Consider the following 57,671-nt stretch of genomic DNA (forward strand, 5'->3'; position numbering starts at 1 on the left):
ATGGCTCAGAAGTGTACCGTCATACGGCAAAAGCTAAAACTCCTGTTGAAGCGGGCAAAATCGTTTCAGACGTTTTGCGTAAAGAAGGAGCAGCAGAAGTCATTCAACGAGTGAAGGCTGAAATGGATGGTCAGTAACTTCCCATTGTCAGGAGAGACCGTAATTTTTACGAGTACTAAAAAGTCAGATGAACCTTTTGAGCTTGTGAAACAGCTTGGAGGCACTCCGATTTCGTATCCTCTCATTCGTACAGATGAACGGATATCTGCAGAGGATCATGAGCGATTAGTTCAAGCTCAGTCCTACGACTGGCTAATTTTTACTAGCCAAAGTGCCGTAGCTGCGTTTAAGCAAAAGCTTGAGCGTTCCGGACTGAACTCAACTAATTTCCGACTGAATGTTGCAGCTGTTGGGGATAAAACCGCATACGCACTCGAAAAGATTGGATTTCGTGTGAATTTTATTCCTGAAGTTTTCAGTGCAGATGTTTTCGTTCAGCAGTTCAACCCTGAAGGTGATTCCCTTCGAGCGCTTTTCATTAAAGGAAATTTAGCAGGAACGCTCATTTCAACAGAGCTCTCGTTAACTGTCGATGAATGGACAGTATACGAAACGCTTCCTGAGATAACGTCAGCAGATCAGATTATAGAAATTGTGAAAGACCAAGCTTCAGTTTCGATATTGTTTGCAAGCCCTTCAGCAGTCACTGTTTTTACAGACAGTGTCGCTTCTAAAATTGGGTGGACAGGCTTTACAATTGGCGCAATTGGTCATATTACAGAGCGGGCGCTTCATGAAGTAGGGGCGCCTGTCCATGCTATGCCTGAAACGTATACATTACCTGAACTCGTGCGAACACTTGCCGAGTCGAAAGGAAGGAACTAACTGATGAACAACTTGAATTTCCGTCGGCATCGCCGACTTCGTAGCACTGCAGGAATGCGTGCAATGGTTCGCGAAACACAACTGCAAGCAACGGACTTCATTTATCCGATTTTCGTGATTGAAGGCGAAAACGTTAAAAACGAAATTCCTTCAATGCCTGGTATTTATCAGCATTCGATGGATCGACTCGGTGAAGAGTTAGACGAGGCAGTAGCATTAGGAATTCCATCTGTAATTTTCTTTGGAGTTGTTACCGAAAAAGATGCTGTGGGAACTGGAGCTTACCATGACCACGGAATCATTCAGGAAGCAATTCGTTTAGCAAAACAACGTCACCCCGAGCTCATCGTAATTGCGGATACATGTCTGTGTGAATATACCGATCATGGACATTGTGGTGTCATCGAAGGAGAACGTGTGCTGAATGATCCTTCTCTAGATTTACTCGTCAAGACAGCTGTATCACAAGCGAATGCTGGAGCAGATATCATCGCACCTTCTAATATGATGGATGGGTTTGTTGTAGCTATCCGTCAAGGGTTGGACGAAGCTGGTTTCGAAGAGATTCCAATTATGTCGTATGCAGTTAAATATGCATCTGCGTATTATGGACCATTCCGTGATGCAGCAGATTCCACACCTCAGTTCGGTGATCGTAAAGCGTACCAGATGGATCCCGCTAACCGTATGGAAGCTTTGCGTGAAGCAGAATCCGATATTGCTGAAGGTGCCGACTTCTTAATCGTAAAACCTGCGTTATCATACTTGGATATTTTACGTGATGTCAAAAATAATACGTTACTTCCAATGGTTGCCTATAACGTAAGTGGAGAATATGCGATGGTTAAAGCTGCTTCACTGAACGGTTGGGTAGATGAACAACGTATCGTTTTAGAGACATTGACAAGTATGAAACGTGCGGGTGCTGATCTAATCATGACATATCATGCAAAAGACGCAGCTCGCTGGTTGGAGGAGACGAAATGAGAGATTATACTAAATCGAAGCAAGCATTCAGTAAAGCCGTAGACCTAATGCCTGGTGGCGTGAACTCGCCTGTACGTGCATTTAAATCGGTTAATATGGATCCGATTTTCATGGAAAGTGGAAAAGGTGCAATCATTACAGATATCGACGGCAATGAGTACATCGATTATGTGCTGTCATGGGGTCCACTGATTTTAGGGCATGCTGAAGATGGCGTTGTTTCTGCGATTCAACAAGCTGCCGTAAAAGGTTCAAGTTTCGGTGCCCCGACATTGCTTGAGACTGAACTCGCTGAAATCGTTATTGAACGTGTGCCATCGATTGAAATGGTTCGAATGGTGTCTTCCGGTACGGAAGCTACAATGAGCGTATTACGTCTTGCACGTGGATACACGAAGCGTAATCTCATTTTGAAATTTGAAGGGTGCTACCATGGCCACGGCGATTCGTTGCTGATCAAAGCAGGGTCAGGTGTTGCGACACTTGGTCTTCCGGATAGTCCTGGTGTTCCTGAAGGGGTTGCGAAAAATACGATCACTGTTCCTTATAACGACTTGGAAAGCTTAAGAGTCGCATTTAAAGAATATGGCCATGATCTTGCGGGAGTAATTGTAGAGCCTGTGGCAGGAAACATGGGTGTTGTACCACCTCAACCTGGTTTCCTAGAAGAATTACGCAAGTTGACAGAAGAAAACGGTACACTTCTCATTTTTGATGAAGTAATGACTGGTTTCCGCGTCGGATACAATTGTGCTCAAGGTCATTTCGGTATTACACCGGACTTGACGTGTCTCGGTAAAGTAATCGGTGGCGGACTACCAGTTGGTGCTTACGGCGGTAAACGTGAAATTATGGAGCATATTGCCCCTGCTGGAACGGTTTATCAAGCAGGAACATTGTCAGGAAATCCACTTGCAATGACTGCTGGAATCGAGACATTGAAACGCTTGAATCCGGATTCTTATAAGCACTTCATGAAACTTGGCGACCAGCTTGAAAAAGGTTTCCGCGAAGCTGCAATTGCTAATGGAATTCCGCATACAGTAAATCGTGCTGGATCGATGATTGGTTTCTTCTTCACGAATGAAGATGTGGTCGATTATGAATCTGCAAAGTCATCCGATTTAGCGTTATTTGCTGAATACTACCGGCTGATGGCTGCAGAAGGCATTTTCTTGCCGCCTTCACAGTTTGAAGGAATGTTCCTTTCAGCTGCTCATACGGAAGCGCATATATCGAAAACAGTAGATGCATTCCATAAGGTATTTAGTCAGTTAAAAAAATAAAACACAAACAGCCTTTTCAAGAGTAACTCTTTTGAAAGGCTGTTTTTCTTTGTCCTGTGTTCTGATAGTGAGTGCTTCGTCATATACTCTAACGATAAAAGGAGGCGGCAGAACAATGGAGCCAACACAGTGGACGTTAACGGAGACGTTTCAGTTTCCTGCAGAATACGGGAAAGTAGTTTCTGCACAAGAAGTGAAAGTGACCGCAGGATATACAGAGCATCCGACTGAAGATGCTGTTCGACTTTCTGGGATTTATCATGTAGCAGCGAATGTTGGATTTGACGGTGAAGGTCAAGAGGCAGCTCTGGATTCAGATGCAATACTAATCGATGATGTGGACGTACAAGACAAATCTGGCTATTTTGAGTATGCGGTTCCGTTGCTTGTAGATTTACCTACTAGTGCGGACGGACAACTTACAGCGACTGTAATCGATGCTTCGGCATCTGGAACGGATGATGGTGCTCTTACGGTTATGTGGACGGTTGAGGCTAAATTGGCTGAAGTCGAAGCCGTAGCTAAGAAAGAACCAGTAGTGGATGAGTTGGTAGAAACAGAAACGACGACTGCAGCTGTAACTGCGGATCTGGACAGTTCCAATTCGAGTCAAGTTGAAACGGCAATTGGCTATGTGGAAGACAATGAAATGCTGGCGTTCATCAATGACTTGGAGGACGATGTAACTGTGACATCTTTCCGTTTAAATGATGTTTTTGTGGAATAGAAAGCAACATCCACAAAGGACGCAGAAGAGTAAAAAGTCTCCTGTCGTTGGGATGATCAATAGTCGGATGAGCTGAAAACAAGAGATCGGGATAATGATCATTTTACCGTAAAATCGGCATCTTCTTAGCCATGGCGGAAGCAAATAGGGGTTGTAGCCTCTTCTCATAACACCATCCTTTCACAGCGGGCTTGACGGGTACGCTATACATCCGGTAAACTATTGGAAACAGTATAGTGATGCGTTTATCGGGAGAGTAGATCGGTCGGCTTTTGTAGAGAGGGTCCGGGTGGTGCAAGGACCTATTGTCGACAGTTTGAAAGTCACCCGTCAGCAGTTTTCGTGAACATTTTTTACAAGTAGCGAGAACCGGTTAGAAGCCGTTATTTCCATTGAGGCAACTTGCGAATTCTGCATGGTTGCGAATAAAGGTGGTACCGCGAACTGACTCCTTCGTCCTTTAACGACGAAGGGGTTTTTTGTGTTTCAAAAATTGGACATAATGTTGATTTCCACTTCAGGTGGAGGCCATCCTAGGGGCCTGATCTCAGCCTCCTTGGCGCTACGCTTCTGCGGGGGCTTCGATCTTCGCTGGTCTCTAAGGAGTCCCCACCTTACGTTCCAATCAACAGAAAGTATAAGCACAAAGTGTCCGATTAAAAACAAAAATGATTTGAATTTTTTTATTATTACGAGGAGGAATTGATATGACAGAAAAAGAGCAGTTGGAGATGCCGACTAAGTATGATCCGCAGACGATTGAAAGAGATCGCTATGAATGGTGGTTAAAGGGTGAGTACTTCAAAGCTCAGCCTGAGAGTGGGAAAGAGCCATATACAATAGTAATTCCACCACCGAACGTGACGGGTAGATTACACTTGGGGCACGCTTGGGATACTACACTTCAAGATATTTTGACTCGCATGAAGCGCATGCAGGGATATGATGCGTTGTGGCTACCAGGAATGGACCACGCTGGAATTGCGACTCAAGCGAAAGTGGAAGAGAAGCTACGTGCAAATGGCCAAACACGTTATGATCTAGGACGTGAGAAATTCCTAGAAGAAACATGGAAATGGAAAGATGAGTATGCGGGACATATTCGTGAGCAGTGGTCAAAGCTAGGTCTCGGATTGGATTACTCACGTGAACGTTTCACTCTGGATGAAGGACTTTCACGTGCAGTACGTGAAGTATTCGTCAAGTTGTACAAAAAAGATCTAATTTATCGCGGAGAATATATTATCAACTGGGACCCTGCGACGAAAACAGCATTGTCCGATATCGAAGTTATCCATAAAGATGTAGCGGGTGCTTTCTATCATATGCGTTACCCACTCACAGATGGAACTGGAAGTATCGAAATTGCGACAACTCGCCCAGAAACGATGCTTGGTGACACAGCTGTTGCCGTTCACCCTGAAGACGAGCGTTATCAGCACTTAATCGGAAAAACTGTGAAGTTGCCAATCGTTGGGCGTGAAATTCCTATCGTAGCGGATGATTACGTAGAAATGGACTTCGGAAGCGGTGCGGTTAAAATCACACCTGCGCATGATCCGAACGACTTTGAAATTGGAAATCGTCATGACTTACCGCGCGTACTTGTGATGAACGAAGATGGTTCGATGAACAAGTTAGCTGGTAAATACGAAGGTATGGATCGTTTTGAATGTCGCAAAGCAATCGTTAAAGATTTGCAGGATATGGACGTTCTATTCAAAATTGAAGAACATAATCATTCTGTAGGTCACTCGGAGCGAAGCGGTGCTGTTGTTGAGCCTTACTTATCGACTCAATGGTTCGTTAAGATGCAACCACTTGCTGAAAAAGCGATCGAGTTGCAAAAAGCGGAAGGTAAAGTGACATTCGTTCCTGAGCGATTCGAGAAAACATACTTGACATGGATGGAGAACATTCACGATTGGTGTATTTCTCGTCAACTTTGGTGGGGCCACCGAATTCCAGCATGGTATCACAACGAAACTGGTGAAGTATACGTTGGTGAAGAGGCACCTGCAGATATCGAGAATTGGCACCAAGAAGACGACGTACTTGATACGTGGTTCTCATCTGCACTATGGCCGTTCTCGACGATGGGTTGGCCGGACACGGAAGACTCTGAGTTCAAACGTTACTATCCAACAGATGCACTTGTTACAGGGTATGACATCATCTTCTTCTGGGTGTCTCGCATGATTTTCCAAGGCATCGAGTTTACAGATCAGCGTCCATTCAAGGATGTATTGATACACGGATTGGTCCGTGCGGAAGACGGACGCAAAATGTCTAAGTCGCTCGGTAACGGGGTAGATCCGATGGATGTGATCGACCAGTATGGTGCCGATGCATTGCGTTACTTCCTAGCAACGGGTTCATCACCAGGTCAAGACCTTCGCTATTCTACTGAAAAAGTCGAAGCGATCTGGAACTTTGCCAATAAAATCTGGAACGCTTCCCGCTTCGCGTTGATGAACATGGAAGGTTTGAAATACGAAGAAATCGATTTGTCAGGAGAACGTTCAGTTGCAGATGATTGGATCTTAACACGTCTCAACGAAACCATTGACTCCGTGACAAAGTTATCAGACCGCTATGAGTTTGGTGAAGTCGGCCGCGCGCTTTATAACTTCATCTGGGATGATTTCTGTGACTGGTATATCGAGATGGCGAAGTTGCCATTGTACGGTGAAAACGAGAAAGCCAAGCATATGACGCGTTCGGTCCTTGCTTATGTGCTCGACAATACGATGCGTTTGCTTCACCCACTCATGCCGTTCATCACGGAAGAGATTTGGCAGAACTTGCCTCATGAAGGCGAGTCAATCACTGTTGCTGCATGGCCAGTGGCAGATGCGAGTTTGACGAACGTAGAACGTTCCACTCACATGAAGCTATTGACAGATGTCATTAAAGCGGTTCGCACAATCCGTGCCGAAGTGAACACGCCTATGAGTCGCCAAGTACCGTTGTACATCGCTGCGAAAGACGAAGCGACAGCAGCTGTCTTGAAAGCGAATAGTCAGTACATCGAGAAATTCTGTAACCCAGAAACTCTTGAAATCGGCGTAAATGTTCAAGCGCCAGGCAAGTCGATGTCTGCAGTCGTTACAGGCGCAGAACTCTTCATGCCACTTGAAGGCTTGCTCAACATTGACGAGGAAATTGCACGCCTCGGTAAAGAACTAGATAAGTGGGCAGGCGAAGTGAAACGCGTTCAAGGCAAACTTTCCAACGAACGCTTCGTTTCCAAAGCACCACAGTCGGTCGTAGACGAAGAGCGTGCAAAAGAACAAGATTATCTCGAAAAACAAGCTGCCGTGCAGCGTCGTATCGAGGAATTGAAAGAGATTTAAGTAGGGGGAGGGCTTTCTAACGAAAGCCCTCTTTTTATTTTGTTTTAGTTAAGAGCTTTAATCTTTGCGAGTGATTCTATTTCTGGTGATGTTCTCATAAACTCAGGATAATGATCATAAATCTTGAAAAGAGCTCATAAACCTGGAAATGTGATCATAAACACAGGTAAGTGCTCATAAACCTTAAAATGTGATCACAAAACATAGAGAGTGATCATAAATCCTGGAAAATGATCATAACTCATACCGAAGATCATCAACGCGACACGAAAACCTCAAAATTCAAGCGAAGCGCTACCAATTAATCCCTTAAATTACGTGAATTGTGTCTTGATATCGAGAAATTCAGCTAAGTGTCGGAGAAATATAGCGTAGTGATAGAGAAACTACCTGGAGTGATGGACAAAGACATAAAACTGTCTGAGAACAAGCTTCGCACTCAACAAAAAACCTTACAAAGTGCTAACTCAGCACCTTATAAGGATTTTAAAAGTTTTTTATGGATATGACACATAACTTCTCGTGCAACATTCAATTCACTTGTCTCATAAAGCGACCTCGCACCTACAGGATCTTCTATTTCGTTCAATAACCAGACGCCTTCCGCATTCTGAATGAAATCGACTCCGATATAGTCACTTTTCAACGCTTTAGCAATCTTCACTGCAAACTCACGTAAAGGAGGAGGGACATCAAACCGTTTAGCTGTTCCACCCAAGCTAACATTTGCCTTAAATGATCCCACTCCAGTCCGCTTAACCGCTCCCACAACTTTCTCGCCAATTAAATAAAGTCGTACATCAGAAGAGTTGTGCTCAATGTAAGGCTGCATCACAAGTTGTCGATTTGGATAGCGCGAAATCACTTGCTCCATTTCAGTATTCGTCTCATATAAATGGACTTCTTCACCACCATGTCCATCCGTCGTTTTTATAACAATAGGATACTCCTGTACATCCTGAGCAGAATCTAGCCGCCTCGTAGGAATCGAAGGAATACCTAAGAGTGCAGCAAGCTGGAACGTTTGAAGCTTATCATTCGCAACACGATTCACTTCGCTTCGATTGACGACAACAATACCATCTTGTTCCCATCGTTGGCTCTTTTCAAAGTCGCGCGCTCGATAAAAGACGAACGTTGCATCATTCGGAAGTTCTGCATCACCCGTCAGCAATTCTACAACTAGCTGGTTAGCGGCACCTTCTTTGATGAGTTCATCGATAAACCATCGATTGCGCATCGCATCTTCCTCTTCATAATAGATATACCCCTTCATGCAATCACCTCTAAAATGTACGCTATCATTGCATCCGCTACGTTAATTCCTGTTACATTATAAATATTTCGGATATGTGCAGCGGCATTAACTTCACAAACAAGTGGTTCTTCATTTGCTCCAAACAATAGGTCGACACCAGCAAAATCCGCATCTACCGATTTCGCAGCGCGTAATGCGATAGAGATTTGTGCATCCGTTAACTCAATGATCTCAGCTTTTCCGCCATTCGTTATGTTCGCACGGAAATCCGTCTCGGAATGTCGATACATCGCAGCAACAACCTGTTCACCAACAACATTCACTCGAATATCGCGTCCGCGACTCGAAGCGATGAACTCCTGAAATAAGTAATCAATTCCACGCAATGCTTCTGTTTTTTCATAAAACTGTTCCTCGGTTTCAATCAGATAGACGTTCATTCCGAAAGAACCACGTGCTTCCTTAATGATCATAGGAAGACCAAGCTTCTGTAAAACACGTTCATAATACCCGCTATCACGGATTGTGAAGTTTGGATACACTTTAGGCGCAACAATTGTCCTTGGCATTGGCACACCATCAAGTGCGAGCCTAATCGCTTGTTTCGTTTTATTGTCACAACGCTCGATCACTTCCGGATCATTGAATACAGGAATGCCGAGGGATTTCAAATAGGTTGCGAGTACAATATCTTTATCTAAAAATACGACGAAATCAGGGAGGGAATCGATTTTTTCGGTTACATCCATCATGACTTCATAATTTTTATAAATTGTTGCAGAAACACCGACCCGATCAGCAGCCTCTTGTACGAGTTCCGCCTGATCCCGGAATTTCTCATTCACTAAACTTCCATTATAAATAATCCAGCAACTCTTCAAATGAAACCCTTCTTTCTCGTGCTATACTCTTAAGAAAAGCCTTTTCAAAGGCTATTAACTATAAGTTTAGCATAAGGTGGGGAAAAGGTATGATACCGAAGTTGGAAGAGTATAAGAAACGTGTAAGCATTATTAGTGATAATGAGATTAAACCCGGACTAGCTGCAATTGAACACGCAATGAACCTCCTTGGATCGCCACAAAAGAATTTAAGAGCAATCCATGTCGCTGGCACGAATGGCAAAGGATCTACAATTTGCTTTATGGAATCTATCCTTCGTGAGGCAGGAATAAGTACAGGCGTCTTCGCTTCGCCTTCAATGATCGATATACATGATCAAATCAGAATCAATGGACAAAATAGTACAGAAGAGCAGTTAACAACATCTTTCCAAATACTGAAAGATGCCGGACTTAACGGGATGTTGACAGACTTCGAACTATTGACAGCTGCAGCGTTTGTCACTTTTAACCGCCTGCAGCCTGATGTAGTCCTCATTGAATCTGGAATGGGTGGAAGGTTTGACAGCACAAATGTCTTGACGCCGATGGTTTCTGTAATTCCATCGATCGCTAGAGACCATATCGGATTCCTTGGTGACTCAATCGAAGAGATTGCGTGGCATAAAACAGGGATATTTAAAGAGGGAGTACCAGCTGTTTGCGGAAGAATACCTGTGGAAGCCGAAAAGGTAGCAGAAAAAGTGGCTACTGAAGTCGGCAGTCCATTAGTAATCTATGGACAAGGTTTCTGTATGAAAGAAGGAAACCCTGAACTATTTGATGGAAGTCAGCAACTAGCATTACCAAATAGAAAGATGAAAGGTCCTCACCAAGCTATTAATGCAGCAGTTGCTATAGAATCGCTTCTTAAAGCTGGTCTAAACCTTCCGATAGAAGCGATTCAAACAGGTATTGCGACCGCGCAGCTCTCTTATCGATTCGAAGAAATCGCACCAGGCGTCTTTTTTGATGGTGCACACAATCCTGCCGCAGCGTTAATGCTCAGACGTACGATCCAAGAACAACTGCCAGGGGAGAAGATTGACTTTGTTATAGGAATGATGGCCAATAAAGAAATTAAAGAGACACTCGATGAATTAATACCAGTTGCGAATTCATTTACCTTCATCAATTTTAATGTACCCGGTGCTGCGACTGCGCAATGCCTCTATGATCAATGTGAATTTGGAAATAAAATGGTGATAGATATAGATTGTGTATCTTCGTTACTAACTAAAGACCTAGGTGTTAAGAAAATAGTCTCGGGTTCTTTATACTTGCTAAACAGTCTAAGGTCTCATATAATATAATTAGCAATAGATAGATAATTCCGCGGGTTGAGCGGTTGATTGGAAGGATGAAGAGGATGAAATTGAAAGGCCGGCCATTGTTGCTCTTGCTCTTACTGTGGATACTTGTTGTGCCGACCGGCATCGTTTATCTTCTTTATACCCAGCCCATACTCACGGTGAATTGGTTATGGGTAGGACTTTCATTTTTACTTGGATTTTTAAGTATTTACTATCCCATCATCTACAATCGTAAACCCATCGTACTTTTTGTCTGGTTTACTTTACCGATTTTTCTTGTGTATGGATTAACGATAGAGTTGATCATTACTCAACTAATAATTGCTTGTGCGGTATTTGCGCGTTATAAAACAGGTGATGTTCTGTATCGCTTGCTGTACAACTCTTTAGCTTATTTTGTGCTGTCGGTCAGTTCGGCAGTCGCTTTTTTCATGACAGGAGCTGGAATTGGAGAACTGACCTTTAGCATTCTAGTTGTTGGCGTGTTCGTCTATCAAATTGTCTATTCCGTATTGTATGATTGGATTTTTAAACTTTATGGTGTACTTACAAATCGGATGAGACTGGATTCCGTAAAAGAAACGCTTCTTCATTATTTCAGGATGGTCATAGCCGTTCCACTTGCCTTGTCGTTATATTTTATCCTCATCCATTATGGGGTCATTGGATATGTGTTAGTGGGAATTCCGTTCTTTTTCATGACACTAGTACTTAGAATTAATCGGCAGACAGACGACTTAAATGCCTATATTCAAGCTGCGGGGAAGATAGGTCAACAACTTGCAAAAATGACAACTGAGGACTCAGTGATTGAAGAATTTATGACAAAAACGGCAGCACTGTTCGAGACAGACTATGTGTATTTATTTGATCACTATGATGGGTGGTTGGAGCCTTCCCATTTTTATATGAAAGGTAGAAAAGTAGCTGTTCCTCAAGTTCGCTTAGGTAAAGGTGAAGGAATTGCCGGTAAAATCCTTTCTGATAAGAATAGTTTTCTATATTCCAGAAGAGAGCAGTGGATTCAACAAACGATTACCCCTGTACCTGATGAAATCGAAAGCCTATTATGTATCCCTTTAATCCGTCATCAGGAAATTGTCGGAGTCTCTGTATTGGGAAGTAAGAAGAAAGACGCCTTTAAAGAGTTTCATTTAAATGTCCTGGACCTGCTTAGTTCATACTTTATAGTGTCAGTTGAGAAAGCGAGATATATAGAACTTGCAGAACAGGAAAGTAACCGTTGTGCATTGACTGGACTCTATAATTATCGTTTTCTAGAGCAACGATTGGAACAGGAAATGGATTTGCTGAATCGTGGAATTCTTGAACACCTTGCAGTTGTTATGTTGGATATTGATCATTTTAAAAAGGTCAATGATGCCTACGGACATGAAAGTGGAAATCTTATATTGAAGCAGTTTGCAAATCTGTTGCAAAACAAATGTCCTGAAAAAGCGATTGTTGCTAGATATGGTGGTGAAGAGTTCGTCTATATATTGCCCGAGTTTTCAATGGGTACAGCACTTGAGTTTGCAGAAGAGTTACGAAGTGAAATCCAGCAAACAAACATGCAGATTGAGAATGATTTGTCGTGTTTGTTGAATGAAGAAGAAATTCAAATCACAGCGAGTATTGGCGTATCAGCCGCACCTGAGGATACAGATGAAGCAATGACGCTATTGCGAAATGCAGATCGTGCATTGTATATTGGAGCGAAGCAGGCTGGGCGTAATCGAGTAGGTGGTTATGTAAAGTAAGGTGTTCCAGAACGGAGGATACAAAATGCTCAAGAATCCACGTAAGCAGTGGACGGCTTTTTTACTGTGGTTATTAGTAGTACCGACCTCGTTATATCTTGTATATATGATGTTTCCGTTTAAAGAAATTGATATGTGGTTTGTATTGCTGAATTTCATCATGCTAATTATCGCAATGAGTTCGTCGTTCCAAATATTCTCGATTAGTATTTCACTTGAACGATGGATTATTTTTGTGATCTTTTTTCAATATGGTCTTTTTGCGGAAATGGTTTTCATGCAACTTGCACTCACAATTTTACAATTTGTTCGAAAGTCGAGTTTACCGGCATTCTATCGGTTTACAACAAATTCGTTAATGTTTGTGATTGTTTCAATTGTTAGTGCATTCTTCTTTTATTTTGCTGGCGGTAGAATCGTGGAAATGTCACCGTGGGCTTTCCTAATAGCGGCCACGGTTTACGCAGTGTCATATTCTTTCATCAATAGCTTGGTCCTTTACCTCATCATGAAAATAGAGAAAGCTTCCTTTGATAATTTTAAGCAAGTTGCGTTGTGGGACTTTGCAATAACAATAGTTGTGCTACCCTTAGCGGTCGCATATAGTTTACTTACTTACAAATTGGGCGGTTTCTCCGTTTTATTGCTTGGAGCACCATTTCTACTCGTACTCTTAATTATTAGAAGGTATGCTTTTTCTGGTGAGCTTAACAAAAAGCTTTCTTCCGCTGTCGAAATAGGTCACGAACTAACGGAGAGTCTAAGCAGGGATGAAGTCATAAAAATTTTCACTGAGAAAATTCAGGGTGTCGTAAATTATGATCAAGCTTATATTCTCGATATTCGTAATGGTAACCGATTTCAAATGTTAGCCTGCTCAGAGGCGGGTACTTTTTCAAAGGAATCTCAGTTTTTCGACTTTGAAAATGACGCGATTCCTTTACTGTCACCAGACAAAATAAAGGTATATAGTTCAAGTAAAGAAATCGAAAAGCTCGAATATCTCCGGTTCAGTATCGCTGTACAAAGTGTTATGATTGCACCTATTATTCGAGCGGGAAAACTTGAAGGTTACCTTATCATGACGTCGTTCAGAAAAAACTTTTTTGAGGATTTAGATAAAAAAATGGTTGATTTGTTAACGGGGTATTTCGAAACCTCTATTGTGAAAGCATTTCATTACGAACGCACGATTGAGAAAAGTGAAAAGTGCGGTCTTACAAAACTGTATAACTTCCGCTATTTAACAAAGAAACTAAGTGATGAGCTAAGTCTTTTTCACGAACAAGAGATTTCTAGTTTATCTGCAATTATATTAGATATCGATCATTTCAAATCCATCAATGATAATTATGGGCATCAAAGTGGTAATGATATTTTATGTGAATTTGCTCAAATTCTTAAAAAGTACGAGACGGATGGTCGTACGCTGGCTCGTTATGGCGGAGAGGAATTTGTTTTATTGCTTCCTGATTTCTTAAAGGAGGAAGCGGTTTCACTTGCTGAAAGAATTCGTCTTGAAATTGAGCAACATACATTTACAATCAAACCGGACTTATCGGATGATATCGAATCGATTGGTATCAAGCTTACTGTGAGTCTTGGTGTCTCATCAATTCCAGAGGACACGCAATCAGAAAGCAGTTTGCTTCGGAATGCAGACAGAGCCCTCTATATAGGAGGGAAACAGGCAGGACGTAATCGCGTTGGGGTTTATGAAGCGGAGCCAACTGATCCAATAGAAATTTGATGAAAATAAAAGTTCACTCAAAAGACTGCGCTCGCAGTCTTTTTTTGTAACAATTATGCTTACAAGCCTATTGAACTCAAAGGTTCACTCCGTTATGCTAGAGATAGGAAAAAGGAACGAAATGAGGTGCGCGAATGATGAATAAAAGGAAAGTCAGTCACGAGTCTGGGCTGACTCTTGTTGAAATTCTCGCTTCTCTTGTGATATTAGGCATAGTTTTCGTTGCGTTCATGACAATTTTCCCTCAGATGACTCTTTTCAATAGTAGAACTGAGACGAAGTTGGAGACTATGAATGAGGCTCGGATTGTGCTTGAGGAATATAAGAAGATGAAATGGAAAGCGACCGATCTATCTGAACCGCGATTTAAGAGTGATGGGGAATGGTGGACAGAGACAATGGATGCAAAACCGAATACTATTATAAAAATTAAAAAATTACCTGATGAAGGACCGCCTTTAAATACAGAACTAAAACCAGGCGTTGTAAGATTACATAAATTACACGTAAAGTTAATGAAAGATGACAGGATCATCAGCGAATCATTTGGATATATCCAGGTGAAGTGACTTTAAGGGGGAGTCAATTATGAAAGACAATGAGTCAGGTATAACGCTTGTTGAATTACTTGCTGTTTTGGTTTTAATCTCCCTCGTGACCGGAATTATTTGGACCACAATGAATATTAGTATTAAACATAATTCAGTAGAAACTACAAAATTACATCTACAGCAAGAAGCGAATGTTATTATAACCAAACTTCAACAAGAACATCGAGTTCGCGAATGTTATAAGCTCAATATTGAGGAGCAAGAGATTGCTATCACTAATTGTGAGGATCAAGAAGCTTTTAAGGAGATACTCGGAAACGAATACAAATATGGTCCCTTGATGAGTAAGGAGTTTAAACCCAAGAGAGATAACGTTTCTCGCTTAAAATTACAAGTGACAGACATAGATAATTCTAAGTTAACTGTAACCGTTCCAACTGAAATAACAAGGTATAAAAGTGAGTAAGAAAGGTGATAAGGTTATGGATCACACGAAAAACGAGCGGGGATATGCATTATTAGTAGTGTTGCTTCTGATTGTTTTCATCACCATTCTTGCTGCAGTGTTTCTACGAGGTAGTATTAGTAATGCAAAACAAGAGAAATTGATTGATGATAGTCATTTAACAGTAGTGACTGCGGAAACAGGTGTGGACTTCTACAAGACTTTATATAGTAATAAATATTTTAATACAACTGCGTTAGTAGAAAGTGAAACCAAAATCTACTTAGAAGCAAAGAAAAATAATGACAAAAAAACATTGAATACTGCAGATTACACCGATGGTCGTAGATATGCAGCTAGGAGACTAGCATTTTATTTAAATCAGACTGCTGTTCCCGGTTTACCTGTCCAATTGTCCACTTCTAAAAATCTTTTTTCATTCGAATCTAGCAAGGTTAAACCTATTTCCATTATTGCACAACAAGATAGTTTTTCTGTAAAGGTATCCGGTAACGTTATAGGAAAGGATATTACTGCTAATAAAACAAAATCGTTAACGTTTGAACAAATTTTCATGGTTCCCTCTTTTGACCCTGCTGATATAGGTGGTGGTACCGCGGTATCAGGTGATTGGACGTACCCTAACAATACTTCCAAAAAAACTTGTCCTGAAAGTTCTAAAATTGAAGATAACGATTGCTTTGTAGAGAATAAGAACAAGAAGGTTAAAGAAATTGAAGACTCCACTGTCTATTTCCCAAATGGATACACGTATACGAAAGACCAAGACTTCGAAATCGAAGACTCTAAAGTATACGTGAAAGGTATTTTGAGACTCGAAAAAGGAGAGCTTGAAGTAGAAGATTCATTTTTAGCTGTTGAAGGATCAGTTTACGTTGGAGATGAACTGGAAGTTGAAGAATCTCGAGTATTTATTAAAGGTGCTTTGGAGGCAATTAACGAAATTGAAGTAGAGGATTCTACTTTGAAAATTGGTGGATCTTTAACTACGCGAGACGATTTAGAGGTGGAAGATTCCAATGTGGAAATAGGTGGATCTCTTAATGTTACAAATGAGTTTGAGCTTGAAGATTCAAACATGATTGTTAAAGGTAGTGCCGCACTTAGAGGAGAAGTTGAGATAGAAGATTCGATGCTTTATGTAGGCGGTGCATTGCACATGAGTGGGAGTGAAATTCAAGTCAAAGATAAATCTAAAGTATGTGTTGCGGGCTCTTTACAAATAGATAAAAAAGAGAGTATTTCTTCTTCCAGTTTCATATATCATGTGGGGGCTTTTGCGTACTTTGGGGGAGGGACACCAAGTTTGCAAATTAAGCAACTTGCTCTTGATGAATTCAATAAAAAATGTCCAATTATCGCTGCACCAACTCCGGAGACGGGTATTAAATGGCCGTCGCCATCTATCGACGTTTCGTATCAATAAATTGACGGGGGTACCGCATGACACCATATTTCCTATTACTCATAATAGCATTGATAACCTATGCGGCCGTATTCTGGCTTGTCAGATCCGGTCGCTTGTCTTCTATCGCATATTGGATTATCCTACTCGGTACATCCACAGCATTCTTAGCAATGCTCGTTTCACGAATGATGTCATTCTGGTACGCATTGATTGTAATACTGGGCTTGTCCTTTGCAACAGCAGTATTGCTAGCAAAGCAGCAGGAAGCAAAATAATATGATTCTACGAGAAAAATTGAATGGGAGGCGTCCAGAACGTGGGTAATCGAACTATTATAACGTATTTTTTAAGCATCTTGGGCGCTTCTTTATTGTTTTTTGGAATTGCGTCTGCAGGATCGTTTGCTGCAGAAAACCTGCTCTTCGGTAAACGATTCGGGGATCATACATATGCAGGTCCTTTCAACTTATCAAAACAGACGGACAAGGAAGCGGAAATCAAGTTAACCTCAGAATTGTTGGGAATGCAAGACAAGTTGCAAGCGGATTTACTCTATCAAGATGCGATCATTCCATTACCAGCAGAATTAGTAGATTATAATCCTTCAGCAACCATCGAACAAGCGAAGTCTGAAGAGGAAAACTCACTTATTTCAACTGTTTCTGAAGATGGACTTAGAACGTTGTTGAAGCAACAATTGCCGATGCTGTCTTTTAGTGATTCTGAAATCCAATCTATCGCAATGGGGATTGGGGAGAAATTGGAATCAGGAATCATGCCGCAATCCATTATTTTGACAGATTATCTTGAGTCCACACAGACAACTACTGAAATTGCATCTGCATCCACTGAAATTGACGGTTTGACAGTTCCGATGCTCGAGTTAATCAGTGAGTTAGACGGAAACGAAATCGAGTCGAAAGCTCCATTTTCAATTCTTGAGTTTATCGAAAATACGCAACCTGGACTACTAGACGAAGAAGAACTCACAATTCTAGCGTCTACCCTCTATAAAGCATCGTTACAGACGAACTTCTGGATTGAAGATCGTACAATCCGTCGTGAACTGACGCAGGGCGTGGAGCCTGGATTCGAAGCGGCGATTAATACACAGCTAGGTCTGGATTATGTAATGACGAACCCGAATTACACTTCCTATACAGTTCATGCTAAGTGGGAAAGTGGATCATTGAACATTTCTATTGAAGGAATGCCACTTCGTTATGAATATGAGCCATACGTTGCGGAAACGAATAAATTCGATCCTAAAACTGTTGTTCAATATAGTGAGGATCTAACACGGGGACAAGTCCATATTGCAGAGCCTGGCACAGATGGATTCGAAATTATTGTTCAGCGCAAAATCACAGAAGATGGAACTTTACTAACTACTGAATCTATATCAGAAGATTTTTATCCACCGGTTTCCCGTGTCGAACAGCGTCCTCTAATAGAAGCAGACACGAATTTGGGAAGTGAACCCGGAGCAGATTCTTCTCAGAACAATGGAAGTGGGAATGATTCGGACTCCACATCAAACAACGGTAATTCAAGTAACAAGTCCGATTCAAGTGGAGAGAAACCTTCTGGAAATAACAAACCATCTAAAAATCCTAATGGAACTTCGGATCCAGATGATGGAAACGCTATACCGATGCCTGGTGATGACGACTATTTGTATGACAAAGGCGGAAATTTGATCAAGTAACACCCGGTTTGGAGGGGGATTTTCAATGGCAGCACCACGAAAACGGTTAGGGGATTTATTAGTTGAGTCTGGACTGATTACATATGCTCAGCTCGACATGGCATTAGCCGAAAAGCCAAGGGACCAGCGTCTCGGTGATGCATTGCTTGCGCGAGGATACATTACAGAACAACAACTAATAGAAGTATTGGAATTTCAACTTGGGATTCCTCATATCAATTTGTTCCGTTATCCGTTTGATCCAAAATTGTTTAACATTGTACCCAAGGATTTCGCTAAGCGGAACTTACTTGTTCCATTGAAAGCGGATGGCGATCGGTTATTTGTAGCGATGAGTGATCCAATGGACTATTTGACGATTGAGGATTTGCGATTGTCTACTGGCTTTCATATTGAAACAGCAATCGCTTCTAAAGACGATATTTTACGGACGATTTCTAAGTACTATGAAGACGAATCATTCGAAGATATTTTCATTGATCAACCCGAAGAAACGAAGCAGCAGGAAGAACTGACAGACCTCGATTCACCTGTTGTTCGATTGGTGAACCAGTTGATGGTATCTGCCGTCGCTCAAAAGGCGAGCGATATCCATTTGGATCCCCAAGAAAACGAACTCGTAATCCGCTACCGATTAGACGGCATGTTGAAAACGGAACGAGTCCTCCCTAAGCACATGCAAGGGATGTTAACGGCTAGGATCAAGATTCTTGCTAATTTGGATATTACCGAACAGCGTTTGCCTCAAGATGGACGGATTAAGACGACCATCGATTTTCGTCCAATCGATTTACGGGTGTCAACATTACCTACTATTTTCGGAGAAAAAATTGTAATGCGGATTTTGGATTTAAGTAGTTCACTAAGTGACTTGAAAAAACTGGGCTTCAATCCGCTAAACTTGGAACGATTTTTGGCGGAAATTAATCGCCCAAACGGCATTGTTTTGATTTCTGGACCCACTGGGTCTGGTAAGTCGTCGACGTTATATGCAGCGCTCAACAAATTGAATAGCGAAGAAGTCAATATTATTACGGTTGAGGACCCAGTTGAGTATCAACTTTCTGGTGTCAATCAAATCCAGGTTAATCAAAATGTAGGATTAACGTTTGCTACTGGTTTACGCTCGATATTACGCCAAGATCCCGACATCGTCATGGTTGGTGAGATTCGAGATCGAGATACAGTCGAGATTGCGATAAGGGCATCGTTAACTGGACACTTAGTTCTTAGTACGATTCACACGAACGATTCTGTCGCATCCATCACTCGGTTGCTCGATATGGGTGTTGAACCGTTTCTTGTCACAGCGTCACTCAACGCGGTTGTTGCGCAACGTCTCATTCGAAAAGTGTGCAGAGACTGTGGAAAGAAAATGCCGGCGACGACACGAGAACAAGAGATTTTTGCGAAACGCGGGTTAGCAATTAATGAAATAAACCGTGGATCAGGCTGTGCATCTTGTAACATGACTGGGTATAGAGGGCGGGTTGCAATTCACGAAGTGTTGCTGATCGACGATGCGATGCGAGAATTGATTAACAGTAATGCGACGCCTGCTAAAATGCGTGAAGCTGCGGTCAACAGTGGAACGGTCTTTTTAATCGATGATGGACTGGAAAAAGTGAAGCAAGGACTGACAACGACGGAAGAAGTACTTCGTGTTGCGTTGCCTGAATAAGGAGGGGATTTCATGATGAAACAACAGATTGATGATTTATTGACGAAGGCAGTTGAGCTTCATGCTTCTGACATTCACATGACGATAGATTCTCCACCAGTCTTTCGGATTAACGGAGATTTGAAACGTTTCGGGAGTGAGCCGATAGATGAACAGTTTACGATGGGAGTTGCTGAAGCGACAGTCCCTGATAAATTATTCACTGCATTTAAGGAACAAGGTCAGATTGACTTTTCATATGAATTACCAAATATTGCCCGATTCCGTGTCAATGCATTTCAACAGCGTGGGGTAACGTCTCTTGCATTTCGTACGATTCCGACAGATATCCCAACAATTGAGTCCCTGCAAATGCCTGGCATTTTAAAATCTCTGGCAGACACAAAACAAGGATTGATCCTTGTGACTGGACCGACGGGATCGGGTAAGTCCACAACGTTAGCATCGATGATTGATTATTTGAATCAGACATCAAGAAAGCACATTTTGACGCTGGAAGACCCGATCGAGTATATGCATAGTCATGGTTCAAGTATCGTAGACCAGAGAGAAGTCGGTTTTGATACGGATTCATTCGCAGATGGCTTACGGGCTGCATTGCGTCAAGACCCTGATGTCATTTTAGTTGGGGAGATGCGAGATTTAGAGACGATTTCAACTGCGATTACTGCTGCTGAAACTGGACACCTTGTACTTGCAACGCTCCATACGTGGAGTGCTGCATCGACGATTGACCGAATTATCGATGTCTTTCCACATGGTCAACAAGCGCAAATTCGCGTTCAGCTGGCAGGAGTGTTGACAGCGGTTTTATCTCAAAGATTGTTGCCGACTAAAGATCGTTCAGGTAGACGTGCGGCGACGGAGTTAATGATTAAAAATGCAGCAATCGCCAATTTAATTCGCTCGGAGAAGGTACATCAGATCCCCAACGTCATTCAAACAAATCGGGCTGCAGGGATGCACATGATGAATGCATCTGTTAAAGAGTTATTGGATGGTGGAATCATTAGTTATGATACCGCGGAGCCTTACTTGCAGGAGGAATCATAATTGTGGCTCGTTTTAAATATGATGGACGAGACGCTAAGTCTGTCCGTTCAGGTGTAATAGTTGCTGATAATAAAAGAGATGCTGCGTTAAAATTAAAGCGCGAAGGAATCCGTGTGAAAAATTTAACGGAGCAAGAGGAAACTACGCTAACAAAAGAGATTCATATCGGAAAACCAGTGAAACGCCAGCACTTCATCATGTTTTTGCGACAGTTTTCTACGTTGCTACGTGCAGGTGTAACAATCGTTGAAGCGATTCGAATCTTAGCTCTCCAAGTAGAAGGGAAGCAGTTCAAAAAGATTCTGACAGAAGTTAATGAAGACTTACGGACAGGCGGTTCCTTATCCGACTCATTTGCAAAGCATCCGAAAGCGTTCGAACCACTCGTGGTGAATATGATCAAAGCCGGTGAGCTGTCAGGTACATTGGATGATGCACTGGATCGGCTTGCGATTCACTATGAAAAAGCTTACAAGACACGGCAAAAAGTGTTGTCTGCACTTTCATACCCAGTTGTAGTTGGGATTGTAGCGGTTGGAGTTGTCATTTTTTTACTGACATTTGTCGTACCGATGTTCGTGGATTTGTTCGCCAGTGTAGGTGGAGAATTACCGTTGCTCACACGTTTTGTCATGAGCGCAAGTGATTTTGCATTGTCTTATTGGTATGTGATTGTCATGACCATTGCGGCGATTGCAATTGCGTTTTATCTAATTCGAAATAACCCGGCAGGAAAGATGATGTTGGATACGGTATTACTTCGGCTGCCGATATTCGGAGACATTGTGAAGAAATCAGTTTTGGCTACGTTAACTCGAACGCTGAGTTCGCTATTTTCGAGTTCAGTACCTATTCTGCAATCCATTTCGATGACAGAAAAAGTGATTGAAAATGAAGTCGTTAAGAAAGTACTTGTAAAGTCACGAGAATCATTGGAACGGGGCGGGTCACTTACCGAGCCGATGGAAGGGCACTGGGCGTTTCCTCCACTTATTCCCCATATGATTGCAATCGGAGAACAAACAGGTTCTTTGGATGCCATGCTTGCGAAAGTTGCGGATTTCTATGAAAGTGAAGTCGATGCATCTACTGAAAGACTCAAAGCCCTAATCGAGCCAATAATGATTGTACTGCTGGCAGGATTAGTCGGGACTATTGTCCTCGCAATTTTATTGCCGATGTTCAGCCTATTTAACGAGATAGATAATTTGTAACAAGTAAACCTTAAAGTCCATTAAAATTTCATTAATTACTAGAAAAATAGTTCCACACAACCAGAACTTTTGGTATACTGACAGTATGTTAGAAAGCACGTACACTAAGGAGGAGAACAAATGAAAAAGTTTTTACAGAAGAAGTTGAAAAATGAAAAAGGTTTGACACTCGTCGAGCTACTCGCAGTTATTGTTATTTTGGGTATCATCGCAGCGATTGCTGTGCCGTCGATTGGTAATATAATTCAAAACTCTCGTGAAAAAGCAGTATTAGCGGATGCAACAAATGCAATTGAGGCTGCTAACTTATACTTTGCTGAAAATCCTGATAAAACATCAATTTCTTTAAAAGAGTCTGCTCAAGGCAAAAATGATGGGTTAGAAACTCAGTATCTACAAAAGAGTAGTTTGACCGAGGCAGTGGTTACTAAAAAAACAGATAACACATTAACTATAACTTTTTCAGGAAAAGCTGGTAACAAAACAGTGGCAACTAAAGCAAGTAAAGAAGCAACTAAGAAAGATTTACAAGATAAAAATTTAGACGTTATTTCAATTCAATAAATAAGTAAGTAAGGAGCTAACCCATGCCATTTCCATTCTCCCGCCCAAAGCGGCCCATCTCACTTACAATTGAAGAAGACGCCGTCCGCTACGTAAAGCTGAAAGCGGGGGACCCGTTAACGGTCGAAGAAGCAGTAGAAATTCCTCTTCTAGCGAACACTGTACACGACGGACGAGTGGTGGATGTTGCTGGATTGGCAACTGTGCTCGACGGGCTTGCGAAGGAATGGGGCATTGCGAAACGCAGTGTCCAGTTTCTTGCGCCCGATACATATGTAATGATCCGGAAAGTGACGTACCCGGAAGATGTACTTGAAGATGAATTAAAAGGGCACTTTTTCATAGAAATCGGGTCGTCGATCTATTTGCCGTTCGATGATCCGGTTTTTGACGTTGTGCCATACCTACCTAATGAAGATACCCATGAAGCGATTTTGATTGCCTCGAAAGAGAGTGTCCTCAATGGATACGAAACGGCGTTAGCGGATGCGAAATTCGAACCTCTTGTCGCGGATATTGCACCGCTTGCACTATATCGATTGGCGCATGACAAGCACCAATTTACAGGGGACGAGCATGTTCTGTTAGCAGATTTAACTGCAGGAAAGCTTGTCGTTTCGATTTTCCATCAACATTATCCGCAGTTTATGCGTCCAGTCGATTTAGAAAATGCTACGGAACTCGATGTTTCGGTAACTGAATTGTCAACGGACTCCAAAACGCTGTCTCCGCGTGCAATTGTTCAGGAGCTTGAAAAACTCGTCAATTTCTATCGCTACAATATGTGGAATGGCGGAGCGACGATTACACATTTGCTTGTCAATGGGGAGTACGCGGAGTTGGATGAATTGCTGAAGCAAGTATCCGACCGTTTAAATGTGGTCGCGGGGCCTCTTTTACCAGAACCACTTAATTTCACAGATGGCGGGATAGTTCCTGCGTCGTTCAATCGGACGATCGGATTGGCGCTGAAAGAGGTGCACCATGCTAGTAGACATTAATCTATTGCCAGAAAAGGAGAAGGAGCGCTCTGTCCTCCTTTACGTCGCGCTTGCGTTTCTCGGCGCAGCGCTTCTTTTTTGGCTAATTTTCTTTTTGCTTACACGGAGTGTGACTTCGGACTCAGAGCGTTTGGACAACCAATTAGTGAAACTTCAAATCACGCAATCTGAATTGACCGAACGATTGAACCGTTCCGATACTGCCCAATCTCATGATCAGCTTGCTGCAAGTGTCCGGTGGGTTGAAGACTATCGTTATGAAACAGCTCCATTGTTGGAAGACTTGGTCGCACAACTTCCGAGACGTGGTTTTTTCCGATCGTTTGCATTTGCAGCACCTCACCAAGCGACTGTGGAAATCCAATTTGATGATAAAACGGAAGCTGCATACTATTTAACTCGTATATTGTCTTCTGAATTTGTTGAGTCTGCTTCGATTGAATCGATTGAAGCGGAAGAAATCGATCAGGAAGAGGGCGTCAATAACAATTGGTTGCCACGGTACCTTGCGACGTACACGATCTTCTTTACTGATGGACGCCAACTAATTGATGGGGCTGCGCCACCAGCTCCAGGTGATTCTGTGGAAGATAGTGAATCGTCGTCTGACGAAACCGCTCCACCGTCAGAAAACACAGATGACAGTGAATCACCTGTTCCGGAAGAGGAGGGATCCGATGCGGAGTCTAACTAAACGTCAAAAAGACATTGCCCTTCTTGTACTAGCGGTTATTTTCTTTGTATTGCTCGTCAGTTATAGCTGGTTCCAGCTATATGCACCTGCAAAAGAAGAAAATACAGGGGTGGTTAATTCGCTCGTAGATCAGCGAGAAGTCATCTTCGAGTTGCAACGACAAGTAGCTGCAAAACCGATTGAACAGTCGAACAGTTCCCGTCCGTTGCAACGGAAAGTCCCTGTGCTCCCCCTTGAGGATTTGCTGCTTGTCCAACTAGAAAAAGCTGAAGTGAAATCAAAAGCATTAATTAATAATGTGGCGTTTGCTAAAGATGAACTCAATGAGGTGCCGATAGAATCTTCTGACCAGCTGGATGCGGGGACAGAAGATCCTGCGCTTGCCCTTAAACAACTGACAATTGACGTCGAACTCACTGCGTCTACTTATGAAGAGGTTGATAAATTCATCCGTGAAGTGGAAGCGACGGAACGTATCTATATTGTACAATCTATCGAATTGGATACGCCTGAAGAGATTCGGGAAGCAGCAGCCGAAAAAGAGCTAATTGAACTAACCGTTTCATTCCAAGCATTCTATCGTCCTGATCTCCAAGAACTAATACCTGAAGTCCCGAAACTGGACGCACCGATGCCAGCAGGGAAAGAAGACCCAACAACTCGCGCAGGTGAAGAAGAATGACGGCTGTCTGGACAAGCTTTTTCTTCATTTACGGACTTGTATTTGGTTCATTTTATAATGTAGTCGGGTTACGTGTGCCGAAAAAGGAATCAATCGTATCACCACCGTCTCATTGTACAGTTTGCGATAGACGACTGACTGCTATCGATTTGATCCCGGTATTTTCTTATGTATTTTTACGTGGGAAATGCCGAGGATGCGGAACGAAAATTAGTGTGATATACCCGTTAATGGAACTCGTTACTGGCGTTTTATTTGCCCTGTCCTTCTATTATTTAGGTTTTTCGATTGAACTTGCAGTGGTACTTCTTTTCATCTCGATGCTCGTCATCATTACAGTGTCAGACATCGCATACATGTTGATTCCAAATAAAATCTTGTTGCCGTTTGGAATCTCAATTGCTTTACTGCGTATTGTTAGCCCGCTTGCCCCGTGGTGGGATAGTTTTCTAGGCGCAACAGTCGGTTTCCTGGTGCTCTTGCTTATCGCCATTGTGTCGAAAGGCGGCATGGGTGGTGGCGATATTAAACTATTTTTCGTCATCGGACTTGTACTCGGTACGAAGCTAACGTTGTTCACACTGTTTTTGGCGGCTTTAATCGGTTCAATCGTAGGGATTATCCACCTTCGTCGGACGCGTCAAGGCGGGAAAACACCCATCCCATTTGGACCTTCTATCGCAGCGGCAGCTGTCATCAGTTACTTTTATGGAAACTTACTTGTCGGATGGTATCTGTCGCTGTTAACTTAAGTCGAACAATTTTCTTGAACAAGACGACAGGAGTCTTGTTCTTTTTCATGTCCGTTTTGGTACGGTTAATGAAACTGGGGGGATTGTTATGAACTTCAAGAAAAAGTATACGAAAATGACAATTATGTTGGCACTCGGACAAGGCGTGCTGCTCGGGATTGCAGCAGTAGCCATTGTCGGATTCATCCTTTTAAAAACTGAGAAACCTGAAAGTGCTGCGTCGCCTAACGTTAACGTTCCGGCGAGTGGACCTGCATCCGGTCAGGGGACTGATAAAAAAGACGAAACGAAGCCTGACACTGCAGCTGCAGGAGCGCCGATACCTATGTATGCGAAACAACATGGGGTGTTTTCATCAAAAACGTCTGCAGCTTCGTTTATAGCGGATGAAAAATTACCCAAAGCCGCTGCAGTCCAAGCTAATGGGCAATTTTATGTATGGAGTGCCTTGGGATTATCTGAAATAGATGCAGATCCTGCAGGAGAAGAGGGTGTGTTCCGTAAACAAGTGAACGTCTCCCCACTAGCTTGCGACAGTGGAGAGGGAGAATTGTTGAGGAGTGTTTTAGGTGCTACTAAAATTTCTGAAATTCAAGATTTGGTCGCTACTAGGAAACAGAGCGTAGGTGAAGGGAAAAAAGATACGTTCACGAGTAATATCACCGCTATCACTGCATTTACAGACGATATTAATATCATTAAAATGCATGTGCTAGCTCATTATTCTGAGTCAGGTAAGTGTGTCAAACTTGAATTTTGATAGCTAAAAAGAGACCAAAGTCATATTATGCTGTTTTCTACACAATTTTCTTCTGAATCACATTGTCGTATGATGTGGCAAAGGGGGCATTTACGTATGTTTTTTGAAACCAATGAAACCATTATTTTAGCTTCTGCTTCACCACGAAGAAAAGAGTTATTAGCCAGATTAGGGATTCCGTTTACAGTAAACGCAAGCAACGCAGATGAACGTCCGATAGAAAATGGTGAAAAGCCGGAAACTTATGCGAGAGCTTTGTCGTCCATTAAGGCGTCCGCTATATATGAAGATCATCCAGGGACTCTAGTAATTGGAGCCGATACGGTGGTCGCGTTAGACGGAAAGGTGTTCCCAAAGCCAAAATCTGCTGCTCAAGCGGTGGAGTTTTTACAAGAGCTCTCGGGACAAACTCACAGTGTCATAACCGGCGTCACACTTTTAAGAGATGGTGCGTTCACCAGTTTTTCATCCAGTACCGAAGTGACATTTCGGAAGTTAGATTACGCACTCATACAAGCATATGCAGCAACTGGTGATCCGCTAGACAAAGCAGGTGGCTACGGCATACAAACAGCGGGCGGTTTGCTTGTCTCAGAAATTACGGGCGATTACGATAACGTCGTAGGTCTACCAATCTCAGAACTTGCGGATGCATTGCGTTCGAGAGGTCTGATCTGGTTAAAAGGAGACGAGCGCTGATGCCGACGGATTATAAAGATGCGCTAATGATTCGTGATATCCATTTCGCAGACAGACCGCGTGAGCGGATGACTCGTCAAGGGGCATCCAGTTTGTCGAACCAAGAGCTTGTAGCGATTTTACTTCGAACAGGCTCACGTGAAGAATCCGTGCTTGTCCTTGCAAATAAACTCTTGTCTGAGTTTGATAAGATCCAGGATTTACGTGACGTCACGATTGAAGAGTTGACTGCGGTCAAAGGAGTGGGAGACGCTAAAGCGGTTCAAATCTTGGCGGCAGCTGAACTCGGTAAACGGATCTATTCGGTTGCGCAAGACGGACGCTACGCTATTAAATCACCAGAAGATGCCGCGGCCTACTTGATGACAGATATGTCGAAATTGACCCAAGAACATTTTGTTGTGCTGTTTTTGAATGTGAAAAACGAAGTACTGCACAAACAAACTATTTTCATAGGTAGCCTAAATTCCTCAATCGTTCATCCACGGGAAATTTTCAGGGAAGCTGTGAAACGCTCTGCTGCGTCACTCGTCGTAGCGCATAATCATCCTTCAGGCAACGCAACACCGTCTCCTGAAGACATTGAAGTGACCAAACGACTTGCAGAAGCGGGAGAGCTAATGGGTATCGATCTTTTGGATCATATTATCATTGGAGACCAGCGCTTTATCTCCCTTAAAGAAAAGGGATACATGTGACACTGTGAATTTGTTCGCCTTTCCGTTATACTATGGTGTATGCTTTTAAGAAGCCTCATAAAACGGTACTGCAGAAAGGAAGAACGAATTTGTTTGGACTAGGAGCGAGAGATGTCGGGATTGACCTCGGCACCGCCAATACGTTGGTTTTCATCAAAGGAAAAGGGATTGTTCTACGGGAACCATCCGTAGTTGCGAAAAATACGATGACTAATGAAATCGTGGCTGTTGGTAGTGCTGCGAAAAATATGATCGGCCGTACGCCAGGTTCGATCGTTGCAACACGCCCAATGAAAGATGGAGTTATTGCTGACTTCGACATTACAACAGCAATGATCGAGCACTACATGAAAGAAGCAACAAAAGCTTCTGGTGGCGCATGGAAAAAACCGAACGTTATGGTTTGTGTGCCATACGGAATTACATCAGTTGAACAGCGGGCAGTGATTGACGCAGCTCGTCAAGCTGGCGCAAAAGATGCGTACACGATTGAAGAGCCTTTTGCAGCTGCAATTGGTGCCAATCTACCTGTTTGGGAACCTACTGGTAGTATGGTTGTCGATATCGGTGGAGGTACGACTGAAGTTGCGGTAATTTCACTTGGAGGAATCGTAACAAGTGAGTCGATTCGTGTCGGTGGTGATACGATGGATGCAGCGATCATCAGCTATATCCGTAAAACGTATAACTTAACAATCGGAGAACGTACAGCTGAAGCTATCAAAATCGAAATTGGTTCTGCTAGCGTGCTTGAGACATCTGAGAAGATGGAAATTCGTGGACGCGACTTGTTGACAGGTCTGCCGAAAACACTTGAAATCTCACAAGATGAAATTGTCGAAGCGTTGCGTGAATCATTGTTACAAATTGTCGACGGTGTCAAAAAGACATTGGAAACAACACCTCCAGAATTGTCGGCTGACGTGATGGAGCGTGGAATCGTCTTAACTGGCGGTGGTGCGCTATTACGTAATTTGGACAAGGTAATTTCTGATGAAACGAATATGCCTGTGTTCATCGCGGAAGATCCTTTGGATTGTGTCGCAATCGGAACAGGAAAAGCGCTTGATAATTTTGACGTTATTAAAAAAATGCAAGCGAAATAATTGAGGGAGGATATCGGCAATGCCGCGATTTTTTTCGAACAAACGATTGATTTTACTGCTCGTGGGCGTAATTGTCCTGGTGGCATTGATAGCTTTTTCTCTTAAAGACCGGCAAAGCGCCAACCTCCCTGAAAAGATGGTGAAGGATGTCGTCGGTTTTGGACAATCTCTAATTTCCAAGCCGGCACATTCCATTACCGGATTTTTCGATGACATTGATGGAATTTTGAATACATATGAAGAAAACAAGACGTTGAAAGCCCGTCTGACCGAATATGCTTCAACAGAAGTGGAATTAGCAGATATCAAAGAAGAGAATGAACGTTTACGTAAGATCATCGATAAAAAAGATGATTTACGAGCGTATGATCCTGTTCAAGCAACTGTCATTTCACGGAATCCCGATCAATGGGAAGAGAAAATTATTGTCGACAAAGGTGCAAAACAGGGAATAAAACGCAACATGGCTGTGTTGACAGCGAATGGGCTTGTCGGAAAAGTTGTCCTCGTGACGCCTTTTACATCGACTGTCGAATTACTGTCGACTGAAAACCAAAACTTCCGAGTGTCTGCAATGATTCCTGGTAAGAAAGATATTTTTGGTCTGATGGAAGGATACGATCCCGAGCGTGGCGAATTGATTATGAAACGGATCGATTCCAGTTTTGAAGTGAAAGTGGGTCAAAAAGTAATGTCTTCCGGCCTTGGCGGGATTTTTCCGAAGGGTCTTTTAATTGGAGAAGTAACTGAGGTTTCGACGGATGATTATGGTCTCACAAAGTTGGCCTACGTTCGTCCGGCTGCTGAATTCTCAATGCTAGATCATGTCATGATCGCAAAAAGACAGTCTGCAACTGTAAAAGGGACAGATGACCCTGGAACGTCGGCAACGGAGGGGGAGGATGGATCATGACTCGGTTCATCATCCCTCTTATTGCTGTCGTTCTGTTTTTTCTGGAGCCGGTTTTCAGTTTGTTTTCACCAATTGAACTGGGCGACGTCCGCTATACACTCGTTCCGAGATTTGTCATTGTTTACTTAGTATTCATCGCTTCCTATTATGATCTTCGCAAGGCGGTTCTCTATGGTTTATCCTTTGGCCTCTTGTATGATATGTATCACATTGATATTATTGGGATATATACGTTTCTCTATCCGCTAATTTGTTTCTTAGCTTTTGTGATCATCCGTCAAGTTCATCGGTCTACCGGGACTGTTATGCTCTTGTCTCTATTTATGGTCGTGTTGCTAGAAATGATGTCATATTTGTTCGCTAGTCTGATTGCCCTTACGTCAATCAATTTAGAAGTGTTTATGACAGCGAGACTCGTACCGACAGTGATCGCTAACTTGATATTCATAATCTTGTTTGGATGGTTGTTCAAAAACCTGATCTACAAACGAGTCGTAGAGAAGCAAGCCGGTATGTAATTTTCGCATAGGGCGGGGTGACGCAAGTGTCGAAACAGCAAGTTGTAACGATTAAAGGTACCAAAGATGGACTCATCCTGCGGTTGGACGATCAATGCGCCTATTTAGATCTATTGGAAGAGTTAGGCAAGAAAGCGCAGGATCCTGGTCTAGAAGGCGCTGTTGAGGTGCAAATCCATACAGGCTCACGCTATTGCAGTGACCAGGCAGCAAAAGAGATTATCCAGGTTGTCCAGTCTGCTGGGCATTTACGTGTTTCAAAGATTCAAAGCGATGTAATTACGATGGAAGAATGCAACCGCCGCGTACAAGAACAACAGTCCGAAACGTATATCGGTATTGTACGTTCTGGTCAGGAAGTACATGCCAAAGGCGATCTGGTTGTCATTGGTGATGTGAATCCGAATGGACATGTCTCTGCAGCGGGAAGCATTTATATACTTGGTAGGTTGAAAGGGAAAGCGCATGCAGGAAATGCTGGCAACCGTGAAGCGGTTATTGCTGCTTCATGGTTGGAAGCGACACACCTCATGATTGCGGACCAAATGGAAACGATGACAGATGAGCTCGCAATTTTGTCAGAGCATCCTGAAATGGAATGCGCATACTTGCACACGAATGGCTTTATCGCCATTGACCGTTTGCAGGATCTAAGACTGTTGCGGCCTGGTTTGTCAACATTTAAAGGGGGGAGCTAATGTGGGAGAAGCAATTGTTATAACATCTGGGAAAGGTGGAGTCGGTAAAACGACTTCGTCGGCAAACCTGGGTACTGCATTGGCCCTTCAAGGTAAGAAAGTTTGTCTAGTCGATACAGATATTGGATTGAGAAATTTAGACGTAATTCTTGGCCTTGAGAATCGTATTATTTACGATCTAGTGGATGTTATTGAAGGTCGCTGTCGAATTCAGCAAGCGCTCGTTAAGGACAAGCGGTTCGAGGATCGTTTGTTCTTATTGCCAGCTGCACAGACGACCGATAAAAACGCAGTCACGCCAGAACAGATGAAAGACTTAATCACTGAGTTAAAACGGGACTATGATTACATTTTGATCGATTGTCCTGCGGGTATTGAGCAAGGTTACAAGAACGCAGTGGCAGGAGCAGATCGTGCGATTGTCGTGACGACTCCGGAAATTTCGGCAGTTCGAGATGCGGACCGGATAATTGGTTTGCTTGAGGCAGAAGATATTGAGCCGCCAAAGCTCATTATTAATCGGATTAGAAGAAGTCTCATTAATTCAGGAGATACGCTTGACGTGAATGATATTACTTCACATCTGTCGATCGATTTGCTTGGTATCGTGCTTGATGATGAAAACGTTATTTCGTCTTCCAACAAGGGAGAGCCAGTTGTGATGGATCCAAATAATCCCGCTGCGCTAGGGTATCGTAATATCGCTCGAAGGATACTGGGGGAATCTGTTCCGCTAATGTCAGTGGATACTGGTAAACCAGGATTTTTCGGTAAGTTGAAATCGTTATTTTCAAAATAATATTTAAAGTCCTCTGTACCTAAATTGGTGCAGAGGACTTTTTTGATGCGAATTTATAATTTTACGATTCTCCTCCTTGTATACAAAAGATGTGCGGTCCCGACTATTCAGGAGTTGTGGTTCATATACTGAAAAAAAGGGGGGATACGTGTGAGGAAAAAGACAAAATGGATGTTTGCTCTCGTATTCACAATTGCGATTCTCGGTGTTGCTAAACTAGAGCAACTCGGAGTAATGGAGCGGCCAGTCACCCAATATCTTTCAACAGGTCAAGATTTTGTAGCGGTAAAAAAATGGGTGGCTTCGATGATTGACTCTGAGGAATCCGGAATGATCCAAGTAAGTGGTGAGGTTGAAGGAGTTGACCCATTTGCTGCGTATGAATCGATGCAACCGTATAAATCAGGCGTGATTTTGTCCTATCCTGAAGCTCTTCCGATAGCGGCTCGTGGAAGTGGTCTTATTGTATTTACAGGATTTACGAGACAATCGGGAAAGACACTCACTGTACAGTATGACAATGGCGATGAAGTAACTTATGGATTCGTCGGGTCGTTTGCAAAGTTACCTTATACCGCTGTCAACAAAGGGGACACGCTTGCAGTGATGGAAGAAGGTACGATGTATTTAAAAGTAAAGAGGGATGGACTTGTGCTTGACTCGACGTTGTTACCGGCGTTCTTTTCGGAAGTAAGTCCTTGAAATTTCGGTTGCATCCGATTTTGCTGCCGGTCTTCATTTTACTTGCTGTAATGGGCGGACTCGCTGCTTATGCCATTGTTTTCGGTTCGTTACTTTTTCACGAAGCGGGACATTTAGTGGCGGCAAAAGCGAATCGAATGCGCGTCCGTTCAATAACAATCCTGCCATATGGCGGGGAACTAGAAATTGCCGGACGCGCTGACTATTCACGTCGGGCACGTCTCCTGCTAGCACTTGGCGGTCCGATTGCAACGACTCTGTTACTTTTAGTAGCCATGACGGTAACGTTTCCAGGTTCCATGGATGTGATGCGCATCCAACTGTTGATCCTACTCGTGAATTTACTTCCGATATTGCCGCTAGATGGTGGACAGGCGTTACTTGCATTGACAGAACGTGAAGAAAGCCGTTATTTCGATCAAACCGCGTTTCTTTTGTTCTCGATTGGATTTCTGGTCGTAGGAATTTCGGTGTTACTGACAGGATTGCCTGAAACTGCGCTTTTAATAAGTCTTGCGGTTTTTTTATGCTTGCAGAACATTAGTGTATTTCGATTTAGAAGATATCAAAGAATCTATGAGCAATTGAAAAGAAACAACTTGACGTAAAGATGTGTGCATGTTATTATTCTAATGTTATGTTTGTAGCGCACCCGTGCTGCAACCGCACTGAACCAGGTACAAGTATCCGTATGGATCACCTGGGAAGGCGAGTCTAAGACTATTTGAGGAGGTGCAAGTATGTACGCAATTATTGAAACTGGTGGAAAGCAAATCAAAGTTGAGCAAGGTCAGGAGATCTTCATCGAGAAATTGGTGGGAGAAGCTGATGAGGCTGTAACATTTGACAAAGTTCTTTTTGTAGGTGGAGATGACGTGAAAGTTGGCGCTCCATTCGTGGAAGGTGCTTCTGTAACTGCGAAAATCGTTAAACAGGGCAAAGGCAAAAAAATCACTGTCTTCAAATACAAGCCGAAAAAGAACTACAGCAGAAAACAGGGTCATCGTCAGCCTTATACTAAGGTTGTTATCGAAGGCATCAACCTGTAAGCTGTTATGATTCAAATCACCGTACAGGAACAAGCATCTGGTCGTATCAACTCTTTTGAGATGAGCGGACATGCCGATTACGCAGAACATGGGAAAGACTTAGTGTGTGCAGCTGCATCTGCCGTGTCATTTGGCGCAGTAAATGCAATTATTACACTCACTGGAATCACACCAGCGATCCAACAAGGTGAAGATGGTGGATACCTGAAAGTCATTCTACCGGAGACGGAAGATGATCATGATCAGCAAGTGATTATGCGTGCGATGATTGTTTCGATGCAGACGATTGAACAAGACTATGCGCAGTTTATAAAAATAACCTTTACCAAGTAGGAGGTGGAACACATGTTGTTACGTTTGGATCTTCAGTTTTTCGCATCGAAAAAAGGGGTAGGTTCTACAAAGAACGGTCGTGACTCCGAATCGAAACGTCTTGGCGCTAAGCGTGCCGATGGACAATTCGTTTCTGGTGGTTCTATTCTTTACCGCCAGCGCGGAACGAAAATTCACCCAGGTGAAAACGTAGGTCGCGGAGGCGACGATACTCTTTTCGCTAAAGTTGACGGCGTTGTACGCTTCGAGCGTTTTGGCCGCGACAAGAAAAAAGTAAGTGTGTACCCTGCAGTGCAGGAAGCATAAGAATTGAATCCAAAAAGGACTGCACGCGCCAAGTGTGCAGTCCTTTTTTTATTTTTAAAATCTGGATACCAATTAGTATCATCCCAGTTTTCACTTATATAGGCAATCAACAATGATTCACCCAAACTTTTTGACGAACAACACCCCCATAATGCTATACTGTAAAGAACGAAACTGCAGGCGGTGAAGAATTTTGAAAAAATCGGAGTTGACTGTCCGGGATGCGATGAAATTCGCCCGACATGACTTTTTAAATGAGCTACAGCTCATCCTCATGCACATGGACCTCAATAATGTCCCCGAAGCACGGCGCAAACTTCTGGATGCTACAGAACGCATGCGTATTGACTCCCAAATAAGTGGACTGGACATGCCCGCACTTGAAACGTGGCTATTAACTTTTGACTGGAACTACATAGCGTTCAGCAAAGTCTTAAAAACATCAATCGTTCCTAGAAAATCTGACCGAAAAGCAGACGATCAGGCGATTGTTGAAGTATTGGACGACATATGCCAGCAACTTGTAAACGGCGCAGACCCTTACGCGGACTGTGTGGTCAACATTTTAGTGACGACCACCGGTGACGAGTGGGAAGTCTCACTTTCGCTTCCCGGACAAACAGCGCCGATTGTATGGAATGATGTATATGAGAAAGACTGGACAGCAAAGCTGTCTGTAGATAATGAGTATTGGACGTTCACATTCCGTGGACAATAGGAGGAAATTACATGTTTGTCGATCAGGTAAAAGTTTACGTTAAAGGTGGAGACGGCGGCGATGGAATCGTTGCGTTCCGCCGTGAAAAATATATAGCATTTGGCGGTCCGGCAGGCGGCGATGGCGGCAATGGTGGAGACGTTATCTTCGTCGTAGATGAGGGATTGCGTACATTGATGGATTTCCGTTATCAGCGTCATTTTAAAGCTCCGCGCGGGGAGCATGGAGCCAACAAAAACCAGCATGGCCGTCGAGGTACGAGTATGGTAATCAAAGTTCCGCCTGGTACAGTTGTGACAGATGTAGAAACAAAAGAAATTATCGCGGATTTAGTGGAAGATGGACAAACTGCAGTGATTGCACGCGGAGGACGCGGGGGACGCGGGAACAGCCGTTATGTGACACCGCAAAACACGGCGCCTGAGCTATCCGAAAAAGGAGAACCGGGTGTAGAACGTGACATCATGCTTGAACTGAAAGTACTCGCTGATGTTGGCCTTGTTGGATTCCCAAGTGTCGGTAAATCTACGCTTCTATCTGTCCTATCTGCTGCCAAGCCTAAAATCGCTGATTATCATTTCACGACACTCGTTCCGAACTTGGGGCTTGTTGAAACAGATGATCACCGGACATTTGTCATGGCGGATCTGCCAGGACTTATTGAAGGTGCCCACGAAGGAGTAGGACTTGGACATCAGTTTTTACGTCATATTGAGCGGACTCGTGTCATTGTGCACGTTATTGATATGTCAGGTTTAGAAGGCAGAGATCCATTTGAAGACTTCGAAACGATTAACGCAGAGCTCGAGCAATATAACATGCGTCTAATGGAGCGTCCTCAAATTATTGTGGCAAACAAAATGGACATGCCGGATTCAGAAGAAAACTTACAGGCATTTAAAGAAAAACTTGGAGAAACGGAACACAAAATCTTCCCAATCTCAGCCATTACACGCACTGGATTAGATTCACTATTGTTTGCGATTGCAGACCTGCTTGAAGTGACGTCAGAATTCCCAATGCATGAAGTGGAAGAAACAGAAGAAGAGCACTCTGTTCTTTATAAATACGAACCAGAAACACCTGATTTCAAAATTACACGCGATGACGATGGGGCTTACGTATTGTCCGGATATGGTATCGAGCGATTATTCAAGATGACCGATTTCAACTTCGACCAATCTGTCCGTAAATTTGGCCGTCAAATGCGAGGCATGGGTGTTGATGATGCACTTCGTGAACGCGGTGCGGTAAACGGAGACATCGTTCGTCTTCTTGACTTCGAGTTTGAATTTATTGAGTAATGAAGAGCCGGCTGACGGCTGCAGGGGGATTGACGATGAAGCAGTTGGGTGAAGACCAATTCTATTTGGTGCGGGAAGATGTCCTGACGGAGTCGATGCAAAAAATGCTTGAAGCGAAGCGTCTTCTCGTATCAGGGGAAGCGGCAACGATTCAAGAAGCGACTACTCGTGTTGGATTATCACGAAGCGCCTTTTATAAGTACAAAGATGCAGTATACCCATTTGAAGCGATCGCGCGTGAACGGGTACTGACGGTATTCATCCAATTGGAAGACTTGAAAGGTTCACTTGCGGTTTTGTTGGAGCTTATTTCAACATCCCACTGTAATGTGTTGACGATTCACCAAACCATACCCGTACAAGGGCGGGCGAACATTACGTTGTCGCTGGACGTAACTGAGATGAACCTCTCCATGGAGGCGTTCATCCACAAGCTGAATGGGCCGAGTTTTGTGGATTCGGTTCATTTGGTCAGTTCGGGCGCATTGTGAGAGGAGAACTAGTCGATGAAACATGAATCTTTAAAACCGAGTGTTGCTTATTTAGGACCTGAAGCATCTTTCACGCATATTGCGGCTACAGACTTCTTTGGTAAGGATGGACTGATGCCGTTTCCATCGATTCCAGATTGCATAGAAGCGGTGACGGATGGACGAGTAGCCTATGCGATTGTACCGCTCGAAAATGCGTTGGAAGGATCCGTTCCGTTAACGATTGACTACTTGTTTCATGGGAGTGATTTGTTCATTAATGCTGAACTCTCCACACCTATTCAACAGCATCTGATGGTGCATCCAAAACAGGCTGACGCAGTGGAATCACTTTCGTCGATACACTCTCATCCTCATGCGCTCGCGCAATGTCATAAATACTTGCAATATCACTTTAGAAGAGTTCCGCTCATGCAGACGTCTTCGACAGCAGCTGCTGCGAAGTATGTGTCTGAGCATCCGGAACTACCGATTGCGGCGATTGGAAATCAGCTCGCTGCAGATACATATGGACTCCATATTGCTGAAGAATCAATCCACGATTTCCATTTCAACCACACCCGGTTTGTTGTCCTATCATTACGTAAAGAAACGTTAGCTTATGAAGGGGCAGGAATTCCAAAAACCACCCTTATGATTAAGTTGCCGGAAGATGATCAGCCTGGTATGCTTCATCAAATTTTATCGGTGTTTTCATGGCGTAAGTTAAATTTAAGTAAAATTGAGTCCCGTCCATTGAAAACGGGTCTAGGAAATTACTTTTTTATCATAGACGTTGCAGAAACGGAAAATCATCCGATGATGAAGGGTGCAATGGAAGAACTCAAAGCACTTCGTTGTGATGTGTCGTCGTTTGGATCTTATAGTACGTATAATCAAAAAATACCTGCCGGAAAGTAATCGGCAGGTATTTTTTTGTTGAAGTACTATTTACCTCTCCTAATTCGTATAGTTGAAAGAGAAGGTGCCGGACAATGTGCATGGTCACATATCCGGGCACCCGTTCATATGATGAGTCGATGGAAGGGGGACTTTACAGAGTGAATGTCCATATCGTTGTAAAAGGTGACACGCTTTGGAAAATAGCGCGTCAATATGGAATTTCGTTTGAAGAATTGAAAAAGGTGAATGCACATTTAGCCAATCCTGACTATATTGTGCCCGGCATGAAAATTTTTCTTCCCGAGGGGAAGGGGACTAAGCATCCTGAAAAGCAGGGGGGGAAGGAAAAACATCCTCAACATTATGAGAAGCCGATGAAACCAGCACCGCCGGCACCGCCAGTACCTCCGATACCAAAGCCGACGCCACCTGCACAGAAGCCAATGCCAAAGCCACCTGCACAGAAACCGTTGCCAACGCCACCACCAGCACCGCCGCCAAAACCTGCACCAAAGCCAGAGGTGAAACCACAACCGAAACCTGAAGTGAAGCCACAACCGATGCCGAAACCACCACCTCCACCACCAAAGCCGGAAGTGAAACCGATGCCGAAACCGGAACCTCCGAGCTGCGAAGCACCACCAGTACCACCAATGCCGCCAATGCAGCCACAACCGATGGTCCACCCGATGTTCATTGGCATTCCGTGTGGTTGGATGCCGATTTACGATGCGGACTGTCATCCATGCGCGCATCCGATGCAACATCATATGCATCAGCCGATGGCACCACCGATGATGCCGCAGGTACCTGTACAGCCACCATTATGGAACATGCAACCAGAAACATCGGAGTGCAAAGATGAATCACCAATTATGGCTGGTCAAGGACCAGGAGTGTCACCGAATCATTGCGACAGTATGAAAATGTGGGAAACTCCGAACGTTCAAATGCCGAATATCGAGTCATCTACTTTTGACTTATCACCACCTGCGTACTGTCCGCCTGAACAAGGATATGTCCCACAACAGATGCCGCAACAAGGATATACACAGCAGTACCCGAACAATCAGCAAGTTCCGATGCAAGGCATTCAAGCTGCACAACATCCACAATACATGCATCTATGCTCGTCTTGTGGTTCAAACATGTCGCCAACTCCATATTACGGGATGCCGATGATGGGAATACATCCTTATTATGGTGGCTATCAGCAAATGGGTTATCCGCAGCAAGGAAACTATGGGCAAAACCAAATGGGTTCGTATTGATCGACCGTGGAAGTTGAAAAGAAATTTTCTCGCATTAAAGAAAATGTATGGCGATTAGAAGAAGAGGGAAAAGAATATTCGGTAAAGCGCTATGCGGATGTTCGAGATGCCATCAAAATCAGGAAAATACATGAACTGTTGCAAACAGTGGAATATCCATTTTGTGCACCAATTACGACCAAAGGAAATGCGCACATTGTCGTCCAGCCATGGATAACGGATGCTATCCCAGTGGATTTTACAAAACAATCTGATCGGAGGGCTTCCTTGACAGCATTGGATGCCCTCCACGAGACTGAATCTGTTGTGGACTGGGAATCTCTTCCGTTTTTACAAACGTACACATTGTTGGATAAATGGAGTTGGCGACTGGAGAGGTTTCTCAACAAACGCCATACAATCGTTCCTTTTTTAGGGGAAGAGACCTTTGATAGTATTGAGCGGTATAGCGAGCAAGCTCTTGCACGTTTAGTCACCTCAACTGCTCGAGAAGCGCCCCATACGCTTCTTCACGGAGATGTGGTGCATCACAATCTATTGAAAACCTCGGAGGGGACTGTATCCTTAATAGACTTTGATTTAGCATGCACTGGTCATCCCGACGTAGAAATTGCATTATGGCTGCATCGAGTTCTTCCAAAGGTCGATTACAATGCGACGTTATTGTTTGATGAAGAACCTAGATTGCAAGTTCTTGGCCAGCAGGCAATTGCCATGCTTCAGTATCCAAATGAGATGCTGCGTGAGTGGTCGTATTTGACGACACTTCCTGAAGAACGTCAAAAGACCTTAGCCAAGCAACTCATTCCATTTACTGAACAGGCATTGAATCGATGGCCGGAACTCTGTCAGTTTTCAAACAATTTACTTGAACACGATCGCTATTTCCCATAAGGACTGCCCAAGTCGTATGTTATACGTCTGGCAGTTCTTTTTGGTGATTAGACTGCGCTGTATTTCACGTTGATGTGGTATACTTGAAGATAAGACTCTAGGGGGTAAGTGGCATTGTATGATTACATAAAAGGGTTCGTTACCCGAGTGACACCAGAATATATTACGATTGAAAATGGAGGAATCGGTTATCAAGTGTTAACACCGAATCCATACGCATTTCATGTGACGGAAACAGAGCAACAGATCTTCATTCACCACCATGTGCGGGAAGATGCTCAGTTGCTTATGGGTTTTCTATCATTAGAGCAAAGAGAACTATTTAGAAAACTGATCACGGTATCAGGAATCGGTCCAAAAGGGGCACTTGCCATACTTTCAAGTGGTATTCCATCACAAGTGATCAGCGCAATCGAGCGTGAAGACGAGTCGTTCCTTGTTCAGTTCCCAGGTGTCGGTAAGAAGACAGCTCGCCAAATGATTTTGGATTTGAAAGGCAAATTGGTGGATCTCTTCACGGAGTTGGACATGCCAGAAGATGATGGCAATACACTATTCACTCTCACAGAAAACGGAGCACTTGAAGAAGCGATGCTTGCACTTGAAGCGCTAGGTTATTCAGCAAGAGAAATAGCGAAAGTGAAAAAAGCGCTCGAGAAAGAAGAGTTATCGACAGAAGGATATATGAAGAGAGCATTGCAATTATTACTTAAACAGCAGTAAGAAGTCCGTGTTCTTTGCGCACGGTTGAAAAGGAGGGAGAACAATGGATTCACGCGTACTTTCAAGTGAACTTTCGGATTTTGATGAAGGATTTGAACAATCACTGCGCCCGCAACTGTTAGCGCATTATATAGGACAAGATAAAGTGAAGGACAATTTGTCAATTTTCATCGAGGCCGCTCGGGGACGAAGCGAAAGTTTGGACCACGTGCTATTATATGGGCCACCAGGGCTAGGGAAGACAACGCTCGCTGCTGTTATTGCGAATGAGATGGGCGTCAACCTTCGCATGACGAGCGGTCCAGCGATTGAACGTCCCGGTGATTTGGCGGCAGTCGTTTCTTCACTGGAGCCAGGGGATGTATTATTTATCGATGAAATTCATCGGTTGAATCGATCGATTGAGGAAGTACTGTACCCTGCTATGGAAGACTTTTGTCTCGATATCGTCGTTGGAAAAGGGCCATCTGCAAAATCGATACGTCTGGACTTGCCCCCGTTTACATTGATTGGGGCAACAACACGTGCCGGATCACTTTCTGCCCCGCTTCGGGATCGGTTCGGCGTTCCGTTACGTCTTGAATACTATGACATTGACCCGCTACAGGAAATTGTCATTAGAAGTGCAGGGTTGTTTGATGTGAAGATCGAGGACCAGGCGGCTGTAGAAATTGCACGCAGGTCAAGAGGGACCCCGCGTATTTCAAATCGTCTACTTCGTAGGGTGCGAGACTATGCGCAAGTGCGTGGCAATGGTACAATTTCTCTCGACATCGCAAAAGAAGCACTGGAAATGCTTCAAGTGGATTCCCATGGACTTGACCACATCGACCATAAGTTATTGACTGGTATGATTGAACGCTTCCGAGGTGGGCCAGTTGGATTGGAGACCCTTGCAGCAAGTATCGGGGAAGAGTCGGTCACACTTGAAGACGTCTACGAACCCTATCTATTGCAGATCGGGTTCATTCAACGGACCCCACGTGGAAGAATTGCGACACACTTGGCGTATGAACACTTTGGGTATCCACTGCCCGAGCAACGCTGACTTTACGACATTAAGGAGATTAGATGGAATGGATGTACATGATTTTGACTTTGACTTACCACAACGGTTAATAGCACAAACACCACTCGCGGATAGAACTGCCAGTAGGATGCTTGTGTTGAATAGTGAAACAGGAGAAGTTGCACATAAACACTTTCGTGCAATTGTCGATGAACTAGAAGCAGGCGATATGCTTGTGCTGAATGACACGAAGGTGCTACCAGCGCGATTGATTGGCGTGAAAGAAGAAACCGGAGCTTCTATCGAAGTATTATTACTGAAAGAAACCGGTGACAATGAATGGGAAACACTCGTCAAGCCTGCGAAACGAGTGAAGCCTGGGACGGTCATTACGTTTGGTGACGGTCGTTTGACTGCAGAGTGTATCGGTGTTGCCGATCAAGGCGGCCGCACGTTTAAGTTTACGTATGAAGGTATTTTCTATGAGCTACTGGATGCTCTTGGAAAAATGCCATTGCCACCGTATATTACGGAATCACTAGATGACCAATCACGCTATCAAACCGTGTTTGCAAAAGAGCGTGGTTCTGCAGCAGCCCCAACTGCTGGATTGCATTTTACGGAAGAAATTTTAGATGAACTACGAGCTAAAGGCGTTGGTGTAGAATTCATCACCTTACACGTAGGTCTCGGAACATTCCGTCCGGTTAGCGTCGATTCGATAGAAGATCACGAAATGCATGCAGAGTACTACCAAGTGACCGAGGCAACGGCTACTGCTATTAATCGTACGAAAGAAGCAGGAGGACGCGTGATTGCAGTTGGTACAACGTCTACGCGTACGCTTGAAACGATTGCGAGCGAAAATGATGGCAAGATTGTCGCTGGTTCGGGATGGACATCCATCTTCATCTTCCCGGGCTATGAATTTAAAGGGGTAGATGGGCTCATCACGAACTTCCACTTGCCGAAATCGACACTAGTCATGCTTGTGTCCGCCCTTTCCACTCGAGATTATATTTTAAATGCCTATCACCAGGCGATCGATGAAGAATATCGATTCTTCAGTTTCGGAGATGCGATGTTCATCCGACCGTCAAGAAAGAAGGAGAACGAATAATGCCAGCAGTTACGTACGAACATATTAAAACATGTAAACAAACAGGTGCACGCCTTGGAATTGTGCATACGCCGCACGGCTCTTTCGAAACCCCGACATTCATGCCTGTTGGAACGATGGCGACTGTGAAAACCATGTCTCCTGAAGAGTTGAAAGAAATCGGTTCTGGAATCATTTTGAGTAATACGTATCACTTATGGCTTCGTCCGGGTCATGAAATTATCCGTGAAGCAGGCGGACTTCATAAATTCATGAACTGGGATCGTCCGATATTAACGGATTCGGGCGGATTCCAAGTATTTTCTTTGAGTGATATGCGTAAAATCGAAGAAGAGGGTGTTCACTTCAGACACCATTTGAACGGCAGTAAGCTTTTCCTAAGTCCTGAAAAGGCAATGGATATCCAAAATGCTCTCGGGTCGGACATTATGATGGCGTTTGATGAATGCCCGCCTTTCCCAGCAACTTATGAGTATATGAAAGCGAGTGTTGAGCGTACTTCCCGTTGGGCAGAACGCTGCCTAAATGCGCATCAACGTCCTAACGATCAAGGTCTGTTCGGAATTGTACAAGGTGGAGAATTTGAAGAACTGCGTAAACAAAGTGCGAAAGATCTAACGTCACTTGACTTCCCAGGTTATGCGATTGGTGGACTATCTGTTGGTGAACCAAAGGACATTATGAACCGTGTGCTTGAATTCACAACACCGTTACTGCCTGCTGACAAGCCCCGTTACTTAATGGGAGTCGGCTCACCGGATTCACTAATTGACGGAGCGATCCGTGGAGTGGATATGTTCGACTGCGTATTGCCAACGCGAATTGCTCGTAATGGTACGTTAATGACTAGTAACGGACGCGTTGTCATCAAGAACGCAAAATATGAAAAAGACTTTGGTCCAATCGATGAAAATTGCGACTGTCATACATGTAAAAACTATAGTCGCGCATACGTTCGTCACCTAATTAAATGTAATGAAACTTTTGGTCTGCGACTCGCGTCATATCATAACCTGTACTTTTTGCTCAATTTAATGGAGCAAGTACGGGATGCAATCCGGAATGATCGTCTCGGCGATTTCCGTGAAGAGTTTTTCGAACAATATGGTTTCAACAAACCAAATGCAAAAAACTTTTAATTCTTGTATACTAGTTTAAGTAGGGGGGGATTTTAGATGAGTGCAACTTTAGTAAATTTGCTGCCGTTCGTAGCGATGATCGCAATTATGTGGTTTTTGCTGATTCGTCCAGCACAAAAACGTCAGAAAGCAACAAAAGAAATGCAGACAAGCTTGAAGCGTGGAGATGGTGTCGTGACAATCGGTGGATTACACGGTACAATTGACGCGGTCGACGAAACTTCTGTATTTTTGAAAACTGCAGACGGCGCTGTATTGCAATTCGATCGTCAAGCTGTCGGTCGAGTTACAGATAGCTCAACCGCTATTTAATACTGAAATTGAAGAGACCTGCCAGGTTTATGGGCAGGTCTCTTTTTATGCCTTTATCCGTTTAAGCGACAGCACTTGTGGGCAAGCTACGAACGATAAAGGAGGATGTAGTCATGCATGATTTAGTTATTATCGGGTTTCGCACATTACTTCTGTATGCGCTTATTGTTCTCATCCTTCGATTGATGGGAAAGAGAGAAGTCGGTGAATTAAGTGTTATTGATATTGTCGTTTTTGTCATTATCGCTGAAGTGGCAGCATTTGCACTCGACTCTCCAGACGAAAAGCTCATTAACTCCATTCTTCCCATGTTCGTTTTGCTGATCATTCAGTTTGTGTCGTCTTATATTTCGTTGAAAAACAAGAAATTCCGAGACATTGTTGACGGTGATACAACTGTAATTATTCGAGATGGGCATATATTAGAAGAAGAGATGCGAAAACAACGTTATAATTTAGATGACTTGTTCCAGCAATTACGTGAAAAAGAAATCGGTTCGGTATTCGAAGTAGCATACGCGTATCTTGAACCGTCGGGTAACTTAGCGGTATTCAAATACGGAGACACCGCACCTGTTCTTCCTCTCATTTCAGATGGATATATCGATGCCCGACACCTGGAAATCCAGCACAAAACTGAAGAATGGTTAGTAGCAGAGCTTCGTAAAAAAGGTATAGAGGATCCGCAGCAAGTTTTTTACTGTTCGTATGAAAATGGAGAACTAAAAGTCCAATTGAAGCAAGCTTATTTGTGACGAGCAAATAATTTGTTGAAGTGACGGATGTCATCTCGCTTCAACTGTCCAGTGAAAAATAGAACGATTGTGAGAAAAATCACGGTGATTCCACAATCGATCCAAAGACCATAATTGCCAGTTGGTATAAAGATCGGACGCATGATTGCAGTCATTATGAATGAAGCATATGGAAGTGCAAACATTGTAAAACCGGTGTCGGTCTTTCTGTTTTTTCTTAACGTTGCAATATGTAGGAACGAGGTAATTAGAACACCGAATCCAATTGCTAAAATAGCCCCAGTTTCTTGAAGACCTGGTTGTGAAGCAAGTACAAACATGACAACCAACTTAGCGATTCCACCGTAGACAGAGTTCATCATAGCCGCTTTCGCTTCATTTGTTGCTTGCAAAATGGAAAACAAAGGACTTTGAATGTAATAAAAGAAAAAAATTGGGGCAAGTATTACCATATACGATGCCCCTTTTGTAATATGAAAGAGTGTTTCTGCCATTTCTTTACCGTGAATGAAAAATACTGCGGCTGCAAACGCGCCTGTTAGGGCAGAAAGCCGAAGAGATAAATGAATACGTTCTCGAAGCTTACTAATATTTCCTGATGCGGAAGCACCGCTTACTGCGGGAATGAGCACAACAGACAGCGCATAAGAGATGAATGATGGGAATAGCAGCAATGGAATCAGTACCCCTGAAATAACACCATAGAGCGAAGTCGCAGCAGCCGCTGTAATTCCCGATACAGCAAGAGCGCGTAAAAAGATGATCGGTTCTAAAAACCATGTAAACGTCCCGAATAATCGACTTCCTGAGGAAGGTAGTGCAACAGAAAATAATGGTTGAAGCGGATAATGACCATCCCTATCGCGCGTAGCAGGGGTATTTTTTTTGTGTTTTTTATATTTAAGCCATAAATAGAATACCGAACCTGCCTCTGCAAGTAATGTAATTAACATAGCGATTGCAGCATTCAGTGGAGCATTTCCATCGACTAAGAAGTAAGGAAGTAGCCAAGTGATGAGTATAATCCGGATGAATTGTTCAATGATTTGCGACCATGCTGTCTCTTCCAGACGAGCGATTCCTTGAAAAAAACCACGAATCATTCCACCGATAGCAGCTATCGGTATAATTGCAATACCTACATAAAGTGTCGTGGATGTGGCAGAATTGCCAAGTAACGTTCCTGATAGATAAGGAACGAATAATACCGAAAGCGGAATGAAGATAAAAGCCGTGCACAGTGTTATGAATGTGGACGTTCTCATTACTTGTGAAAAACGAGCAGTTTCACCTTTAGCTTTCAGTTCGGCTATGACTTTTGCAATTGCAATCGGTATCCCTAACTGAACGAGCGATAAGAAAAAGATGAATGCCGGGAATGCAGTCATATAAATGCCTACTGCTTCTTCACCAGCAACCCGCATAAATTGAATACGATAGACAAAACCTAGTAGTTTTGTCATGAAAACGGCAATCATCAAGATTACTGTACCGCGAATAAATGAAGACAATGAAAACAACTCCTTCTCAAGTCCAACCAATTCATATACACTATTAGTATGCGGAAACATGTACATTTACAACTCTCTATTAAAGAAGGGATGAACGTGAGTGGATATCAAATACGAACAATTGTTTGACCATGTCCGCCCTGCAATTGAAAGTAAGATGAACGAATTCCATTTTTACGGGTATTCAACTGTGACAGAAAAGGATATTTGGAAATACTGCGTTCAAAAAAAGTGGCGAAAGCGAAATATCAGTGAGATGAGGACGTATGAGCTGATCAATGATGTTATGGAACTCACACCAGCAGAATACATGACCTACACACAAATTGAAGAGCAGCGGGGGTCTGATTGGTTTTCAGATTTGAATAGCGATGAGTTACAACTCTTACTTTCACCTAAGAAGAATTCAGAAAATTAGGTTGTGGAACGAATAGCATTTGACACAAGAGACTCTCTGTCTCATAATTGTTGTGTTGATGTTTCTTTCGTACATAACATAGTAATACCGCTTCACATATAGAGGGGGAAAATGGATCATGAAGAAAAGAGGACGGCTGGTCGCCTTTTTATTGTTGCTCGTCATTTTTGCAGCTACAATCGGCAGTACAGCGAACCCAATTTTAAAAAATGTGAAATTAGGTCTGGATTTACAAGGTGGATTTGAAGTCTTGTATGAAGTTCAGCAACTGAAAACAGGAGATAATAAGCAGAAAATCACTGAAGACGTCGTCGCTGATACTGCGAAAGCACTTCGCAACCGGATTGACGTACTTGGTGTCAGTGAACCAAGTATTCAAATTGAATCGAACAATCGAATCCGCGTTCAGCTAGCTGGTGTTGACGACCAGAAGAAGGCACGTGAATTACTTTCGACCCAAGCGAATTTAACGTTCCGTGATGCGGATGATAAATTATTGCTTGACGGGGACGACTTGAAAGCAGGTAAAGCGAAGGCAAACTTTGGTGAAGGCGGCAATCCAGTCGTTACACTAGAGATGAAAGACCCTTCGAAGTTTGCTCAAGTGACAACGGAAGTCGCTGCAAAAGCGCCTGAAAACGTCATGGTCATCTGGCTCGACTTCGAAGAAGGTAAAGATTCTTATAAAGAAGAAATGAAAAAACCGGATCCTCGTTTCATCTCAGCACCTTCCGTACGTCAAACTATCAACTCTTCGGATGTTGAGATTTCCGGTAGTTTCACAGTTGACGAGACAAAGGATCTTGCAGGTATCTTGAACGCAGGGGCACTCCCGGTTCATCTTGAAGAGATGTACTCGACATCTGTCGGTGCACAATTTGGTGAGCAAGCGCTTGACAAAACGATAACTGCTGGTATTATCGGCGTTTCGTTAATCTTCCTCTTTATGCTCGTGTACTACCGTATTCCAGGGGTTGTAGCAGTCATTACACTTTCTGTATACATTTTCTTGATCATGGTAGTCTTCACACTCATTAATGGTGTGCTAACATTGCCAGGTATTGCCGCATTGCTACTAGGGGTCGGTATGGCTGTTGATGCGAACATCCTAACCTATGAGCGAATAAAAGAAGAACTACGTGTTGGTAGTTCCGTAAAGACCGCTTTCTCTCGTGGTGCCAAAGAGTCCTTCACTGCGATTTTAGATGCCAACATTACAACGCTACTTGCAGCAGTCGTATTGTTCATCTTCGGGACAAGCTCGGTTAAAGGTTTTGCAACAATGCTCATAATCAGTATCGCTGTCAGCTTCATAACAGCTGTATGGGGTGCTCGTTTGCTTCTTGGATTGCTTGTTCATAGCGGTTACTTTGACGGGAAAACAAGCTGGTTCGGAATTTCTCCGAAACGGGTTCACCCTGCAGAAGAAAACGTAGATACGCTCGAATTGACTACGAAGTTTGACCGTTTCGACTTTGTGCATAGCCGTAAGCGATTCTACACACTTTCAATTGTATTATTGATTGTAGGTGCGATTATCCTAGGAATCTTCAAATTGAACTTAGGAATTGACTTCTCAAGTGGTACACGCGCTGAAATTCTCTCAGAGAGTGCGATAACGAAAGATGAAATCAGTACGTACTTGGAAGACATCGGTTATCCAACAGAAGATATCGTCATCTCTGGAGACAAAAGCAATATTGGTGTTGCTCGATTCAAAGAAGAGTTCAGCCAAGAAGAAGTGAGCGACATTAAGACTCAAGTTGCTGAAAAATATGGTTCTGAACCAAATATTTCAACAGTATCAGATAAAGTCGGAAAAGAATTAGCAAAAAATGCGATCTATGCATTGATGCTAGCGGCGATTGGGATCATTATCTACGTCGCATTCCGTTTTGAATGGCGGATGGGTGTATCAGCCATTATAGGGCTGCTTCACGATGCATTCTTCATGATTGCAATCTTTAGTATTTTGCGTTTGGAAGTGGACATCACTTTCATCGCGGCAGTACTGACGATTGTCGGGTATTCTATCAACGACACAATTGTCACGTTTGACCGAATTCGTGAGAACCTTCATAAAATCGGTCACTTGGACAACGAGAATGACTTGGCAAATATCATCAACAAATCACTTCGCCAAACACTCGGCCGTTCTGTGAATACCGTATTGACTGTACTTATAGTCGTCGTTGCGCTTATTGCATTAGGCGCTGAAGCGATTCGACCATTCTCAATCGCATTGCTGATTGGTCTCATCGCAGGTACGTATTCATCAATCTACATTTCCGCTCAAATCTGGTTCGACCTGAAAAAGCGTGAAATCAAGAAACACGGTAAACTTAAAACGGTCAAAGAAAAGAAACAATGGGGATCAGACGAACCAATCGTTTAATACGTTTCAACGATTCCTTTAACAGGTATACTCAGGTATACCTGTTTTTTTATGTTTATTTACGTGCATTGCTGGTGAGAGAAATCTTTATTACTCATATTCCAGCTTTTAACTAAAGGAGGAAGCAAAAATGAAATCCCAATGGATGCTCGTAATCGGATTATTATTTGCAATCATCATTGCAGTTTTCGCGGTATTCAATGTCGATAAAGTTCCAGTCGACTATGTATTTGGAGAAGCCCACTGGCCACTCGTTCTAGTCATTCTTGGTTCTGCGCTACTCGGCGCACTCGCAAGCGGACTCTTTGCAGTCTTTAAATCTGTCAGGACCAGACGTGAAGTGAAGGTTCTGCAAAGACAAATCACCGAGAAAGAAAGTACGATTGCCAACCAACAAAACGAAATAGCGATGCTGCAAAAATCACCAGAACTCGCAACCGAAGTAATGGGTGATCAGTATGATGCCAAAAAGTAATACAACAAGCGTCTTTGCGATTAATGCAAAGACGTTTTTCTTTCGGATACAATCCTTTCAGAAATCATCTACAGCCGGTATAATAGCCATAAGGAAGTGAATGCATTGATTAAGTCAAACAAAAATTGGAAGATACATAGACCCGACGAAGCTGTAGTTGAAAGATTGATGAAGGAATTGAAACTGCCATCGCTTCATGCGAAAATTTTAGCATCTCGTGGGTTTAAAGATCCTGAATCAGTCAAAAAGTTTCTAATGACAGATGCAACCGTTCTTCATGATCCATTTCTCTTATATGATATGGACAAAGCAGTGGCGAGAATTCAAGCAGCTGTAGAAAACGGTGAACATATTGTCGTATACGGTGACTACGATGCCGATGGTGTAACCAGTGTTTCGGTCCTAACAACGGCGTTAGAAAGAATTGGAGCGGATGTATCCTTTGTCATCCCCAATCGATTTGAACACGGCTACGGGCCAAACAGCGAGCTGTTCCAAGATATCGCGGATCTTGGCGCGTCCCTCATCATTACAGTGGATAATGGCATTTCTGGAATTGATCAAACCGCTTTTGCAAAATCGATCGGACTCGATATCATCATCACGGATCACCACGAAATCGGAGAAACCTTACCTCAGGCAGATGCTATCATTCATCCAAGACATCCTGAAGGAAATTACCCATTTGGTGAGCTTGCAGGCGTTGGCGTTGCGTTCAAACTAGCAACGGCGCTTCTCGATGAGGCACCGCTCGATCTACTCGAATTTGTTGCAATCGGAACAGTAGCAGACTTAGTTCCTCTATTGGATGAAAATCGGTATTTCGTAAAAGAAGGCATCCGACGTCTTCGTATGTCGAGTCGCCCTGGGATACAGGCTTTGGCGAAAATCGGTGGAACAGAACAGCGACAATTCACGGAGGAGACGCTCGGCTTCATGGTCGGACCACGACTCAATGCACCTGGTCGTTTAGGAGATGCAGATCCTGCTGTCGAGCTATTGAAAGCAGAAGAAAGTGATATAGCAACTGGAATCGCAAACGAACTGGACCGCCTCAACAAAGAGCGACAAGCCCTCGTCAATGGGATTTCAGAAGAAGCGCTCACAATGATTGAAGAACATTACGGCTCAGCCATCCCGCATGTATTTGTTTTAGCTAAGGAAGGGTGGAATCCGGGTGTTATCGGAATCGTCGCTTCCCGGTTGACCGAGAAATTCCATCGACCTTCAATTGTCCTTTCGATTGACCCAATTGCTGAAACTGCAAAAGGATCTGCACGTAGTATCGAAGGATTTGACCTTTACCAAGAGCTCTCGAAGAACAAAGAACTCCTTCCACACTTCGGTGGGCATGCAATGGCTGCTGGTATGACGCTTGCCCTAGCGGATGTGGATGCTCTACGAGACCGGTTGAATGAACAAGCAGGACAAGTGTTAACAGATGAACAGCTCATCGCTACTGTTCAAATTGACGTCCCACTGACGATCGATGAAATTGAAGTGGACGTATTGGAATCTTTGGAACAGCTACGCCCATTTGGTATGGCCTTCCCGAAACCAATGTATATGATTGAACAGATAACAGTCGGTTCTATTAGGAAAATTGGTTCTGCGAAAAATCATTTGAAATTGGAATTAGAAGATGGTGCGAGTAAATTGGATGCGATCAGCTTTGGTTCTGGAGAACTTGCAGATGAAATGACACACGGCATGTCACTAATGGTGACAGGGGATTTGCAAGTGAATGAGTGGAACAATTTTAAAAAGCCGCAAATCTTACTTCAAGATATCCGTTCTGATGAGCGTCAAGTGTTCGATTTGAGAGGAATCCGGGATCCGCTTCGTTGGATTCATACAATCCCTAAGGAAAATGCTCTCTATATTGCTTTCCAACCTCAGACGAAAACTCACTTTTTACCGATTCTTCAAGGAAGAGAAATCACGTTGTACGAGGAGCGTCAGGTAGATGGAACGATAGAACACGTTGTTCTACTTGACATGCCGGAACAACAAGACCAGCTCGAGTCGTTACTGAGTGAGTACAATCCAGGCCGAATATATGCTCATTTCTATGCACCGGATTCAAGATATTTTGAGGGCATACCGGATCGAACAGAGTTTGGATGGTACTTCAGCTTTTTGAAAAAACGGAGTACATTCGATTTATCCGCACAAGCAGAGCAGCTAGCGAAACACAAAGGTTGGAAATTAGATACAATTTATTTCATGTCGAAAGTGTTTTTTGATTTAGGATTTGTTAAGATAGAGAATGGTGTAGTTTATATTGAACCAACAGCAGGCAAGAGGGATCTTGCCGATGCACCTGCTTATCAAGAACGGAAAAGACAGATTGAAATGGAAGAACGGATGTTGTATGCTCCTTACCATGAACTTAAGCAATGGTTTCAAAAGGTGCATCAGGAGATAGCCGTCAAGGAGGAAACAGTATGGACTTGAAACAATTCGTTACAGTAGTTCCCGATTATCCGAAAAAAGGGATTAGCTTTAAAGATATTACAACGATCATGGATAATGGAGAAGCTTACAAGTATGCGACAGACCAAATCGTAGAGTATGCAAAAGAAATGGGTGCTGAACTTATTGTTGGACCTGAAGCACGAGGTTTCATCATCGGATGTCCAGTTGCTTATGCACTGGAAATCGGTTTTGCACCGGTTCGTAAACCAGGAAAATTACCTCGCGAAACGATTGCAGTCAACTACGATTTAGAATACGGTGTGGACCAATTAACAATCCATAAAGATGCCATCAAACCAGGACAGCGTGTTCTCATTGTGGACGACCTTCTGGCTACAGGCGGAACAGTTGGAGCTACGGTTGAACTCGTTGAAAAGCTAGGCGGCGTTGTGGCAGGATGTGCGTTCCTGATCGAACTTACTTACCTGGATGGTCGTCGGAAATTAGAAAACCATAATGTCATTTCCCTAATGAAATACTGATTTCTTTCTCCTCCGCATTTTTCGCGGGGGAGTTTTTGTATTTCTTTAATAGAAATGGAGCAAAATCAGGTTTAGACATGCTTTCGACACAGTGATGAAACTCCGTGAATTCATTTCTTTACAAATCTTCTATTTTCGCCATACAATAGAGGTATGTTTATTTTTTCGGAAATTGCTTGAAAGAGGTGAGAGAATGGCTAAAAATCAAGATTTAACGGCAGAAGATATATTTGAACTTGTCGGTTCCTATATGAATAACGAACACGTCGCATTTGTCGAAAAAGCGTACGAAGCTGCAAAGAGAGCGCATGAAGGTCAGTTCAGAAGTTCTGGAGAACCTTACATTCTCCATCCTGTGCAAGTAGCTGGAATTCTTGCAGAACTTCAGATGGATCCTTCGACAGTAGCTGCAGGCTTTTTGCATGACGTTGTAGAAGATACTGAAATTGGAAGAGATGACATCGTACGAGACTTCGGTGAAGAAGTCGCAATGCTTGTCGACGGGGTCACCAAACTCGAGAAATTGAAGTTTAAAACGAATGAAGAAAAACAAGCGGAAAATCACCGGAAGATGTTTATCGCAATGGCTCAAGATATTCGGGTCATTCTTATTAAACTGGCGGATCGTTTGCATAATATGAGGACGTTAAAGTATGTGAAAGAAGAAAAACAACGTCGAATCTCTGCGGAAACACTTGAAATATTTGCACCGCTAGCGCATCGACTCGGAATATCTGCGATTAAATGGGAGCTTGAAGACATTGCCCTTCGCTATTTAAACCCTCAGCAATATTACCGCATCGTCAACCTCATGAAACAAAAGCGCGTGGAACGTGAAAACTATTTGAAAAATGTTATGGAACAAATTAATAGTGAAATTGGGACAATGGACATTCACGCAGAATTGTCGGGCAGACCTAAACATTTGTACTCCATTTATCGGAAAATGGTCTTGCAGAAAAAAGAATTCAACGAAATTTATGATTTACTAGCAGTTCGTATTGTCGTGAAAAGCATTAAAGACTGTTATGCAGTACTTGGTATCATTCATACACTTTGGAAACCGATGCCTGGTCGCTTCAAAGACTATATTGCGATGCCAAAGCAAAATTTGTACCAATCGTTGCATACAACTGTTGTTGGACCTGCGGGTGATCCTCTTGAAGTACAGATCCGTACGGATGAGATGCACAAAATTGCTGAATTCGGGGTTGCTGCACATTGGGCGTATAAAGAGGGAATCACTGCCGATCACCCCGATACGATCGACTCTAAGTTGACATGGTTCCGTGAAATATTAGAAATGCAAAATGAGTCTTCAAACGCAGAAGAGTTCATGGAGTCATTGAAATTCGATCTATTCTCGGACATGGTCTACGTATTCACACCTGAAGGGGACGTCGTCGAACTTCCTAAGGGCTCCATTCCAATCGACTTTGCCTATCGTGTCCATTCTGAAGTCGGGAATCGTACAATCGGTGCGAAAGTGAATGGCAAAATGGTTCCGCTTGAAACCGAATTATTTACAGGTGATATTGTAGAAGTGTTAACGTCTAAACAGTCGTTTGGGCCAAGCCGTGATTGGTTAAAAATCGCCAACACATCTCAAGCACGTAACAAGATACGCCAATATTTTAAAAAGCAATTGCGTGAAGAGAACATTTACCGCGGAAAAGAATTGCTTGAAAAAGAAGTGAAACACCAAGAATACGTACTACGCGAAGTAGTAACACCAGAAAGTTTACGACGCGTTATTGATAAATTTAGTTTCACATCTGAAGAAGATATGTATGCAGCTATAGGCTCTGGCGGAATTACCGCACAGCAAGTCGTCAATCGAATGACGGACAAGATCCGTAAAGAGCGGGAACAAAAAGATACGATTGATAAGATTGTGTCTGAGATAAAGACTCAGCCACCCCCACCAATGACAGAATCAGGTGTTGTCGTCAAAGGGCTGGAAAACCTACTCATTCGCTTATCTAAATGCTGTAATCCGGTACCGGGAGATGAAATTGTCGGGTTCATCACAAAAGGTCGTGGCGTATCAGTTCACCGAGTGGATTGTCCGAATATCCATGCGGACGGTGAGCAAGAGGATCGCTTGATAGATGTCAGTTGGGCAGTTTCCGGTACTGAAAGTATCAAGAAGGAATTCCAAGTCGATATCGAAATTACAGGCTATGATCGACAAGGTCTGTTAAACGAAGTGATGATGACAGTAGTCGATACTAAAACACCGATTGTGGCGGTTTCCGGTAAAGCAGACCGTGTAAAGATTGCTCACATCAGTATGTCTATTAAAATTACAGATTTGCAACACTTACAACGAATAGTCGATAAAATTAAGCAAGTTCGAGACATCTATTCCGTTCAACGTATTATTAATTAACAAAGAGGTGTCTTAACATGAAAGTAGTCCTACAACGTTCTAAGAAGGCTTCAGTCACGGTAGATGGTACCGTGACGGGCGCGATCGAACATGGGTATGTACTACTCGTCGGCCTCACTCACACGGACACACAAGAAGATGCTGCGTATGTTGCGAAGAAAATCGCAGGTCTCCGTTTGTTTGAGGATGAAGACGGGAAGATGAATCGCTCTATCGACGAAACGGGTGGAGCTATTCTTTCGGTTTCTCAATTCACGCTTTATGGAGATACGCGTAAAGGGAGACGCCCGAGTTTTATCAAAGCAGCGAGACCAGAAACGGCAGAGCCTCTTTACGATTATTTCAACGAACAGCTCCGTGCCTACGGTTTGACGGTAGAAACGGGGATTTTCGGTGCAATGATGGATGTAGCTCTCGTGAACGACGGTCCAGTGACTATTATTGTTGAATCCAGATAAAAACGTCCGCTGCAGCCAAGAGTTGGCTTGCAACGGACGTTTTTTCATTGTGCGTCAAAATAATGAAGAAGTCCTTTATAAATTCCTTGTGAGGCTTGTTCCCGGAAATAAGAACTCGTAAGTATACGTTCTTCAGAAGAATTTGATAGGAATCCTAATTCAATAAGGACTGCAGGCAACCTATTTTCACGGAGAACCAAGTAATTAGCGGGCTGGGTACCACGATTGGTTAAATCGATAGAACCGGATAGCCCGTCATTAATGGCTTGCGCAAATGAATGTTGAGTTGACTGCGTATAATATGTGGTAAATCCTGTAATCGCTCGGTCTGGATTCGCATCATAATGCAGACTGACGAAAGCATCTGCACCTTCCTGTTGAGCGATGGACGTACGCTTCCGGAGAGACACATAAGTATCCGAATTTCGTGTCATGACGACAGTAGCGCCTGCATCTTTTAATTTCCCAGCAAGTAGTTCTGCAGTAAGTAATGTTAAATCTTTTTCGTCTGTTCCATGTGTGCCGGTTGTGCCACGGTCATTGCCTCCATGACCTGGATCTAATGCAATAGTGATTCCTTTTAAGGTCCCTGGCACTCGCTTTGGTTTTTTCGGAACTTTAGTTTTCGAAGCGGTAGAAGCTTCAGAAGAATTGACAACCCATTCAGCGACGTATGCGGTTCCACCAGTTGGCAGATGGACCTCATACCAGTCATCTTTCTTCTCGACTACTCGGAAGACATCTCCAGCGTCAGCACGTAAGGCGACGTCTGAGGAGGTAGTAGGTTCAACTCGAATGTTTGTCCCATTTGTAACGATCGAGACGGTCTTTGTAGAGCTTTTTGAAGTATTCGAGCTCTTGCTTGAAAGTTCACCATGGAATGAGTAAACCCAACCGGATTTTTTTCCTGCCAATGAAATCTTGACCCAATTGCCGTCAATTTTTTGAATGGGATAGGTTTCTTTCTTACTCACACTTCCAATTCGCTTTGAGGTCTGATCAGGCTTCTTTCGGACATTCAATTTGTCCACTGTCACAGTAAATGTATTGGCGTCCGTAACCTTGGGTTTATCCGACTTTGATACAATCTGATTTTGTTCTGAATCTACTTCAGTTATGTATGTCGTGTGGACCCATCCTTCCATGCCGTCAACGATAATTGAAGCCCATTCGCCTTGGTATTCAATCAGTTCTGCAAGATCACCGGAACGTAATTTCCCAATAGCTGCAGAAGTGATGGAAGGAGACGATCTGATATTCAATGAATCAACACGGGAGACGATAGTTTTTCCATCTTTGAATCCGCTGTCATTGGACTTGGTAAGCCAGGAAGCGATCCAGCCGGTTTCACCATCAACCGATATTTGGAGCCAATCATCTGAACGATCAATGACTTTCACTTTTTGTCCATTTTTTAGCTTTCCTGTTAAGGAATATGTGAGCCCTGGTCCAGAACGAACATTTAGCGTAGGAGAATCAACAACTACCGTATGTCCTGAAGAATCTGCAGTAGCGGGTTGTGCATCTATCAACGTAACCGATAACAATAGGATAGCGGCTACTAGTTTCGCGAGTTTTGCCATTCCATCACTCTCCTTTATTATTATTGTAAAAGAGATTGTCGAAAAAGACTAGAGGAAATGAAAAAGGTTGACACATTTTCAACAGATGGTACTATTATTGTTAACTGCATGAAGAATTCATGTCGATGACTTGGAAAGTAATCAAGATTGTGGCTGAACAGAGAAGGGCGGACGTGGCTGAAATCCCCCTGCAGACTAACTTGACGAACAACACCAACGAGACTCTTTACTGAAACGCCCGAGCGGCATATTAGGTAAAGACGGAGCCGGCCGTTATCCGGATACGAGTGGACGTCATAGACG

The 57,671-nt window shown here is 43.3% G+C and carries 59 protein-coding genes and 3 other annotated features (2 of these 62 running past the window's edge); of the genes, 54 read left to right on the top strand and 5 right to left on the bottom strand.

Annotation, left to right across the window (positions count from 1 at the left end):
• From hemC to ACR65F_RS05175, 5 genes are all read left to right on the top strand, one after another.
• A protein-coding gene (gene hemC, locus ACR65F_RS05155) for a hydroxymethylbilane synthase (protein WP_440503516.1) crosses the window boundary here: on the top strand, positions 1–137 show its 3' portion. Its footprint begins 796 nt before the window's first position; only the last 137 of its 933 coding nucleotides appear in the window; the start codon falls outside the window, past its left edge; its stop codon occupies positions 135–137.
• Positions 127–885 carry a uroporphyrinogen-III synthase gene (locus ACR65F_RS05160; RefSeq protein WP_440503517.1) on the top strand — a complete coding sequence of 253 codons (759 nt, stop codon included), beginning with the start codon at positions 127–129 and terminating at the stop codon, positions 883–885. The genes hemC and ACR65F_RS05160 overlap by 11 nt, the downstream gene beginning before the upstream one ends.
• A gap of 3 nt (positions 886–888) precedes the next feature.
• Complete coding sequence (hemB, locus tag ACR65F_RS05165; RefSeq protein WP_440503518.1) at positions 889–1,872, top strand: porphobilinogen synthase; 984 nt, start codon at positions 889–891, stop codon at positions 1,870–1,872.
• Entirely contained in the window at positions 1,869–3,158 is a 1,290-nt protein-coding gene (gene hemL, locus ACR65F_RS05170; RefSeq protein ID WP_440503519.1) for a glutamate-1-semialdehyde 2,1-aminomutase, read from the top strand. The genes hemB and hemL overlap by 4 nt, the downstream gene beginning before the upstream one ends.
• A 115-nt stretch (positions 3,159–3,273) precedes the next feature.
• The gene (locus ACR65F_RS05175) at positions 3,274–3,885 is read left to right on the top strand and encodes a hypothetical protein (RefSeq protein ID WP_052245871.1); all 612 of its coding nucleotides are present in this window, start codon (positions 3,274–3,276) and stop codon (positions 3,883–3,885) included.
• Here ACR65F_RS05175 and ACR65F_RS05180 read toward each other — a convergent pair.
• The gene (locus ACR65F_RS05180; protein WP_082003374.1) at positions 3,862–4,053 is read right to left on the bottom strand and encodes a YszA family small membrane protein; all 192 of its coding nucleotides are present in this window, start codon (positions 4,051–4,053) and stop codon (positions 3,862–3,864) included. The two genes, ACR65F_RS05175 and ACR65F_RS05180, sit on opposite strands and share 24 nt — an antisense overlap.
• A 67-nt stretch (positions 4,054–4,120) precedes the next feature.
• Positions 4,121–4,349, top strand: a binding site (T-box leader).
• Between the two features lie 243 nt (positions 4,350–4,592).
• Between ACR65F_RS05180 and ACR65F_RS05185 the strand changes: the two genes are divergently transcribed.
• Positions 4,593–7,241: a valine--tRNA ligase gene (locus ACR65F_RS05185; protein ID WP_039043053.1), complete on the top strand. Its 2,649-nt coding sequence runs from the start codon at positions 4,593–4,595 to the stop codon at positions 7,239–7,241.
• A 475-nt stretch (positions 7,242–7,716) separates the two neighbouring features.
• Here ACR65F_RS05185 and ACR65F_RS05190 read toward each other — a convergent pair whose 3' ends face one another.
• Both ACR65F_RS05190 and ACR65F_RS05195 read right to left on the bottom strand, forming a co-directional pair.
• On the bottom strand, positions 7,717–8,517 hold the full coding sequence (locus ACR65F_RS05190) for an ATP-grasp domain-containing protein (protein ID WP_440503520.1): 801 nt from the start codon (positions 8,515–8,517) through the stop codon (positions 7,717–7,719).
• Positions 8,514–9,380 (bottom strand): ATP-grasp domain-containing protein, encoded by an 867-nt coding sequence (locus tag ACR65F_RS05195; RefSeq protein WP_440503521.1) that lies wholly within the window; start codon positions 9,378–9,380, stop codon positions 8,514–8,516. Before ACR65F_RS05195 ends, ACR65F_RS05190 begins: the two co-directional genes overlap by 4 nt.
• 89 nt (positions 9,381–9,469) lie before the next feature.
• Between ACR65F_RS05195 and ACR65F_RS05200 the strand changes: the two genes are divergently transcribed.
• The 41 genes from ACR65F_RS05200 (at position 9,470) to ACR65F_RS05400 (ending at position 45,176) form a co-directional block, all read left to right on the top strand.
• Complete coding sequence (locus ACR65F_RS05200; protein ID WP_440503522.1) at positions 9,470–10,693, top strand: bifunctional folylpolyglutamate synthase/dihydrofolate synthase; 1,224 nt, start codon at positions 9,470–9,472, stop codon at positions 10,691–10,693.
• A 56-nt stretch (positions 10,694–10,749) separates the two neighbouring features.
• Positions 10,750–12,453, top strand: a complete 1,704-nt coding sequence (locus ACR65F_RS05205; protein ID WP_440503523.1) for a sensor domain-containing diguanylate cyclase — start codon at positions 10,750–10,752, stop codon at positions 12,451–12,453.
• Positions 12,454–12,478: 25 nt separating this feature from the next.
• Complete coding sequence (locus tag ACR65F_RS05210) at positions 12,479–14,203, top strand: sensor domain-containing diguanylate cyclase (protein ID WP_440503524.1); 1,725 nt, start codon at positions 12,479–12,481, stop codon at positions 14,201–14,203.
• A gap of 134 nt (positions 14,204–14,337) precedes the next feature.
• Entirely contained in the window at positions 14,338–14,772 is a 435-nt protein-coding gene (locus ACR65F_RS05215) for a type IV pilus modification PilV family protein (protein ID WP_440503525.1), read from the top strand.
• A gap of 19 nt (positions 14,773–14,791) precedes the next feature.
• A complete protein-coding gene (locus ACR65F_RS05220) occupies positions 14,792–15,220 on the top strand; it encodes a prepilin-type N-terminal cleavage/methylation domain-containing protein (RefSeq protein ID WP_440503526.1) in 429 nt (142 codons plus the stop codon).
• Between the two features lie 16 nt (positions 15,221–15,236).
• The gene (locus ACR65F_RS05225; protein ID WP_440503527.1) at positions 15,237–16,646 is read left to right on the top strand and encodes a hypothetical protein; all 1,410 of its coding nucleotides are present in this window, start codon (positions 15,237–15,239) and stop codon (positions 16,644–16,646) included.
• Positions 16,647–16,663: 17 nt separating this feature from the next.
• On the top strand, positions 16,664–16,903 hold the full coding sequence (locus ACR65F_RS05230) for a hypothetical protein (protein WP_440503528.1): 240 nt from the start codon (positions 16,664–16,666) through the stop codon (positions 16,901–16,903).
• A gap of 41 nt (positions 16,904–16,944) precedes the next feature.
• The gene (locus ACR65F_RS05235) at positions 16,945–18,336 is read left to right on the top strand and encodes a G5 domain-containing protein (RefSeq protein ID WP_440503529.1); all 1,392 of its coding nucleotides are present in this window, start codon (positions 16,945–16,947) and stop codon (positions 18,334–18,336) included.
• A gap of 25 nt (positions 18,337–18,361) precedes the next feature.
• Positions 18,362–20,017 carry a GspE/PulE family protein gene (locus ACR65F_RS05240; protein ID WP_440503530.1) on the top strand — a complete coding sequence of 552 codons (1,656 nt, stop codon included), beginning with the start codon at positions 18,362–18,364 and terminating at the stop codon, positions 20,015–20,017.
• 15 nt (positions 20,018–20,032) lie between these two features.
• On the top strand, positions 20,033–21,070 hold the full coding sequence (locus ACR65F_RS05245; protein WP_440503691.1) for a type IV pilus twitching motility protein PilT: 1,038 nt from the start codon (positions 20,033–20,035) through the stop codon (positions 21,068–21,070).
• 2 nt (positions 21,071–21,072) lie between these two features.
• Positions 21,073–22,284 carry a type II secretion system F family protein gene (locus ACR65F_RS05250; protein ID WP_440503531.1) on the top strand — a complete coding sequence of 404 codons (1,212 nt, stop codon included), beginning with the start codon at positions 21,073–21,075 and terminating at the stop codon, positions 22,282–22,284.
• 120 nt (positions 22,285–22,404) lie between these two features.
• On the top strand, positions 22,405–22,848 hold the full coding sequence (locus tag ACR65F_RS05255) for a prepilin-type N-terminal cleavage/methylation domain-containing protein (protein ID WP_440503532.1): 444 nt from the start codon (positions 22,405–22,407) through the stop codon (positions 22,846–22,848).
• A gap of 23 nt (positions 22,849–22,871) precedes the next feature.
• Positions 22,872–23,849: a type IV pilus biogenesis protein PilM gene (pilM, locus tag ACR65F_RS05260; RefSeq protein ID WP_440503533.1), complete on the top strand. Its 978-nt coding sequence runs from the start codon at positions 22,872–22,874 to the stop codon at positions 23,847–23,849.
• A complete protein-coding gene (locus tag ACR65F_RS05265) occupies positions 23,833–24,543 on the top strand; it encodes a PilN domain-containing protein (RefSeq protein WP_440503534.1) in 711 nt (236 codons plus the stop codon). Before pilM ends, ACR65F_RS05265 begins: the two co-directional genes overlap by 17 nt.
• A complete protein-coding gene (locus ACR65F_RS05270) occupies positions 24,527–25,225 on the top strand; it encodes a hypothetical protein (RefSeq protein ID WP_440503535.1) in 699 nt (232 codons plus the stop codon). Before ACR65F_RS05265 ends, ACR65F_RS05270 begins: the two co-directional genes overlap by 17 nt.
• The gene (locus tag ACR65F_RS05275; protein WP_440503536.1) at positions 25,222–25,977 is read left to right on the top strand and encodes a prepilin peptidase; all 756 of its coding nucleotides are present in this window, start codon (positions 25,222–25,224) and stop codon (positions 25,975–25,977) included. The genes ACR65F_RS05270 and ACR65F_RS05275 overlap by 4 nt, the downstream gene beginning before the upstream one ends.
• 88 nt (positions 25,978–26,065) lie before the next feature.
• Positions 26,066–26,737, top strand: coding sequence for a hypothetical protein (locus ACR65F_RS05280; RefSeq protein WP_440503537.1), 672 nt, complete (start codon positions 26,066–26,068; stop codon positions 26,735–26,737).
• Between the two features lie 96 nt (positions 26,738–26,833).
• Positions 26,834–27,436, top strand: coding sequence for a Maf family protein (locus ACR65F_RS05285; protein WP_440503538.1), 603 nt, complete (start codon positions 26,834–26,836; stop codon positions 27,434–27,436).
• Positions 27,436–28,134 (top strand): RadC family protein, encoded by a 699-nt coding sequence (gene radC / locus ACR65F_RS05290; protein ID WP_039043034.1) that lies wholly within the window; start codon positions 27,436–27,438, stop codon positions 28,132–28,134. The genes ACR65F_RS05285 and radC overlap by 1 nt, the downstream gene beginning before the upstream one ends.
• Before the next feature lie 89 nt (positions 28,135–28,223).
• Positions 28,224–29,240, top strand: coding sequence for a rod shape-determining protein (locus tag ACR65F_RS05295; RefSeq protein WP_025783515.1), 1,017 nt, complete (start codon positions 28,224–28,226; stop codon positions 29,238–29,240).
• A 19-nt stretch (positions 29,241–29,259) separates the two neighbouring features.
• Positions 29,260–30,153 (top strand): rod shape-determining protein MreC, encoded by an 894-nt coding sequence (mreC, locus tag ACR65F_RS05300; protein ID WP_440503539.1) that lies wholly within the window; start codon positions 29,260–29,262, stop codon positions 30,151–30,153.
• Entirely contained in the window at positions 30,150–30,671 is a 522-nt protein-coding gene (gene mreD / locus ACR65F_RS05305) for a rod shape-determining protein MreD (RefSeq protein WP_039043032.1), read from the top strand. The genes mreC and mreD overlap by 4 nt, the downstream gene beginning before the upstream one ends.
• 26 nt (positions 30,672–30,697) lie before the next feature.
• A complete protein-coding gene (locus ACR65F_RS05310) occupies positions 30,698–31,369 on the top strand; it encodes a septum site-determining protein MinC (protein WP_440503540.1) in 672 nt (223 codons plus the stop codon).
• 1 nt (position 31,370) lies between these two features.
• The gene (minD, locus tag ACR65F_RS05315) at positions 31,371–32,168 is read left to right on the top strand and encodes a septum site-determining protein MinD (protein WP_440503541.1); all 798 of its coding nucleotides are present in this window, start codon (positions 31,371–31,373) and stop codon (positions 32,166–32,168) included.
• A gap of 150 nt (positions 32,169–32,318) precedes the next feature.
• Positions 32,319–32,870 carry a hypothetical protein gene (locus tag ACR65F_RS05320; RefSeq protein ID WP_440503542.1) on the top strand — a complete coding sequence of 184 codons (552 nt, stop codon included), beginning with the start codon at positions 32,319–32,321 and terminating at the stop codon, positions 32,868–32,870.
• Complete coding sequence (locus ACR65F_RS05325) at positions 32,867–33,478, top strand: site-2 protease family protein (RefSeq protein WP_440503543.1); 612 nt, start codon at positions 32,867–32,869, stop codon at positions 33,476–33,478. Before ACR65F_RS05320 ends, ACR65F_RS05325 begins: the two co-directional genes overlap by 4 nt.
• Positions 33,479–33,521: 43 nt before the next feature.
• Positions 33,522–33,596: a sequence feature (ribosomal protein L21 leader region), on the top strand.
• A 14-nt stretch (positions 33,597–33,610) separates the two neighbouring features.
• Positions 33,611–33,919 carry a 50S ribosomal protein L21 gene (gene rplU, locus ACR65F_RS05330; RefSeq protein WP_025783522.1) on the top strand — a complete coding sequence of 103 codons (309 nt, stop codon included), beginning with the start codon at positions 33,611–33,613 and terminating at the stop codon, positions 33,917–33,919.
• Positions 33,920–33,925: 6 nt separating this feature from the next.
• Complete coding sequence (locus ACR65F_RS05335; protein ID WP_440503544.1) at positions 33,926–34,252, top strand: ribosomal-processing cysteine protease Prp; 327 nt, start codon at positions 33,926–33,928, stop codon at positions 34,250–34,252.
• A 15-nt stretch (positions 34,253–34,267) separates the two neighbouring features.
• On the top strand, positions 34,268–34,558 hold the full coding sequence (rpmA, locus tag ACR65F_RS05340) for a 50S ribosomal protein L27 (protein ID WP_025783524.1): 291 nt from the start codon (positions 34,268–34,270) through the stop codon (positions 34,556–34,558).
• Positions 34,559–34,751: 193 nt separating this feature from the next.
• Entirely contained in the window at positions 34,752–35,276 is a 525-nt protein-coding gene (locus ACR65F_RS05345; RefSeq protein WP_440503545.1) for a Spo0B domain-containing protein, read from the top strand.
• An 11-nt stretch (positions 35,277–35,287) separates the two neighbouring features.
• A complete protein-coding gene (obgE, locus tag ACR65F_RS05350; RefSeq protein ID WP_039043025.1) occupies positions 35,288–36,580 on the top strand; it encodes a GTPase ObgE in 1,293 nt (430 codons plus the stop codon).
• Between the two features lie 35 nt (positions 36,581–36,615).
• Positions 36,616–37,071, top strand: a complete 456-nt coding sequence (locus tag ACR65F_RS05355; RefSeq protein WP_039043024.1) for an ACT domain-containing protein — start codon at positions 36,616–36,618, stop codon at positions 37,069–37,071.
• Positions 37,072–37,086: 15 nt separating this feature from the next.
• Positions 37,087–37,971, top strand: coding sequence for a prephenate dehydratase (pheA, locus tag ACR65F_RS05360; protein WP_440503546.1), 885 nt, complete (start codon positions 37,087–37,089; stop codon positions 37,969–37,971).
• A 140-nt stretch (positions 37,972–38,111) separates the two neighbouring features.
• On the top strand, positions 38,112–39,224 hold the full coding sequence (locus tag ACR65F_RS05365; protein ID WP_440503547.1) for a LysM peptidoglycan-binding domain-containing protein: 1,113 nt from the start codon (positions 38,112–38,114) through the stop codon (positions 39,222–39,224).
• Positions 39,225–39,230: 6 nt separating this feature from the next.
• A complete protein-coding gene (locus tag ACR65F_RS05370; RefSeq protein ID WP_052245868.1) occupies positions 39,231–40,118 on the top strand; it encodes an aminoglycoside phosphotransferase family protein in 888 nt (295 codons plus the stop codon).
• 114 nt (positions 40,119–40,232) lie between these two features.
• Entirely contained in the window at positions 40,233–40,841 is a 609-nt protein-coding gene (gene ruvA, locus ACR65F_RS05375) for a Holliday junction branch migration protein RuvA (protein ID WP_039043022.1), read from the top strand.
• Between the two features lie 43 nt (positions 40,842–40,884).
• A complete protein-coding gene (gene ruvB / locus ACR65F_RS05380; protein ID WP_039043021.1) occupies positions 40,885–41,889 on the top strand; it encodes a Holliday junction branch migration DNA helicase RuvB in 1,005 nt (334 codons plus the stop codon).
• A 28-nt stretch (positions 41,890–41,917) separates the two neighbouring features.
• Complete coding sequence (queA, locus tag ACR65F_RS05385) at positions 41,918–42,970, top strand: tRNA preQ1(34) S-adenosylmethionine ribosyltransferase-isomerase QueA (protein ID WP_039043020.1); 1,053 nt, start codon at positions 41,918–41,920, stop codon at positions 42,968–42,970.
• Positions 42,970–44,109, top strand: a complete 1,140-nt coding sequence (tgt, locus tag ACR65F_RS05390) for a tRNA guanosine(34) transglycosylase Tgt (protein WP_039043019.1) — start codon at positions 42,970–42,972, stop codon at positions 44,107–44,109. Before queA ends, tgt begins: the two co-directional genes overlap by 1 nt.
• A 36-nt stretch (positions 44,110–44,145) precedes the next feature.
• Positions 44,146–44,421, top strand: a complete 276-nt coding sequence (gene yajC, locus ACR65F_RS05395) for a preprotein translocase subunit YajC (protein ID WP_039043018.1) — start codon at positions 44,146–44,148, stop codon at positions 44,419–44,421.
• Between the two features lie 113 nt (positions 44,422–44,534).
• Complete coding sequence (locus ACR65F_RS05400) at positions 44,535–45,176, top strand: DUF421 domain-containing protein (protein ID WP_440503548.1); 642 nt, start codon at positions 44,535–44,537, stop codon at positions 45,174–45,176.
• Here the strand turns inward: ACR65F_RS05400 and ACR65F_RS05405 are convergent.
• Positions 45,167–46,687 (bottom strand): putative polysaccharide biosynthesis protein, encoded by a 1,521-nt coding sequence (locus ACR65F_RS05405; protein WP_039043075.1) that lies wholly within the window; start codon positions 46,685–46,687, stop codon positions 45,167–45,169. The two genes, ACR65F_RS05400 and ACR65F_RS05405, sit on opposite strands and share 10 nt — an antisense overlap.
• 100 nt (positions 46,688–46,787) lie before the next feature.
• On the opposite strand from ACR65F_RS05405, the gene ACR65F_RS05410 reads away from it, so the two are divergent.
• From ACR65F_RS05410 to dtd, 7 genes are all read left to right on the top strand, one after another.
• The gene (locus ACR65F_RS05410) at positions 46,788–47,105 is read left to right on the top strand and encodes a post-transcriptional regulator (RefSeq protein ID WP_039043016.1); all 318 of its coding nucleotides are present in this window, start codon (positions 46,788–46,790) and stop codon (positions 47,103–47,105) included.
• A gap of 118 nt (positions 47,106–47,223) precedes the next feature.
• Positions 47,224–49,500 (top strand): protein translocase subunit SecDF, encoded by a 2,277-nt coding sequence (secDF, locus tag ACR65F_RS05415; RefSeq protein ID WP_440503549.1) that lies wholly within the window; start codon positions 47,224–47,226, stop codon positions 49,498–49,500.
• A 130-nt stretch (positions 49,501–49,630) separates the two neighbouring features.
• Complete coding sequence (locus tag ACR65F_RS05420) at positions 49,631–49,975, top strand: LapA family protein (protein WP_440503550.1); 345 nt, start codon at positions 49,631–49,633, stop codon at positions 49,973–49,975.
• Between the two features lie 105 nt (positions 49,976–50,080).
• Positions 50,081–52,432, top strand: coding sequence for a single-stranded-DNA-specific exonuclease RecJ (gene recJ, locus ACR65F_RS05425; protein WP_440503551.1), 2,352 nt, complete (start codon positions 50,081–50,083; stop codon positions 52,430–52,432).
• Positions 52,423–52,935, top strand: a complete 513-nt coding sequence (locus tag ACR65F_RS05430) for an adenine phosphoribosyltransferase (RefSeq protein ID WP_039043012.1) — start codon at positions 52,423–52,425, stop codon at positions 52,933–52,935. The genes recJ and ACR65F_RS05430 overlap by 10 nt, the downstream gene beginning before the upstream one ends.
• A 193-nt stretch (positions 52,936–53,128) precedes the next feature.
• Positions 53,129–55,327, top strand: a complete 2,199-nt coding sequence (locus ACR65F_RS05435; RefSeq protein WP_125101505.1) for a RelA/SpoT family protein — start codon at positions 53,129–53,131, stop codon at positions 55,325–55,327.
• A gap of 17 nt (positions 55,328–55,344) precedes the next feature.
• Complete coding sequence (gene dtd, locus ACR65F_RS05440) at positions 55,345–55,785, top strand: D-aminoacyl-tRNA deacylase (RefSeq protein WP_440503552.1); 441 nt, start codon at positions 55,345–55,347, stop codon at positions 55,783–55,785.
• Positions 55,786–55,829: 44 nt separating this feature from the next.
• Here the strand turns inward: dtd and ACR65F_RS05445 are convergent, their stop codons facing one another.
• Entirely contained in the window at positions 55,830–57,368 is a 1,539-nt protein-coding gene (locus ACR65F_RS05445; protein ID WP_440503553.1) for an N-acetylmuramoyl-L-alanine amidase family protein, read from the bottom strand.
• Between the two features lie 116 nt (positions 57,369–57,484).
• Positions 57,485–57,671: a binding site (T-box leader), on the top strand; it runs 49 nt beyond the window's last position.

Source organism: Sporosarcina sp. SAFN-010 (assembly GCF_059415065.1).

Excerpts from the sequence above, each read along its gene's own strand:
- secDF (WP_440503549.1), top strand. The coding sequence starts at position 47,224 with ATGAAGAAAAGAGGACGGCTGGTCGCCTTTTTATTGTTGCTCGTCATT.
- ACR65F_RS05245 (WP_440503691.1), top strand. The coding sequence starts at position 20,033 with ATGAAACAACAGATTGATGATTTATTGACGAAGGCAGTTGAGCTTCAT.
- pheA (WP_440503546.1), top strand. The coding sequence starts at position 37,087 with ATGAAACATGAATCTTTAAAACCGAGTGTTGCTTATTTAGGACCTGAA.
- ACR65F_RS05335 (WP_440503544.1), top strand. The coding sequence starts at position 33,926 with ATGATTCAAATCACCGTACAGGAACAAGCATCTGGTCGTATCAACTCT.
- ACR65F_RS05185 (WP_039043053.1), top strand. The coding sequence starts at position 4,593 with ATGACAGAAAAAGAGCAGTTGGAGATGCCGACTAAGTATGATCCGCAG.
- ACR65F_RS05275 (WP_440503536.1), top strand. The coding sequence starts at position 25,222 with ATGACGGCTGTCTGGACAAGCTTTTTCTTCATTTACGGACTTGTATTT.
- ACR65F_RS05230 (WP_440503528.1), top strand. The coding sequence starts at position 16,664 with ATGACACCATATTTCCTATTACTCATAATAGCATTGATAACCTATGCG.
- hemL (WP_440503519.1), top strand. The coding sequence starts at position 1,869 with ATGAGAGATTATACTAAATCGAAGCAAGCATTCAGTAAAGCCGTAGAC.
- obgE (WP_039043025.1), top strand. The coding sequence starts at position 35,288 with ATGTTTGTCGATCAGGTAAAAGTTTACGTTAAAGGTGGAGACGGCGGC.
- ACR65F_RS05445 (WP_440503553.1), bottom strand. The coding sequence starts at position 57,368 with ATGGCAAAACTCGCGAAACTAGTAGCCGCTATCCTATTGTTATCGGTT.
- pilM (WP_440503533.1), top strand. The coding sequence starts at position 22,872 with ATGCCATTTCCATTCTCCCGCCCAAAGCGGCCCATCTCACTTACAATT.
- yajC (WP_039043018.1), top strand. The coding sequence starts at position 44,146 with ATGAGTGCAACTTTAGTAAATTTGCTGCCGTTCGTAGCGATGATCGCA.
- ACR65F_RS05240 (WP_440503530.1), top strand. The coding sequence starts at position 18,362 with ATGGCAGCACCACGAAAACGGTTAGGGGATTTATTAGTTGAGTCTGGA.
- ACR65F_RS05435 (WP_125101505.1), top strand. The coding sequence starts at position 53,129 with ATGGCTAAAAATCAAGATTTAACGGCAGAAGATATATTTGAACTTGTC.
- ACR65F_RS05420 (WP_440503550.1), top strand. The coding sequence starts at position 49,631 with ATGAAATCCCAATGGATGCTCGTAATCGGATTATTATTTGCAATCATC.
- mreC (WP_440503539.1), top strand. The coding sequence starts at position 29,260 with ATGCCGCGATTTTTTTCGAACAAACGATTGATTTTACTGCTCGTGGGC.
- queA (WP_039043020.1), top strand. The coding sequence starts at position 41,918 with ATGGATGTACATGATTTTGACTTTGACTTACCACAACGGTTAATAGCA.
- ACR65F_RS05285 (WP_440503538.1), top strand. The coding sequence starts at position 26,834 with ATGTTTTTTGAAACCAATGAAACCATTATTTTAGCTTCTGCTTCACCA.
- ruvB (WP_039043021.1), top strand. The coding sequence starts at position 40,885 with ATGGATTCACGCGTACTTTCAAGTGAACTTTCGGATTTTGATGAAGGA.
- ACR65F_RS05225 (WP_440503527.1), top strand. The coding sequence starts at position 15,237 with ATGGATCACACGAAAAACGAGCGGGGATATGCATTATTAGTAGTGTTG.
- ACR65F_RS05280 (WP_440503537.1), top strand. The coding sequence starts at position 26,066 with ATGAACTTCAAGAAAAAGTATACGAAAATGACAATTATGTTGGCACTC.
- tgt (WP_039043019.1), top strand. The coding sequence starts at position 42,970 with ATGCCAGCAGTTACGTACGAACATATTAAAACATGTAAACAAACAGGT.
- ACR65F_RS05220 (WP_440503526.1), top strand. The coding sequence starts at position 14,792 with ATGAAAGACAATGAGTCAGGTATAACGCTTGTTGAATTACTTGCTGTT.
- ACR65F_RS05200 (WP_440503522.1), top strand. The coding sequence starts at position 9,470 with ATGATACCGAAGTTGGAAGAGTATAAGAAACGTGTAAGCATTATTAGT.
- hemB (WP_440503518.1), top strand. The coding sequence starts at position 889 with ATGAACAACTTGAATTTCCGTCGGCATCGCCGACTTCGTAGCACTGCA.
- ACR65F_RS05270 (WP_440503535.1), top strand. The coding sequence starts at position 24,527 with ATGCGGAGTCTAACTAAACGTCAAAAAGACATTGCCCTTCTTGTACTA.
- ACR65F_RS05215 (WP_440503525.1), top strand. The coding sequence starts at position 14,338 with ATGATGAATAAAAGGAAAGTCAGTCACGAGTCTGGGCTGACTCTTGTT.
- ACR65F_RS05265 (WP_440503534.1), top strand. The coding sequence starts at position 23,833 with ATGCTAGTAGACATTAATCTATTGCCAGAAAAGGAGAAGGAGCGCTCT.
- ACR65F_RS05210 (WP_440503524.1), top strand. The coding sequence starts at position 12,479 with ATGCTCAAGAATCCACGTAAGCAGTGGACGGCTTTTTTACTGTGGTTA.
- dtd (WP_440503552.1), top strand. The coding sequence starts at position 55,345 with ATGAAAGTAGTCCTACAACGTTCTAAGAAGGCTTCAGTCACGGTAGAT.
- radC (WP_039043034.1), top strand. The coding sequence starts at position 27,436 with ATGCCGACGGATTATAAAGATGCGCTAATGATTCGTGATATCCATTTC.
- ACR65F_RS05180 (WP_082003374.1), bottom strand. The coding sequence starts at position 4,053 with ATGAGAAGAGGCTACAACCCCTATTTGCTTCCGCCATGGCTAAGAAGA.
- ACR65F_RS05160 (WP_440503517.1), top strand. The coding sequence starts at position 127 with ATGGTCAGTAACTTCCCATTGTCAGGAGAGACCGTAATTTTTACGAGT.
- ACR65F_RS05430 (WP_039043012.1), top strand. The coding sequence starts at position 52,423 with ATGGACTTGAAACAATTCGTTACAGTAGTTCCCGATTATCCGAAAAAA.
- ACR65F_RS05205 (WP_440503523.1), top strand. The coding sequence starts at position 10,750 with ATGAAATTGAAAGGCCGGCCATTGTTGCTCTTGCTCTTACTGTGGATA.
- ACR65F_RS05175 (WP_052245871.1), top strand. The coding sequence starts at position 3,274 with ATGGAGCCAACACAGTGGACGTTAACGGAGACGTTTCAGTTTCCTGCA.
- ACR65F_RS05255 (WP_440503532.1), top strand. The coding sequence starts at position 22,405 with ATGAAAAAGTTTTTACAGAAGAAGTTGAAAAATGAAAAAGGTTTGACA.
- ACR65F_RS05190 (WP_440503520.1), bottom strand. The coding sequence starts at position 8,517 with ATGAAGGGGTATATCTATTATGAAGAGGAAGATGCGATGCGCAATCGA.
- rplU (WP_025783522.1), top strand. The coding sequence starts at position 33,611 with ATGTACGCAATTATTGAAACTGGTGGAAAGCAAATCAAAGTTGAGCAA.
- mreD (WP_039043032.1), top strand. The coding sequence starts at position 30,150 with ATGACTCGGTTCATCATCCCTCTTATTGCTGTCGTTCTGTTTTTTCTG.
- ACR65F_RS05400 (WP_440503548.1), top strand. The coding sequence starts at position 44,535 with ATGCATGATTTAGTTATTATCGGGTTTCGCACATTACTTCTGTATGCG.
- ACR65F_RS05355 (WP_039043024.1), top strand. The coding sequence starts at position 36,616 with ATGAAGCAGTTGGGTGAAGACCAATTCTATTTGGTGCGGGAAGATGTC.